45 protein-coding genes (1 of these 45 running past the window's edge) are annotated in these 57,671 nt (G+C 45.4%); 42 read left to right on the forward strand and 3 right to left on the reverse strand.

Annotated elements, in window-relative coordinates:
- The first annotated feature begins 115 nt into the window (after window positions 1-115).
- The 32 genes from QVE09_RS15905 (at window position 116) to metK (ending at window position 40,029) form a co-directional block, all read left to right on the forward strand.
- Window positions 116-370, forward strand: a complete 255-nt coding sequence (locus QVE09_RS15905) for an AtpZ/AtpI family protein (RefSeq protein ID WP_145051553.1) — start codon at window positions 116-118, stop codon at window positions 368-370.
- Window positions 363-740 carry an ATP synthase subunit I gene (locus tag QVE09_RS15910; protein WP_062836961.1) on the forward strand — a complete coding sequence of 126 codons (378 nt, stop codon included), beginning with the start codon at window positions 363-365 and terminating at the stop codon, window positions 738-740. Before QVE09_RS15905 ends, QVE09_RS15910 begins: the two co-directional genes overlap by 8 nt.
- A 44-nt stretch (window positions 741-784) precedes the next feature.
- Window positions 785-1,603, forward strand: a complete 819-nt coding sequence (gene atpB / locus QVE09_RS15915; RefSeq protein ID WP_315937568.1) for a F0F1 ATP synthase subunit A — start codon at window positions 785-787, stop codon at window positions 1,601-1,603.
- A gap of 78 nt (window positions 1,604-1,681) precedes the next feature.
- Window positions 1,682-1,906 carry a F0F1 ATP synthase subunit C gene (atpE, locus tag QVE09_RS15920; protein WP_017691934.1) on the forward strand — a complete coding sequence of 75 codons (225 nt, stop codon included), beginning with the start codon at window positions 1,682-1,684 and terminating at the stop codon, window positions 1,904-1,906.
- A gap of 115 nt (window positions 1,907-2,021) precedes the next feature.
- Window positions 2,022-2,510 carry a F0F1 ATP synthase subunit B gene (gene atpF / locus QVE09_RS15925; protein WP_211084047.1) on the forward strand — a complete coding sequence of 163 codons (489 nt, stop codon included), beginning with the start codon at window positions 2,022-2,024 and terminating at the stop codon, window positions 2,508-2,510.
- A complete protein-coding gene (locus tag QVE09_RS15930; RefSeq protein WP_036612565.1) occupies window positions 2,507-3,055 on the forward strand; it encodes a F0F1 ATP synthase subunit delta in 549 nt (182 codons plus the stop codon). The genes atpF and QVE09_RS15930 overlap by 4 nt, the downstream gene beginning before the upstream one ends.
- Window positions 3,056-3,071: 16 nt before the next feature.
- Window positions 3,072-4,586 carry a F0F1 ATP synthase subunit alpha gene (gene atpA, locus QVE09_RS15935; protein WP_047840700.1) on the forward strand — a complete coding sequence of 505 codons (1,515 nt, stop codon included), beginning with the start codon at window positions 3,072-3,074 and terminating at the stop codon, window positions 4,584-4,586.
- Between the two features lie 170 nt (window positions 4,587-4,756).
- Window positions 4,757-5,629: an ATP synthase F1 subunit gamma gene (gene atpG, locus QVE09_RS15940; RefSeq protein WP_076209796.1), complete on the forward strand. Its 873-nt coding sequence runs from the start codon at window positions 4,757-4,759 to the stop codon at window positions 5,627-5,629.
- Window positions 5,630-5,724: 95 nt separating this feature from the next.
- The gene (atpD, locus tag QVE09_RS15945; protein ID WP_047840699.1) at window positions 5,725-7,128 is read left to right on the forward strand and encodes a F0F1 ATP synthase subunit beta; all 1,404 of its coding nucleotides are present in this window, start codon (window positions 5,725-5,727) and stop codon (window positions 7,126-7,128) included.
- 60 nt (window positions 7,129-7,188) lie between these two features.
- Window positions 7,189-7,593: a F0F1 ATP synthase subunit epsilon gene (locus QVE09_RS15950; protein WP_091036299.1), complete on the forward strand. Its 405-nt coding sequence runs from the start codon at window positions 7,189-7,191 to the stop codon at window positions 7,591-7,593.
- 607 nt (window positions 7,594-8,200) lie between these two features.
- Window positions 8,201-8,458, forward strand: a complete 258-nt coding sequence (locus QVE09_RS15955; protein ID WP_017691941.1) for a DUF1146 family protein — start codon at window positions 8,201-8,203, stop codon at window positions 8,456-8,458.
- Between the two features lie 522 nt (window positions 8,459-8,980).
- Complete coding sequence (gene murA / locus QVE09_RS15960; RefSeq protein WP_082762960.1) at window positions 8,981-10,327, forward strand: UDP-N-acetylglucosamine 1-carboxyvinyltransferase; 1,347 nt, start codon at window positions 8,981-8,983, stop codon at window positions 10,325-10,327.
- Between the two features lie 468 nt (window positions 10,328-10,795).
- Window positions 10,796-12,136 (forward strand): stage II sporulation protein D, encoded by a 1,341-nt coding sequence (gene spoIID, locus QVE09_RS15965; protein WP_315937569.1) that lies wholly within the window; start codon window positions 10,796-10,798, stop codon window positions 12,134-12,136.
- 348 nt (window positions 12,137-12,484) lie between these two features.
- Window positions 12,485-13,225 carry a M23 family metallopeptidase gene (locus tag QVE09_RS15970; RefSeq protein WP_315937570.1) on the forward strand — a complete coding sequence of 247 codons (741 nt, stop codon included), beginning with the start codon at window positions 12,485-12,487 and terminating at the stop codon, window positions 13,223-13,225.
- A gap of 171 nt (window positions 13,226-13,396) precedes the next feature.
- Window positions 13,397-13,684: a sporulation transcriptional regulator SpoIIID gene (gene spoIIID / locus QVE09_RS15975; protein WP_024632710.1), complete on the forward strand. Its 288-nt coding sequence runs from the start codon at window positions 13,397-13,399 to the stop codon at window positions 13,682-13,684.
- Window positions 13,685-13,903: 219 nt separating this feature from the next.
- Entirely contained in the window at window positions 13,904-14,902 is a 999-nt protein-coding gene (mreB, locus tag QVE09_RS15980) for a rod shape-determining protein (RefSeq protein ID WP_253441322.1), read from the forward strand.
- Window positions 14,903-15,005: 103 nt separating this feature from the next.
- Window positions 15,006-15,890 (forward strand): flagellar hook-basal body protein, encoded by an 885-nt coding sequence (locus QVE09_RS15985; RefSeq protein WP_315937571.1) that lies wholly within the window; start codon window positions 15,006-15,008, stop codon window positions 15,888-15,890.
- Window positions 15,891-16,306: 416 nt separating this feature from the next.
- Window positions 16,307-17,146 carry a flagellar hook-basal body protein gene (locus tag QVE09_RS15990; protein WP_249912666.1) on the forward strand — a complete coding sequence of 280 codons (840 nt, stop codon included), beginning with the start codon at window positions 16,307-16,309 and terminating at the stop codon, window positions 17,144-17,146.
- A 12-nt stretch (window positions 17,147-17,158) separates the two neighbouring features.
- A complete protein-coding gene (locus QVE09_RS15995; protein ID WP_315937572.1) occupies window positions 17,159-17,383 on the forward strand; it encodes a DNA-directed RNA polymerase subunit beta in 225 nt (74 codons plus the stop codon).
- A gap of 487 nt (window positions 17,384-17,870) precedes the next feature.
- On the forward strand, window positions 17,871-18,302 hold the full coding sequence (fabZ, locus tag QVE09_RS16000; RefSeq protein ID WP_036613058.1) for a 3-hydroxyacyl-ACP dehydratase FabZ: 432 nt from the start codon (window positions 17,871-17,873) through the stop codon (window positions 18,300-18,302).
- Window positions 18,303-18,413: 111 nt separating this feature from the next.
- On the forward strand, window positions 18,414-20,135 hold the full coding sequence (locus QVE09_RS16005) for a phospho-sugar mutase (RefSeq protein ID WP_315937573.1): 1,722 nt from the start codon (window positions 18,414-18,416) through the stop codon (window positions 20,133-20,135).
- Window positions 20,136-20,352: 217 nt separating this feature from the next.
- A complete protein-coding gene (locus QVE09_RS16010; RefSeq protein WP_315937574.1) occupies window positions 20,353-22,374 on the forward strand; it encodes a DUF5693 family protein in 2,022 nt (673 codons plus the stop codon).
- Entirely contained in the window at window positions 22,350-23,531 is a 1,182-nt protein-coding gene (gene csaB / locus QVE09_RS16015) for a polysaccharide pyruvyl transferase CsaB (RefSeq protein WP_315937575.1), read from the forward strand. Before QVE09_RS16010 ends, csaB begins: the two co-directional genes overlap by 25 nt.
- Before the next feature lie 7 nt (window positions 23,532-23,538).
- Complete coding sequence (locus QVE09_RS16020; RefSeq protein WP_315937576.1) at window positions 23,539-24,300, forward strand: WecB/TagA/CpsF family glycosyltransferase; 762 nt, start codon at window positions 23,539-23,541, stop codon at window positions 24,298-24,300.
- 374 nt (window positions 24,301-24,674) lie between these two features.
- Complete coding sequence (locus QVE09_RS16025; RefSeq protein ID WP_315937577.1) at window positions 24,675-25,802, forward strand: glycosyltransferase family 4 protein; 1,128 nt, start codon at window positions 24,675-24,677, stop codon at window positions 25,800-25,802.
- A 164-nt stretch (window positions 25,803-25,966) separates the two neighbouring features.
- Window positions 25,967-29,926: an S-layer homology domain-containing protein gene (locus QVE09_RS16030; protein ID WP_315937578.1), complete on the forward strand. Its 3,960-nt coding sequence runs from the start codon at window positions 25,967-25,969 to the stop codon at window positions 29,924-29,926.
- Window positions 29,927-30,132: 206 nt separating this feature from the next.
- Window positions 30,133-30,474, forward strand: a complete 342-nt coding sequence (locus tag QVE09_RS16035; protein ID WP_036612519.1) for a hypothetical protein — start codon at window positions 30,133-30,135, stop codon at window positions 30,472-30,474.
- Between the two features lie 518 nt (window positions 30,475-30,992).
- Window positions 30,993-34,646: an S-layer homology domain-containing protein gene (locus QVE09_RS16040; RefSeq protein WP_315937579.1), complete on the forward strand. Its 3,654-nt coding sequence runs from the start codon at window positions 30,993-30,995 to the stop codon at window positions 34,644-34,646.
- Between the two features lie 126 nt (window positions 34,647-34,772).
- Entirely contained in the window at window positions 34,773-37,421 is a 2,649-nt protein-coding gene (locus QVE09_RS16045) for a hypothetical protein (protein WP_315937580.1), read from the forward strand.
- Window positions 37,422-37,556: 135 nt separating this feature from the next.
- Window positions 37,557-38,150, forward strand: a complete 594-nt coding sequence (locus QVE09_RS16050) for a hypothetical protein (protein ID WP_315937581.1) — start codon at window positions 37,557-37,559, stop codon at window positions 38,148-38,150.
- A 148-nt stretch (window positions 38,151-38,298) separates the two neighbouring features.
- The gene (locus tag QVE09_RS16055; protein ID WP_315937582.1) at window positions 38,299-38,571 is read left to right on the forward strand and encodes an alpha/beta-type small acid-soluble spore protein; all 273 of its coding nucleotides are present in this window, start codon (window positions 38,299-38,301) and stop codon (window positions 38,569-38,571) included.
- 255 nt (window positions 38,572-38,826) lie between these two features.
- Window positions 38,827-40,029 carry a methionine adenosyltransferase gene (gene metK / locus QVE09_RS16060; protein ID WP_315937583.1) on the forward strand — a complete coding sequence of 401 codons (1,203 nt, stop codon included), beginning with the start codon at window positions 38,827-38,829 and terminating at the stop codon, window positions 40,027-40,029.
- A 62-nt stretch (window positions 40,030-40,091) separates the two neighbouring features.
- Here metK and QVE09_RS16065 read toward each other — a convergent pair whose 3' ends face one another.
- On the reverse strand, window positions 40,092-40,931 hold the full coding sequence (locus QVE09_RS16065; protein WP_124116884.1) for an Rpn family recombination-promoting nuclease/putative transposase: 840 nt from the start codon (window positions 40,929-40,931) through the stop codon (window positions 40,092-40,094).
- Window positions 40,932-41,121: 190 nt separating this feature from the next.
- Between QVE09_RS16065 and QVE09_RS16070 the strand changes: the two genes are divergently transcribed.
- From QVE09_RS16070 to QVE09_RS16120, 10 genes are all read left to right on the forward strand, one after another.
- Window positions 41,122-44,904, forward strand: coding sequence for an S-layer homology domain-containing protein (locus QVE09_RS16070; protein WP_315937584.1), 3,783 nt, complete (start codon window positions 41,122-41,124; stop codon window positions 44,902-44,904).
- A 462-nt stretch (window positions 44,905-45,366) separates the two neighbouring features.
- Window positions 45,367-48,090 carry a stalk domain-containing protein gene (locus tag QVE09_RS16075; RefSeq protein ID WP_315937585.1) on the forward strand — a complete coding sequence of 908 codons (2,724 nt, stop codon included), beginning with the start codon at window positions 45,367-45,369 and terminating at the stop codon, window positions 48,088-48,090.
- 47 nt (window positions 48,091-48,137) lie between these two features.
- Complete coding sequence (locus QVE09_RS16080; RefSeq protein WP_074092506.1) at window positions 48,138-49,298, forward strand: sensor histidine kinase; 1,161 nt, start codon at window positions 48,138-48,140, stop codon at window positions 49,296-49,298.
- A 7-nt stretch (window positions 49,299-49,305) separates the two neighbouring features.
- Window positions 49,306-50,028, forward strand: coding sequence for a response regulator transcription factor (locus tag QVE09_RS16085; protein ID WP_026081439.1), 723 nt, complete (start codon window positions 49,306-49,308; stop codon window positions 50,026-50,028).
- A gap of 356 nt (window positions 50,029-50,384) precedes the next feature.
- The gene (locus QVE09_RS16090) at window positions 50,385-50,762 is read left to right on the forward strand and encodes a hypothetical protein (protein ID WP_315937586.1); all 378 of its coding nucleotides are present in this window, start codon (window positions 50,385-50,387) and stop codon (window positions 50,760-50,762) included.
- Window positions 50,763-51,186: 424 nt separating this feature from the next.
- A complete protein-coding gene (locus QVE09_RS16095; RefSeq protein ID WP_315937587.1) occupies window positions 51,187-52,500 on the forward strand; it encodes an XRE family transcriptional regulator in 1,314 nt (437 codons plus the stop codon).
- A gap of 160 nt (window positions 52,501-52,660) precedes the next feature.
- A complete protein-coding gene (locus QVE09_RS16100; RefSeq protein WP_315937588.1) occupies window positions 52,661-52,837 on the forward strand; it encodes a Spo0E family sporulation regulatory protein-aspartic acid phosphatase in 177 nt (58 codons plus the stop codon).
- 121 nt (window positions 52,838-52,958) lie between these two features.
- Entirely contained in the window at window positions 52,959-53,282 is a 324-nt protein-coding gene (locus tag QVE09_RS16105) for a hypothetical protein (protein ID WP_315937589.1), read from the forward strand.
- Window positions 53,283-53,448: 166 nt separating this feature from the next.
- On the forward strand, window positions 53,449-55,338 hold the full coding sequence (locus QVE09_RS31620; RefSeq protein WP_483874297.1) for a helicase-related protein: 1,890 nt from the start codon (window positions 53,449-53,451) through the stop codon (window positions 55,336-55,338).
- Between the two features lie 64 nt (window positions 55,339-55,402).
- Window positions 55,403-55,732 (forward strand): hypothetical protein, encoded by a 330-nt coding sequence (locus QVE09_RS16120; protein WP_315937592.1) that lies wholly within the window; start codon window positions 55,403-55,405, stop codon window positions 55,730-55,732.
- A 14-nt stretch (window positions 55,733-55,746) separates the two neighbouring features.
- Here QVE09_RS16120 and QVE09_RS16125 read toward each other — a convergent pair whose 3' ends face one another.
- Together QVE09_RS16125 and QVE09_RS16130 are read right to left on the reverse strand one after the other, a co-directional pair.
- Window positions 55,747-57,366 carry a recombinase family protein gene (locus tag QVE09_RS16125; protein WP_315937593.1) on the reverse strand — a complete coding sequence of 540 codons (1,620 nt, stop codon included), beginning with the start codon at window positions 57,364-57,366 and terminating at the stop codon, window positions 55,747-55,749.
- Between the two features lie 14 nt (window positions 57,367-57,380).
- Window positions 57,381-57,671 carry the 3' portion of a helix-turn-helix domain-containing protein gene (locus QVE09_RS16130; RefSeq protein WP_301880094.1) on the reverse strand. Its footprint extends 438 nt past the window's final position, so the window shows 291 of its 729 coding nt (coding positions 439-729); its start codon lies beyond the right edge, outside the window; its stop codon occupies window positions 57,381-57,383.

A 57,671-nucleotide genomic window follows, 5' to 3' on the forward strand; every position in this document is an offset into this window, starting at 1 on the left:
GCTTTGAGGGTCTGTATTCCCGTCGTTTTCCCCTTTAAAACGCTAAAATCATTCAATTGACAAAGGCTCTCATCATTCAGTAAAATTAACTGGGATTGCAAGGGTGGCGTGGAAAATGGCCGATTCGAACAAACCAAATTCATCCCGTAACCATGACGATAATGTATGGAAAGCGATGGGACTCGTGACAGCTTTTGGGATCGAGATTGCCATTCTCGCTGTTGTCGGATATTACGCTGGCTCCTGGTTGGACAAGACCATCGGAGGTAACGGAATATGGATCGCCGTAAGCGTTCTCTTTTTTCTTGCGGCAGGCGGTGTAAGCATCTACTTTATCGCGAAAAAATTCATGGGGGAAAGTGATGAGTGAACTAACCAGATACCGCAGATCGATGACTGTTTTCATCATGTACTTTCTTATGATTTGTTTTCTCGCAGCGGCCTTTATGCCACGTGTGGAGACAATTGCTTTGGGACTGGCCCTGGGTACAGGAATTAGCTGGATCAATGCATTTTACTTGGGCTACAAAGTAAGGAAAATGTCTGATGATGCGGCAGAAGGTAACTTGAAGCGTGTGAACCTGGGATTTTTGACAAGAGCGGCACTCGCTGTGCTCGGTATATTCATATCGATGCGCTTTCCGCAGTACTTCAATACATATGCGGTTGCAGGCGGTCTCGTCATTGCACAATTTTCCTTACTGATTATAGGGATTGTCCATTCCCGCAGAGCAGAATGATTTAAGGGCTGCAGCTTTCAAGTCGAGAAAGGGGTGAGAAAAATATGCATGAAGCTCCAATTATTATGCTTGGCGGATTTCGACTGGATCTATCGGTTCTGTTGATGCTGGTCGTTACAGGTGCAATTGTTTTTATTTTTGCTGTACTGGCAACACGGAGATTATCCGTTGAAAATCCCGGCAAGCTGCAAAATTTTATGGAGTGGGCAGTAGAATTCGTCCGCAATCTGATTTCCAGCACAATGGATATGAAGAAAGGTAAACATTTTATCTCTCTCGCTCTTTCCATGATTATGTTCATTTTTGTAGGGAATATGCTCGGCCTTCCGCTCGTGGCTGTATCTGAGGTAACAGATGTTAGTCAGGCACAGGTATTCGGTAAGCCGATTGTTACAGCGGTGGAGGCGTTTGAAGAAGCGCATGCCAAGGACCCTGAAGCACACCCACACGTTGAACTGGCCTGGTGGAAATCACCAACAGCCGACTTGTCTGTAACAATGGGACTTGCTCTCGTAGCGTTCCTTGTATCTCATGGACTAGGATTGTTCCGTAACACCAAAGGGTATCTCCAGCATTACTTCAAGCCATTCGCTTTGTTCTTGCCAATCAACTTGATTGAGACGGCATCCAAGCTGTTGACACACGGTATGCGTCTATTTGCGAATATCTTCGCAGGTGAGGTACTGATCGCAACGATCCTGAAACTGACCACATTCAAAGTGTTTGGTGCTATTGCAGCGATTCCGCTACTAATGGTGTGGCAAGGCTTCAGTATCTTTATCGGCGCGATCCAGGCATTTGTGTTTGTTATCTTGATGATGGTGTACATTTCACAGAGCATCGAGACGCACGACGAGCATTAAGTTTCAAGCCCTACGAAGATTTCTTCACCAGGCTGAACAATAAAAAATTCGATTTATCATTTTAAGGAGGATATACAAATGGGAGCAATGGCATTAATCGCAGCAGCAATTGTTGCAGGACTGGGCGCGTTTGGCGCAGGTATTGGTAACGGTATGGTAATCAGCAAAACGGTGGAAGGTATTGCCCGTCAACCGGAAGCAAAATCCACTCTTCAAACAACAATGTTTATCGGTGTAGGTTTGATCGAGGTATTGCCGATCATTGGTGTGGTACTCGCGTTCATGTTCTACGGTATGGCTTAATTAAATTTTAAAGGTTTGGCGGGGAAGGCCATAGCCATCCGCGCCTTCTTTTTAGGTAATGTCCGCTACCTGCGGATGAACGTTTCAAGGATACCTCCAGGAAGGAGTGAACAGATTGAGTTTCATATGGGAAAATACGCTTCTTGCGATGATTGCATTTGTAATTTTATATTGGCTGCTTAGCCGTTATGCCTTCGGGCCTTTGTTCTCCATCATGGAAAAACGTCGTGAACTCGTGATGACGCAGATGAATGAGGCTGCACAGACTCGGGAACAGGCCATTGCCTATGTGGAGGAACAAAAACAAGCTCTTGAGCAAGCACGCCAAGATGCTTACGACATCATTGAACAGTCCAAACAAACGGGTGGCAAACAAGCTGAATCGATTTTGGCTGATGCAAAAGCTGAAGCTAATCGTCTGAAAGACGATGCAGTACGCGAAATCGAGAGCGAGAAGAACAAAGCAGTCGCAGCACTTCGCAGCGAACTGGGTACAGCTTCCGTTCAGATTGCATCCAAGTTGATCAAAAAAGAAGTTGAGAACGGTCCTGCACAAGAAGAGCTTGTGAACCAATACCTCAATGAGGTAGGAGGCCGACAATGAGCCGCGATACGATTGTTGCCAAGCGTTATGCGAAAGCATTGTTCGAAGTTGCTCTTCAGCAACAGCAGGTGCTTGAGGTTGAACAGGAACTGGTTGCAGTAGTCAGTGCATTGACTGGAGATGCTGATATCGAGAAATTTATCGTATCCCCTAATATTTCTGATGAAGCCAAGCAGAACGTGATTCACTCAAGTCTTGATGGCAAGGTATCCGATTCAGTCCTTCGTACAGTCTTGTTGTTGATTGAGCGCGGACGCGTTGAATTGCTGGGAGACTTGCTGAATGATTATCGGAAGATCCAAGGTGAGTCGCTGGGCATCGCTGATGCACGTGTCTACTCGACTTATGCGTTGAATGATGAAGAAAAAGAAGCGGTAGCCCGTGAATTCGGTGGCCGTGTGAATAAAAAGATTCGTATCGAGAACATTGTTGATCCGACTCTGCTGGGCGGATTGAAAGTCGCCATTGGCGATACGATCTATGACGGCAGCTTGGCTGGCAAGCTCGAACGTCTTGAGCAGTCTTTTAACAGACGAGTACAGTAGATTGGGGTGAGGACACTTGAGTATCAAACCAGAAGAAATCAGTACATTAATTAAGAGCCAAATCGAACAATACAAGACCGATATCGATGTAGTCGAAGTCGGAACGGTAATCGAGGTTGGTGATGGTATCGCTCGTGTTTACGGACTTGAGAACGTCATGTCCAACGAGTTGGTTGAATTCCCAAGCGGTGTTATGGGACTCGCCATGAACGTGGAAGAAAGCAATGTCGGTGTCGTTATCCTGGGACCTTACTACGATATTCGTGAAGGTGACCAAGTGAAACGTACGGGTCAAATCATGCAAGTGCCTGTAGGCGAAGCATTGATTGGACGCGTTGTGAACCCGCTCGGTATTCCTGTAGATGGCAAAGGGCCAATCGCTACAACGGAATTCCGTCCGGTTGAAGGTAAAGCACCAGGCGTAATGGATCGTAAATCGGTTCATGAGCCGATGCAAACAGGGATCAAAGCCATCGATGCAATGGTTCCAATCGGTCGTGGACAACGTGAGTTGATCATCGGTGACCGTCAAACAGGTAAAACATCCATCGCGATTGATGCGATCCTGAACCAAAAAGGTAGCGGCATGAAATGTATCTATGTGGCTATTGGTCAGAAACAGTCTACGGTTGCTCAAGTTGTGGAAACTCTTCGTCGTAAAGGCGCAATGGAGTACACAATCGTTGTAACTGCAGCAGCTTCCGATCCATCACCACTCTTGTACATCGCACCGTATTCCGGTTGTTCGATGGGTGAGTACTTCATGTACAAAGGCGAGCACGTTCTGGTCATCTATGATGACTTGACCAAACAAGCCTCTGCATACCGTGAGCTTTCCTTGTTGCTTCGTCGTCCACCGGGCCGTGAGGCTTATCCGGGTGACGTCTTCTACCTGCACTCCCGTTTGCTGGAGCGTGCTGCGAAGCTGAATGATGAACTGGGTGGTGGTTCTTTAACCGCACTGCCGTTTATTGAAACACAAGCTTCCGACGTATCTGCATACATCCCAACGAACGTAATCTCCATTACGGACGGACAAATCTTCTTGGAAGCTGACTTGTTCAATGCTGGACAACGCCCGGCGATCAACGTAGGTATCTCCGTATCCCGTGTCGGTGGTTCTGCTCAGATCAAAGCGATGAAAAAGGTTGCAGGTTCCCTGCGTCTCGACCTCGCTCAATATCGTGAGCTTCAAGCGTTCTCCCAGTTCGGTTCCGATCTGGATAAAGCGACTCAGGCCCGCCTGAATCGTGGTGCGCGTATGATGGAAATCCTGAAGCAAGGTGTTAACCAGCCTCTGCCTGTAGAACAACAGGTTGTCAGCTTGTACACCGCGGTTAAAGGATTCCTGGATGAGATTCCAACAGGTGATGTTACTCGTTTCGAGCGTGAGTTCCTCGCGTTCATGGAGAGCAGCCATCCGGAGATTCTTGCATCCATCCGTGATACTAAAGAATTGACTGCAGACAACGAAAATGCACTGAAAGGTGCAATTGAGAAGTTCAGAAAGAGCTTTGCTGTCTCTGTCTAAATAAATGATTGCAGGTGCGGAGTTGTCTAACCGATTCCGCATGTCTGCATGTAATACTTTGACTCTGTCAAAAAAGATGATGCTTACGATGTAGTTTTGACTTTGTCAAAACTAGTGGTGATGCTTACGAAGTAACTTTGACCCCGTCAAAGTTTTGAGGTGGTGAAATCATGGCAAAAGGCATGCGCGAAATTAAGCGGCAAATTAAAAGCGTACAAAGCACCAAGCAGATCACCAAAGCAATGGAGATGGTAGCTGCTGCAAAACTGCGTAAAGCGCAGGAAAAAGCGGAAGCAGCCCGTCCTTATTCGGAGAAACTGAAAGAAGTTGTAGCTAGTATTGCATCAAGCACGCAAGGCATACAGCATCCGATGCTGGAGAGCCGTCCGGTCAAAAAGACAGCTTACCTAATTATTACATCGGACCGTGGTCTTGCAGGTGGATACAATGCGAACGTTTTGCGTCAGGTTAATCAGACGCTCAAAGAGCGCCACAACTCCCAGGATGACTACGAATTGTTCGTCATTGGACGTAAAGGACGCGATTACTTCAGACGTCGTGAAATGGCGATGGCATCCACAACAACGGATCTGTCGGATTCGCCTTCATTTGCAGACATCAAATCCATCGCACACGAAGCTGTTCATGGGTTTGAACTGGCTGAATTTGATGAATTGTACATTTGTTATAACCGCTTTGTGAATGCGTTGACCCAGATTCCTACGGTAGAAAAACTTCTTCCGATGGAAACACCTGAGGTAACTGCTGCGGAAGGACCAACGGCAAGCTACGAATACGAGCCGTCTGCTGAAGCTGTACTGGAGGTTTTGCTTCCGCGTTACGCGGAAACGCTGATCTATGGTGCACTTCTGAACGGTAAGGCAAGTGAGCTGGGTGCGAAAATGACGGCAATGGGTAATGCAACCAAAAATGCATCCAAACTCATTAACGACTTGTCATTGACCTATAACCGTGCCCGTCAAGCGGCGATTACGCAGGAGATTACGGAAATTGTGGCAGGTGCCAACGCAGCACAAGGCTAACCGTTTTTTTATTAATGAAGGCTTGCAGAGCAAAGATAAACGAACGGTACATTATTTTTGCAAAAGTAGCAGGCTTGTAGGAGGGGAACGTTAAGATGAACAAAGGACGCGTTGTGAGCATCATGGGTCCGGTTGTTGACGTCGAGTTTGATCGCGGCGGTCTGCCGGAAATCCTCAATGCCATTACGATCACTACAGTAAGTGAGAGCGGCGTTAGTGTAAACCTTACACTCGAAGCTTCGAAACATCTGGGTGACAACCGAGTACGTTGTATTGCGATGTCCTCCACGGATGGACTTGTTCGTGGTATGGAAGCTTTAGATACAGGAGCACCAATCTCTGTACCCGTCGGAGAAGCAACACTGGGTCGTGTATTTAACGTACTCGGTGAAGCAATTGATACTGGCGGTGCCGTAGCTGCTGAGCATAAGAACCCGATTCACCGTTCAGCACCTGCATTTGATGAACTGACTACCCAAGCAGAGATGCTGGAGACAGGAATCAAAGTTATCGACTTGCTCGCACCATACGCTAAAGGTGGTAAAATCGGTCTCTTCGGTGGTGCCGGTGTAGGTAAGACGGTAACCATTCAGGAATTGATCAACAACATCGCACAAGAGCACGGCGGTATCTCCGTATTTGCGGGTGTTGGTGAGCGTACACGTGAAGGTAATGACTTGTATCACGAGATGAGTGATTCCGGCGTTATCAACAAAACAGCAATGGTCTTCGGACAAATGAACGAGCCTCCAGGCGCACGTCTTCGTGTAGCTCTCACAGGTCTGACGATGGCGGAATACTTCCGTGATGAAGAAGGCCGTGACGTGTTGCTCTTTATCGATAATATCTTCCGTTTCACCCAAGCGGGTTCAGAAGTATCTGCCTTGCTTGGACGTATGCCTTCCGCAGTAGGTTACCAACCTACGCTGGCAACAGAAATGGGTCAACTGCAAGAACGTATCACATCAACGAAAAAAGGTTCTGTAACATCCATCCAGGCCATCTACGTGCCTGCGGATGACTATACTGACCCGGCTCCTGCAACGACGTTTGCCCACTTGGATGCAACGACGAACCTGGAGCGTAAAATTTCCGAGATGGGTATCTACCCTGCGGTAGATCCGCTGGCTTCCAGCTCCCGGATCTTGTCCCCTGAAGTTGTAGGTGAAGAACACTACAGCGTAGCTCAAGGCGTTAAACGTATCTTGGCGCGTTACAATGAATTGCAAGATATCATTGCAATTCTGGGTATGGACGAGTTGAGTGAGGAAGACAGAGCGCTTGTATACCGTGCTCGTAAAATCCAACGTTTCTTGTCCCAGCCTTTCCACGTTGCTGAAGCATTTAACGGTATTCCGGGTAAATACGTTCCGGTTAAAGAAACGGTGCGCAGCTTTAAAGAGATTCTCGAAGGTAAGTATGATGATCTTCCGGAAGCAGCTTTCCTCTTTGTTGGTACAATTGAAGAGGCAGTGGAGAAAGCCAAAACACTGGTTTAGTCTGAATCCAGGATTGTCCTTATGTGGGCTATCCTTCGGATAGTTTCAGGAGGGATGGAATTGAGCACCTTTTTGTTGGAGATTGTAACACCCGAGCGTTTGGTCTATTCAGAACAGGTGAATAGCATTACGGCTCGTGGTATTGAAGGGGAACTGGGCATTCTGCCAGGTCATATTCCTATGGTTACACCTTTGCAGATTGCACCGATCTATATCCATAACGGAAAAGAAAATAAACGAGTTGCTATCGGTGGCGGGTTTATCGAAGTACGTAAAGATAAGGTTGTTGTACTCGCAGAGAGTGCTGAATTCCCGGAAAACATTGATGTGGATCGTGCGCGTGCGGCGAAAGAGCGGGCAGAACGTCGGCTTGCAAGCCAAAGCAATCAAGACCACTTTGATCACCGTCGTGCAGAGATTGCGCTGCAAAAAGCGGTTAACCGGATTAATGTGTTCGGCAAATAAACGATTCTTGGAAGCCCGGCGGCTTAGTCTGCCGGGCTTTTTTGAGTTTGTTTGATAGAATTGTTTTATCGAATATATCAAAATGGCTGACCACAAATTCCATCATATCCCTTCAGTAAACAGAAGTATTTGAAGCAAAATATTCACCGATTATGAGGATTTGAATAGAATGTAGGACTAAAGTAGTGGACGCATTTACCACTAAGAGAACCATTTTTTTCATGAATAAATTTAAATTATTTCCGAGGAAATGACAGAATCGATATCGAAATAGCGCTCTTTTATGTCGTTTTAGTCACAAAATCCCGGCATTTTAAAATTAAAATATTTTAGAAGTGGAAATCAATGTAATTGACAATGTATGATGAAAGAGCCTATATTCCATAGAGTCAGCAGAAGCAGGAAGCTGCGTAGTAGATTCCATAGTCATGCACAGCCGCATTGTTGCTGCTCGGTGATTGGGCATCAGGAGATTCCTGCCTGGCAGGAGTAAATCTGACAGTACGCTCAGTATGTTGTGCTCAAGACATTCCAGTATACTAACAAGTTATGGGTGTCGGGCATATGATATGCTGATCGCTGCAACAAATGTGGAGGTAAAGAATATATGGATACTGATCTGACGAATCAGGTGAATCAGGCGTTAAGCACCAATGGCTTGGTCTCAATCATCGTCTCCCTGTTATGTATAGCGTTGTCTTGGTGGGCTTTGACAAATCTCAAACTGGATTTAATCATCAGGCAACCACGAGGTGCTCAGGGAAGACTGTTGCATTTGTTGCTCGCCATCATTTTGGGGCATGCCGTTGCTGGCTTTGTCATTGACTACTTGTCCTGGACTCAAATGTTGCGTAATTTGTTTTAATGTTGAGATGGTTGGTTAATCATCTGTTAGGTTCTTCAAGCTGCTCATTGTCGAATAACATCGATTAATTGTGTTAACAATTAGAGTATGAGTTGTCTGTAAAGAAATTAAGAAAAAAATGTGACATAAAATTGGATGAATTTGAGATGTTTTATGTAAAAATGCTTGTATCGTACAATTCAACAATGTTATGATGGAAGTTAGGGAATTCACAATTGTTCACTTATTCTGTAGTTATAAACGGGATATCCGGTTCATGCCGGCTAATAACCATCCCACTCTGTCTGTTCTGATGCTCTGTTGGCTTGTAAGACACTGATTTTTACATGCTGAATAGCAAGATGCACGGCACATGGTATTATTGATATGGATTATAAAAACCAATTCTTTTCTGAACAGACATCTGTGGCAATATGCCAGAATATGTCGAAATTCCACACACAGCAACAGTCCTTTTTATCATAGTGGGGCTTACGTATTCCGGAATGAAGAAAAGGGAATAAAAGCGCGGAGGGAACCATGATGAGCAAATTTATCGTCCGCGGTGGCAAAAGGTTGACCGGAAGTGTCAAAGTTAGCGGCGCTAAAAATTCTGTTCTTCCGATCATCGCTGCCTCTCTCTTAGGGGAAGAAGGACAAAGCGTTATTATTGACGCGCCTCCTCTAGACGATGTGATGACGATTAACAAGGTGTTGGAATCGCTGGGAGCGGGAGTTACATACCGGGACGAAGTGATTACCGTAAATGCGGAGAAACTTACTTCCTGTGAAGCCCCGTATGAATGGGTAAGTAAAATGCGGGCGTCTTTCCTGGTCATGGGGCCTTTGTTGACTCGAATGGGTCATACAAGAATCTCACTTCCTGGTGGATGTGCCATCGGTACACGGCCTATTGATCAGCATTTGAAAGGTTTTGAAGCCATGGGCGCAGAGATCAGCTTGGGCCAAGGTTATATCGAAGCTCGTAGCCAAGGACGGTTGCGTGGCGCGAAAATTTATCTGGATGTGGCTTCCGTAGGTGCCACTCAAAATATTATGATGGCTGCAACATTGGCCGAAGGTGTAACTGTTCTGGAGAACGCGGCGAAAGAACCTGAGATTGTGGATCTTGCCAACTTCCTGAATGGAATGGGTGCCATCGTACGTGGTGCTGGTACTGGAGTGATCCGCATTGAAGGTGTGGAGAAACTGACAGGCGTTACACACACTGTTATTCCGGATCGGGTAGAAGCTGGTACGTATATGGCTGCTGCTGCAATTTCTGGTGGCGACGTGTACATTGAAGGTGCAATCTCTGATCATTTAGGCTCCGTTATCGCGAAGCTTGAAGAGATGGGTGTAACAATCCAACCGGATGAGAATGGCGTGCGTGTAATCGCAGATCGTCCTCTTAAGGCTGTGGATGTGAAAACATTACCATACCCAGGATTCCCGACAGATATGCAATCCCAGATGATGGCACTCTTGCTCGCATCTGAAGGAACAAGTGTTGTGACAGAGACTGTTTTTGAAAACCGATTCATGCATGTGGATGAGTTCCAATTGATGAATGCGGAGATCAAAGTTGAAGGACGTTCGTCCATCATCACAGGTAATGCCAAACTGAAGGGTGCCAAAGTAACGGCTACCGATTTGCGTGCGGGTGCCGCACTCATTATTGCAGGTCTTGTTGCTGAAGGTACAACGGAAGTGGGCGGTGTTCATCACATCGACCGTGGCTATGTACATCTCGCTGAGAAACTTAACGGACTTGGCGCTGACATCTATCGGATCTCGGTTGATGAGCCTAAGCTGGAAGCAACCAAAGCACCTAGTGAAAAAGTGGAGAAAGAAGTACCGATGTTTAAGGTGCAACCGACTCTGGCTTAGCACTGGATTGAATAGAAAAAATATGGTCCCCCTATTATGAGTCACACAGTTGTGTGGATTGTGAATACGATGGAACGTATATTGTAAAAAATGATAAAGCTAAGCCATCTGGCTTGGCTTTTTTTGTGTTTACTTTTAAGAAGACAACGAGATATTTGATACCTGATTCTATTAATAGCTGGTCCTAACTTGTATAGCATAACATCGTATTCTTTACCATTCTGAGCCAAATGAAAGAGCGTAGTTTATATAGGGGCTCGTTGCAAGATGAATACTCGTATATAGCGACAGATCAACGTTTCTAAGATGTACATAGCAAAAGAAAACAGGAAATTGAACAGAACGAAAAGGGTCTCGTTTCTCTTAAATCAGGTTCTATCAGATCAAGCCAGCTCATAACCTAAACTATGGATTTGAACAACACGACCGGCACATGACCGGCCATAGATAACGGAGGGTTATATTCGAATGAAAGAAGCTCGTGTACAGGTAAAGGTACCCCTTGTCCCTCGTCCAGGTATGCAAGAGCAAGAGGGAACTACCGTTTCTGGAGTGGAAAAAGACAAGCCTGCCCCATTGAACCTCAGGACTGTTCCATCACAGCCTGCAAGATTATTCAATCCAGGACGGGTGTCGACAGATGAGCCGAACCGACAGACAACCGAGCACATTCATATACCTGTTATTGAGCTGGACCAGTTCCGCCGTGTGAAGCGTCGCCGAATGCGGACGTTTGGACGAAAGCCCCGATGGGGACGCAACACGACACGATGGCAACCTGCTGCCGCTGCATCTGCTTTATTGGCAATGGCGTTACTGATTCCGGTCATTCTGGTATGGCCGCGGACAACCGAATCACCAAAACCGATCCCTGCTCCAACAGATGCAAGCAGTACAAGAACCCCAGCTCCTGCGCCAGCCGTTCCTGTTACTTACCCTGAACCCAAAGTACGCGTATACCTGTCTGCAACGGGCACAACGATGAATCTGCCACTGGAAGACTATGTTACCGGGGTTGTGGCAGCTGAGATGCCGGCGGAATTCAGACTGGAGGCGTTAAAGGCGCAGGCGATAGCAGCTCGCACATTTATCGTGAGAAGACTTGCTGCGAGTGATACAAGCGGTGTTCCATCGGGTACTGCGGATGTGACGGATACAGTCAGCCATCAGGTGTTTATTCCGCCAGATCAGGTGAAAGCGGATTGGACGCGTCTAGGAAAGGCGAAGGAATGGGAGAAACTGCAACAGGCTGTACGCGAAAGTCGAGATACGGTGATGACATATCAGGGCAAGGCAATCACCGCATCCTTTTTTTCCACAAGTAACGGGTATACCGAGAATGCGGAGGATGTATGGGGGAACGCTGTGCCGTATCTGCAAAGTGTAGACAGTCCGTGGGACAAAAATCTGGCACCAGGATTCAAGCAGACCGTCACCATGAAGCGTAATGAGATTCTGCAGAAGTTGAACCTGGATGCCATTCCGGTTACCGCCCAGAAGGGTGGTTCGTGGATGGAAGTATTGTCTACAACCAAAGGGCATCGGATTAAGGAAATGCAGATCGCAGGTGAAACATTTAGCGGTCCCGAGGTTCGCAAACTGCTTGGATTAAGATCCAGCCAGTTCAGTTGGAAGACCACAGGTGACGAGGTCCAGATTACAACGTACGGGTACGGGCATGGGGTTGGCATGAGCCAATGGGGAGCAAACGGCATGGCGCAGGAGGGACACACGGCCACCCAGATTCTCAAACACTACTATACCGGCATCTCATTTGGACAGGCATCCAAGATGCTCGCATCGAAGTAGGAGAGTAGTACAGCCAATCCGGACCAGTCTACCAACCACCCATTCCGGAGCTTTCGAGATTCGGCTATATATGAGGAAAGTGCTAGCGTATGGGGAGCGCAGGGGACAGAAAAGACCTGTAGAAGCAAAGCGTCCGCCTTTATCACCGGATTTCTCCCTTGGGAGAATATAATCAGGAAATCCGGGGATAACCAGCCGGTCGAAAGGTTTTCTGGCCCCGAAGCGGCGCACGAACTAACACTCATCTCCACCCTATATAGCACTCTCTGAAACCTCTGTGAAAATAATTAGAGTCGCGCGTGTATAAAAGAGTTGCACCCGGTAACACTTGTTACTGAGGTGATCAAGATGAATGAACAAAACAAAAAAACAGTCCAAGAAGAAACTCCTAAAACAACTCAAGGAGTACCGGCTAGCCAGCCCTCTTCATGGAAAAGAGCAATGTCCAAACGCTGGGTCTTCCCGGCAGCCTACATCGCAGCAGCAGGCATTATACTAACCTTAGTGTGGGTCTATCAGGGCACAGGCGACAAAACGCTGAACTCGGACCCTGCTAGCGGGGTAGTAGAAACAGGCGCATCGGCGGGTACAGAAGGAACAGCAGCAGGCGGAGAAGAAGAAAGTGTGGAAGTTGTTGCAAAGTCGGAGAATTTTGTATGGCCGGTAGCGGTACCGTCCGAAATTTCGGTCGTGAAACCTTTCTATGATAGCGAAGCTTCAACCGAGGAACATGAAGCGGCAATGGTGCAGTACAATGATACATTCATCCCGAACACAGGCGTGGATCTGGCACGTGGGGATAACAAAACGTTTGAAGTCAAAGCAGCACTTGCCGGTAAAGTTACCCGGGTTGAACAAAACCCGCTCACAGGTCAGGTTGTGGAAATCACACACAGCGATAACCTGAAGACGGTATACCAAAGCTTGGCAGACGTCAAAGTGAAACAGGACGACGAAGTGAAACAGGGAGATGCGATTGCATCCGCTGGCGTCAATGAATTGGGTAAAACGCTTGGTAACCACCTTCACTTTGAAGTGTACGAAGACGGACAGCCAGTTAACCCGCAAGGATATCTTCCGGAAAAATAAATGATTTTTACCGCAGGAACATGATGGGCAGAGGGGGTGAACCTCTGCTCTTTTTGTGCTTTTCAGAAAATAATGGGACCTTCGAAGCTTGTCACACCTCTAAACCGCGAATATATAGGCATGCTCCTCATATAATGTACCAAACTATCCACACAGTAGGGAGGCGGGAGCGTGCACGATTACATCAAGGAACGGACCATCAAAATTGGTCGCTGCATTGTTGAGACGAGGAATACGGTCCGTACCATAGCCAAGGAATTCGGCGTGTCAAAGAGTACTGTGCATAAGGATCTGACGGAGCGTCTGCCGGAAATCAACCCTGATCTTGCTGACCAGGTGAAACACATTTTGGAGTACCACAAGTCCATCCGCCATTTGCGGGGCGGTGAAGCGACCAAAATTAAATACAAAAAAACGAGTGGTAAGAAACGTGAGGTGTTGGCTTCCGCCAAATCGTAAGCATCTTCACAAAGACGTGGGCCAAAAAGCTCACACATGCATTGAATCCCTCCCCTGAAGTATGATATGTTAAAAGCTGGTACAGGATCGAATTATGACATCTTATCAGCCCGATTTTTACATATATATGTTGCACTTTGTCGAACGAGCGGTGACGTGATAAGGGACTCTTTTTCACAGGATACGCTGACCAAATAATATCACTTTGGGGGCTCTTTTATGTTTAGCAAGGATATCGGTATTGATCTTGGCACGGCCAACGTGCTTATTCACGTGAAAGGAAGTGGGGTTGTCCTCGATGAACCTTCCGTCGTGACCATTGAAAGAGATACGAAGCGTGTCCTTGCTGTTGGGGAAGAAGCGCGTCGTATGGTGGGGCGTACTCCAGGTAACATTGTTGCCATTAGACCGCTGCGTGACGGCGTTATTGCGGACTTCGAGATTACAGAAGCGATGCTCAGACATTTCATTAATCGTGTGGGTGCAAGAAGCTGGTACAGCCACCCTCGAATTTTGATCTGTGCACCAACGAACATTACTTCCGTGGAGCAGAAGGCCATCCGTGAGGCGGCAGAACGCAGCGGTGCCAAAGAAGTGTTTCTGGAAGAAGAGCCGAAAGCGGCAGCGATCGGTGCGGGAATGGATATTTTTCAGCCGAGCGGCAATATGGTCGTGGATATCGGCGGCGGTACGACTGACGTTGCAGTCCTGTCTATGGGCGACGTGGTCACCGCCTCTTCTATTAAAGTCGCAGGGGACAAGTTCGACGAAGCCATTATCAAGTTTATCAAAGCCAAGTACAAGCTCATGATCGGTGAACGGACCGCTGAAGATATCAAAATTGCGATTGGTTCCGTACATCCGGGTGGACGTCAAACGGAGATGGACATTCGCGGACGTGATATGGTATCCGGTCTGCCTGTTACCGTAACGGTATCGGGAAATGAAGTACAGGAAGCACTCTGGGATTCCGTGCAATCCATCATCGTGGCAGCGAAGTCGGTATTGGAACGTACACCGCCTGAATTGTCAGCGGACATTATCGACCGTGGTGTTGTATTGACTGGCGGAGGTGCATTGCTGAACGGACTGGACGAGCTTTTGTCCAATGAATTGCATGTACCGGTATGGGTTGCGGAAGATCCAATGCACTGTGTCGTGAAGGGGACAGGCATAATGCTTAATAATTTGGATCAAGTAGTTAAGAAAAAGTTCTAATCTGCCGATATAAAAAGCAAAGGTTCGCCATGCTCGGAAAGCAGAACGGACAAGCAGCCAACCTGCGATGCAGGACAAAGCGCTTGAGGAGAGGGGTTAATTCATGTTAAGAGGTCTGTACACCGCTACTGCGGGAATGATTACGCAACAACGCCGCCATGACACAGCAACACAGAATATCGTAAATATGAACACCACGGGATACAAACAGGTGAACAGCGTAAGCCGTTCCTTCCCGGAAATGCTCATTACCTTGGTAGGCGGAGATGCAAATCTCCCGACAAAGCGGCTGGGCAAGCTGAACACGGGGGTGTTCGCGGAAGAGAGTTTGTCCATGAATTTGCAGGGGACCATTATGGAGACTGGGCAGAAAAATGATTTTTCCATTTCATCCAATATGACGGTCAATGATCCGCAGACTGGACAACCTGTCCCGTTTGACGCATCAGGCAAATTTGTACGGGCCGACGGTACGGTGACTTACCAGCCTCAGGCGTATTTTACAGTTCAGGATGCAGAAGGTAACACCGGATATACACGCGATGGTCACTTCGAGATCACTGGAACGGGACAATTGCTGAGTTCAACAGGTTCACAAGTGTTGGATAATAATGGACAACCTGTAGTGTTGACAGGTTCTGTGGAGCAATTTAAAGTGGATGAGCAAGGACGTTTGGTAGATGCAGCAACGGGTGCACCAACAGGGGTTACTCTTGGCATTAGTGTCGTTGACCAGCCGAATCAACTGGTTCGTCAAGGTAATGGCAATTTCAGTCTCAGCGATGCAAACGGGGCAACGTCCCGGATGATGGCTGCCGGTGATAATGTGCAGATCCGTCAAGGCTACCTGGAAGGCTCGAATGTCGATGCTTCACAGGCAACGGTTGATATGAACGCTGCATACCGTGCGTATGAAGCGAACCAGAAGGTCGTACAATTCTACGACCGCAGTCTGGATAAAGCCGTCAATGAAGTCGGGCGTGTATAACGCCGACGTTTAAATATAACCGCGCAGCGGAGAGCCAAACTCCCTTTGCGCAGCAAAGTAGAGAGGCTCAAGCGAAGCGCAAACCAAGCGCAACCGAGCCTATGCGAGGATTGAGTAGCAGTACCTGAGCGAAGCGACGGTCTCAACAGTCCTTTGCGGAGCAAAGCAGGGAGAGACCCCGCGGAGCTACACGCCGCATAAAGAGTGTGCCGGGTTATGATTCAGCCATGTGAAACTATGGCGGGAATCATAGCACGGCAGTCGCGGCGCGCACACACCACCGCCACTTAGCAAGATCGTACCCCACTTACCTAATCCGCCTGTTTCGGGAGTCCAGAGGGCAGCGCCATCTGGGGCCCTCCCTACTAGGGAGGGTTTGGGAGGGTGGACAGGACACAAGGGAGGGTATACCACCAATGAATAATTCCATGATTAGTGCCAAGGTTTCCATGACTGCGATACAGCAGCGTCTGGATGTCATTTCCGATAATATTGCCAACGTGAATACGGCAGGCTATAAGAGCAAGCAAGCGGCATTCGAGGATGTGCTGACCCGGGTTCAACAACAACCGGACAAGTACAAACTGGATGGACGCTCCACACCGATGGGATATAACCTCGGTTTTGGTGCTCGTTTGGCGGATGTGACGAAGGATATGTCTCAAGGCCCCTTGAACGAGACAGGCCTTCCGACCGATCTGGCCATCGAGGGAAATGCCATGTTTGCGGTTGAAGCAAATGGGGAGAAAATGTGGACACGTCAGGGTGCATTTCATTTTGTACCTGATACAAGACCAAAAGCTAATCCAAATGCACCAGATATGATGGTGATGGTCAATGGCGAAGGCCACTTTGCCCTGGATCGTCAAGGCAATCGTATTACGGCACCGAATAATAGCAAAGTTGCTTTTGATGAAAATGGCAACCTGTTAATCCGACGCGGTAATGAGGCAAACGCAACCATTGGAGCACAGCTGCAAGTGGTAGACATTGAACGCCCTGAGGGGCTGGTACAGTATGCGGATAACCTGTTTGGTCTGGATGCGGGATTAACTGAGGATGATGTGTTTGGCGCTAATGCAGCTACACGTCAAGCGGCTGCCTTGATCCGTCCAGGATTTCTGGAGCAATCCAATGTGGATCTGACACAGGAGATGTCTTTGCTTATGCAAGGACAGCGGACATATCAGTTGGCGGCAAAGGCGCTAACTTCAAGTGATTCCATGTTGGGTCTTGCCAACAATATGAGAGCGTAAAAGGTGAATGTGATGACAGAAACACAGCAGCAGAACAGTAAGCCAGAGAAAAAGGAAGTCAAGAAGAAGAAGAGTGGATGGCGCATCGCAAGATGGTTCCTGATCCCGGTCCTGCTTGTTCTTGCCCTCGCTGGCGGAATGGTAGCTGGATATGTGGTACTGGGCAAACAGGATATCGGTTCCGTATGGCAATGGAGTACATGGGAACATGTATATAATCTGGTGTTCGCTCCATAATGTAACGAGTTAAGCGAAAACTCCTGCGCAGGCAGGAGTTTTCTTTTTGACGTTGAAAACAGTATAATGATGGATGACGTTTGACGTCACAAAAGAGGCCTCCCCTGCGAAAGACATTCGTCATCGCGAAGAGAGACCCCTTATCTTAACCTTCACTACTGCAGTCATGAAGGATATAACTAGTGTTAACCCAAAATATGCTTTCCATACAAAATTTAAAAATTAAAAACCTTTTATATGAGGTTCGATTGATCATAATGAGGTTTTCCATGTCCGCACTGAAGTCAGTGAAGGGAACGGAATCGTTCGAAAGAAGCGAAGCGCTCGCCTTTGTTTCCTAATGTTATCCATCTGAAAAATAGTTCAGAAACATTAGGAAACAACAGCGATCGAAAGAACGATCCGTAACCGTAACGGTCACCTATGCGCACATGAAAAATCCATGATGAAGAATGCTCATATAAACATTCTGAGAGGAGATTACACTGTGCTCGATATCAAACAGATTCAAGAAATCATCCCGCACCGTCCCCCGTTTTTGCTGGTGGACAAGATTCTAGAGATTGAGGATGGCAAACGTGCCGTTGGTTTGAAGAACGTAACCATTAACGAACCTTTCTTCATTGGTCATTTCCCAGAGTATCCGGTAATGCCGGGTGTACTGATTACAGAAGCGCTGGCTCAGGTTGGTGCAGTAGCTATTCTGAATTTGGAAGGCAACAAAGGCAAAATCGGCTTTTTGGCGGGACTGGACAACTTCCGATTCCGTGGACAAGTTGTGCCCGGAGATACGTTGATTCTGGAAGTGGAGATTACACGTCTGAAGGGTTCGATTGGTAAAGGTAAAGCAACTGCCCGAGTGAACGACAAAGTGGTCGCTGAAGGCGAGATCATGTTTGCACTGTCTGACCCAAGCTGATTACATATGTGAGCATTGACATCATGCAGGAACGTAGACGGACCGAATGATGCAAGATGCTGAAGTAACTCAGCACACCTGAATTTATATAGACGGAAGGGGTTTATTGGAATGGAACAGTTAAGCACAGCAGCAGCAGAGACGTTGCAGCAATGGTTGGAGGATGCTTCGATTGATGAAGCAACGAAACAGGAGCTTCGTGACTTGCAGGATCAGCCGAAAGAGCTGGAGGAACGTTTTTACAGAAATCTGGAGTTTGGTACAGGGGGATTGCGTGGGGTCATCGGTGCGGGAAGCAACCGGATGAACCGTTACACCGTAGGTCGGGCAACGCAAGGATTTGCGCGTTATTTGCTTGAGCAGCATGGTGACCAAGAAGGCAAACCTTCTGTTGTCATTGCTCATGATTCCCGTCATTTCTCACCTGAATTCACACTGGATGCTGCGCTTGTACTGGCTGGAAACGGCATTGTAGCCAAGCTGTTCCCATCCCTGCGTTCAACTCCTGAGTTGTCATTTGCAGTGCGTCATCAGAAGGCAACTGGTGGGATCGTTGTAACAGCGAGCCATAACCCACCGGAATATAACGGCTACAAAGTCTACAATCATGAAGGCGGTCAATTGGTACCGGATGAAGCGGAAAAAGTCATTCAGTACATCCAGGAAGTGCCTTCCCTTGCTGACGTGAAGAAACTGACGCAAGAAGAAGCAGAAGCTCAAGGGCTACTGATCTGGTTGGGTGAAGACCAAGATCAAGCGTTTGTAGATACAGTAGCAAGCCGCAGTCTGAGTCGCGAACTGATTCAATCAGGCATTGGTCGTGATTTCAAAATCGTTTACACACCGCTGCACGGAACAGGCAACATCCCAGTACGTCGCGTACTGGAGCAGATCGGATTCGAGCAAGTGCACATTGTAGCTGAACAGGAACAGCCGAATGCTGAGTTCTCGACCGTGAAATCCCCTAACCCGGAAGAACGCGAAGCGTTTACGCTTGCAATGAAGCTGGGAGAATCCGTGGGCGCTGATATTCTGATCGGTACAGATCCGGATGCAGACCGTATGGGTGCTGTCGTGAAAGACAACGATGGCAAATATTTCGTCTTGTCTGGTAACCAGTCTGGTGCGATTATGGTACATTACCTGCTCAGTCGCCTACAAGAGACAGGTACACTGCCAAGCAATGGTGCAGTTGTCAAAACGATTGTAACAAGTGAGATGGGTGCTGTCATTGCTGAACATTACGGTGCAGAAGTGATGAACACACTGACAGGCTTCAAATATATCGGTGAAAAAATGAACCAGTTCGAAGCAACAGGCAGTCATACATTCTTGTTCGGATATGAAGAGAGTTATGGCTACCTTTCAGGCAACTATGCCCGTGACAAGGATGCTGTCCTTGCCTCGATGCTGATTGCTGAAGCAGCTGCGTATTATAAGAGTCAAGGCAAGACGTTGTATGATGTCTTGCAGGAGTTGTACAACCAATTCGGATACTTCTTGGAGAAGCTGGAGTCCCGTACGCTGAAAGGCAAAGACGGCGTAGCTCAGATTCAATCCAAAATGACGGACTGGCGTTCCAATCCGCCACAAGAAGTAGCGGGAATTGCAGTACAAGATGTACTGGACTACTCCCTTGGTCTGGACGGTCTTCCGAAGGAGAACGTACTGAAGTTCATTTTGGCAGACGGTTCATGGTTCTGCTTGCGCCCTTCAGGAACAGAACCTAAGATCAAAGTATACTTCGCCGTACGTGGAGAGAATTTGGAAGATGCGGAAAGCCGGATCGAGCGTCTGGTGACTGCAGTGATGTCGCGTGTAGACGCACAATAATACGAATGCAACAATGAGCAAGGACATGAGAAGGCCTCTCCGCACCGTAAGGTTGGTTGGCGGAGGGGTTTTTCTTTGAAATAAAAGTGTAGATGGATCTAGCATATAAGAGGGCTTGTTGACACAAGCTGTTTGTAACCTATTGTATGAATGTTAAATGAACGAATTACTTGAGATGAACGTGCATTTGGTTCCAACACTTGAGGAGGTACATGTAGTGCGTCAAAAATGGCTTTATTGGAATAACGCTTCTCGGAAGTGGTTGTGGCTCGTCGTTATTATCGGTCTGGTTGCGTCCATCCCTGTAATCAGTGATCGGGTGCAGACAGAATCTTCTGCCAAAAAGGTAGAACTTGTTTTTAACTATCGGGGTCTGCTGGATATTTCCGCGTATCAGGCACATCCGCAAGATTTCATGAATGAACAATTGACTCGTCTAAAAGACGCAGGCGTAACAACGATGGCTGTGTTCGAAAGTACATTGGACGAGCTGAGAAAGACACGCCGACTCATGGTATATAATGGCCAGGATCTCGCAAACTTGACCAAAGATGTGATCCCTTCTAATGCAAATTACACGTATGTGTTATTTACATCAGAGGAAAACGCACAGACGTATACCCCTATTATTGAACAAACGTTCGCTGATCGGCAGATTCCGGTAGTACCTTGGGAATATGAAGGTCGTAGCGGCTTAATATTGCAGACTCCTCCGGAGAATGCCAACATGCAGCCTTTGCAGCCCGATCCGGTTGCCGTGAAGATGCTGCGTGATAAAGGTTTCTACATTTTGCCGCGGATCTCGGACAGTGTGCCATACAGCCAGGAATCGATGGAGCGCTTGCTTACCTTCTTCGAAGAGAATGGCGTAAAGCGCATCTTGTTTGATGGTGATGCTGTGAAAGGGTACAATGATAATGCAGAGATGAAAAGTCTCGACCAATTTGCACAGTTGCTGAACAAGCACAATATTGGTCTTGCAGCCATCGAGAACTTGAAGAAACCGCAGTCTGGATTCCAGACCCTTGCTTATAAAACGGATTACAACGTTACGCGTCTGTACTCGCTCAGTGATGGAGATGCCAATCTGGACGTAGACACAATTGCTGACCGTTTTGTTCTCGCAACCAAGGATCGTAACATTCGTATGCTCTATATGAATGCATCGCCAAGTCGGAATACAGCAAAGGCCATGATTACAGATCCAATAGAGAATCTGATCAATAGCTTAGGTGAGCCGGGTCATGCGGTAGAACGCATGGCGAAGCATGGATTCGAACTAGGACAAGCTGAGGCATTTACAGTTAAGGATTCTTCGATTCAGCGTTATGCCAAGCTGGTTGCTCTTGTTGGTGCAATTGCCATGATTGCACTTATGGTTTCTTATTTTATCCCACTACTGACCTTGATCGCATTTGTGATTGCTTTGGTGGGCAGTGCAGGATTGTTCCTCTTGAAACCAACGCTGCTGGAGCAAGGAATCGCCTTGCTTGTGGCAATCTCCGCGCCGACTATAGCAATGGTGCTGGCCGTTCGTACAGTAAACTATCAGCAACAGCGTCAACCAGACGCATCTGCGGGTCGCCGTTTGAAACAGACATTAGTTTTATATGTAAGAACTTCGATTCTGTCATTCCTGGCAGTACCATTTGTCATCGCGTTGCTTAACAGTATTACGTACAGTCTGGTGATTAACCAGTTCCGCGGCGTCAGTCTGTTGCACTTTGCACCTATGGCACTGGTAGCGATCTACATTGTGTTTTATCGTGGTTCGGGATCGTTCTCTATTAAACAAATTAAGAATATTCTTCGTACACCGATTACCGTTGTAATGGTGGTACTTGGTCTTGTTGCTGCCGTTGTTGGATATTACTATTTGAGTCGTACAGGCAACTCGGGTTCGGTTACACCATTCGAGATGTTCCTTCGTGTTGTGTTGGAAGATACGTTCGGTGTACGACCGAGATTCAAAGAATTTATGCTGGGACACCCGCTGTTTATCGTTGGCGTGTTCGCCGCTTTAAAATATCGTAAAGTCATCTTTGTGCTCATTATTGCAGCGATTGGACAGTTGTCCATGGTGGATACGTTCGCGCATATCCATACGCCGGCTGTATTGTCACTCATTCGTGGAGTGATGGGATTGGGACTTGGCTTAATCTTCGGTATCATTGCTGTGGGTGTGTGGCAAGTAGCGGAAGGATGTTGGAAAAAATGGTCACCACTTCTCAAAAGTTAGTCATCTCGGGGTATTACGGATTCCGCAATAGCGGGGACGAAGCGGTGCTAAAGTCGATTTTGACAGCGCTGGAAGAGGAAAGCCAAAGGTCGAACATAACGATTGAACCTATTGTTCTCTCGGGTGATCCCGAGTCGACAACCGCCATGTACGGTGTACGCTCTGTGCATCGTATGAAATTGAAGGAAGTCCGTGAAGCACTCAAGAAGAGCGACGGGTTAATCAGTGGCGGAGGAAGTCTATTGCAGGATGCAACTGGACTGAAATCCATTCCTTATTATCTGGGTGTAATCAAGCTGGCCCAGTGGCTGAAAAAACCAACGTTTATTTATGCACAGGGGATTGGCCCTGTGAATCGTAAAATTTTTAATCCGATGATCAAATCGGTCTTCAAGGCCTGCACCTATGTATCCGTTCGGGATGAACAATCTGCAGACTACCTGCGTGGGCTCGGGCTACAGTGGAATCAGATCCATGTTGTACCCGACCCCGTAATGGGTTTGCCATTACCTGAAACAAAAGTTGAGAGGGGCGCAGGTGCTGTCTCAGCAAATGCTGCTACTCAAGCTAATCGAGTGGAACCTTCAACTGGAGGACATACCAAGCTTCCTGTGATCGGCGTATCGGTACGTTTCTGGGAGTCAGACCGAAAGGAACTTACGGCTATTGCCGCCGGATTGAGAAAGCTGTGCTCCAAAAGAGCCGTGCACTTGCGTTTTCTACCATTTCATATGCCAGTGGATGAACAGGCATCACGATTCCTTACGGAAATGCTCGGTGATGTGACCAGCAAAGGTAGCGAGATTAGCATCACAGAAGATCTGACCGACCCTCAGCTTATGCTGGAGGAAGTCAGCAAGTGTGATCTTGTCATCGGTATGCGTCTGCACAGTCTGATCTATGCAGCTTCGCAATATGTGCCTCCGGTGGGTATCTCGTATGATCCGAAAATTGATCAATTCCTGCTTCGTCTGGATAGTGAACCAGCAGGCAATACGGATACACTCGATGGCGACAAACTCGCGAAGACTGTCGTTGGACTGCTGGATCAACGTTCACAGTGGTTGAAGGAACATGAAGAAGGCATCACCCAACTGAAGCAGGAAGCCAGAGTGCCTGCACAGCAGATTATTAACTATTTAGGCCGCAAAGGATGAGATAAAGATGAGTCAGACCGGATCAATACCTACCGTTTCGATCTACGGCATTCCTTTTTCCAAACTGACGATGAAAGAAACGGTGAAGGTTCTCCAGGAAGCTGTGCTGTCCAAGCAGACACCACATCAGGTCATTACAGCCAACCCAATTATGGTTATGGCCGCATTGGAAAATCCCGCAATCATGGAAGTCATGCAAGCTGCGGAATTGATTGTTCCTGATGGAACGGGTGTCGTATGGGCTGCAAACTATTGTGGAGATCCTGTAGCTGAGCGAGTGCCGGGTTTTGAGCTTTTACATGAATTGCTGCGTGTTGGAGAAAACTATCGATGGGGCGTATATCTGCTTGGTTCCACCCCTGAGGTGATTCAAGAAACGGCAGTTCGGTTACAACAGCAATATCCGGCGATTCGAATTGTGGGTTATCGCGACGGTTATTTTGGTCCGGCTGAGGATGAACAGGTTGTCACTTCCATACGGGAAGCTGCACCTGATCTGTTGTTTGTAGCACGTGGGGCAGACACCCAAGAACCGTGGATTCACAAACACAAAGATGCACTACAGGTTCCCGTAACCATGGGCGTTGGCGGCAGCTTTGATGTGATTTCCGGTAAAACGAAACGTGCGCCTATGCTGTTCCAAAAGTTAAGACTGGAGTGGTTCTATCGTTTATTGCGTGAACCAAGCCGGGCTGGCCGGATGCTTGCGCTTCCGAAATTCGCTGTTAAGGTGATGCGTGACAAAGAAAACGTGACGAAAGTCCGTTAAAAACAGGTAATTGCGAGATAAATGAGTGTTTTTGCTAGAAATTGAGGATGGCTTTTCGGGTGTGATGAGCGTATAATTCATTCCGGATTACATGTGTGCCACTCCATGAAAACAGAAGCGTTACACTTGGCACTACGATTGCAAGGCAACCTGTCGATCGCCGTTATCCCCAGATTTCCTTTTATCCTTTTCCAAAGGATGAAATCCGGCGATAAATGCGAACGTTACACTTCTCTAGGTTTTCCTTGCACTCTCCGTTATCGTGTAACAGAATTTTTCATCAAAAGTGACTAACAAATAATTTTTATATATAAAAAGAGATCAGGGGATTTATAATTTCGTACAGGTATTATAATTGGGGGTCGAATGTTCAAATGGTAGCGATCTTTATCATTGGATTTATCGTGTCAATGGGACTGGCTCTTGCCCTGACACCACTTGTCAAAAAGTTCGCAGTCCGCATTGGCGCAATGGATACGCCGAATGCACGTAAAGTACACACGCGGATCATGCCACGTCTTGGTGGTCTGGGGATATTCCTAGCCTTTATTATTACAGTTGCTGCATTGCTTCCGTTTGTATCGGCATGGTTCACGACTCGTGATATGAGTTTTGTCAGCGCGTTTCTGATTGGTGGAACCATTATCGTACTGATCGGAGCACTCGATGATCGGTTTGAACTGTCAGCCAAAGTGAAGTTGCTTGGTCAGATCGTGGCTGCTTCTGTCGTTGTATTCGGATTTAATATCCGGGTAGATTTCGTTAACATTCCTTTTCAGGATTCCTATTCTTCACTCGAAGCTTGGGTATCCATTCCGCTGACAATCTTATGGATCGTTGGTGTAACCAATGCGATTAACCTGATTGATGGTCTGGATGGTCTGGCTGCCGGTGTATCTGGTATTGCAATTGGTACCATTGCCGTGATGTCCTTCCTCATGGGTAACATGATGATTGCCTTGATGTGTCTTGTATTGCTGGGTAGTATTATCGGATTCCTATTCTTCAACTTCCACCCGGCCAAGATCTTCATGGGGGATACCGGATCACTATTCCTTGGTTTCTCTCTGGCGATGCTGTCCATGCTGGGATTCAAACAAATTGCTATCGTGTCCTTTATTACCCCGCTGATCATTATCGGTGTGCCGCTCTCGGATACCTTCTTCGCGATTATCCGTCGTGCGGTACAACGGAAACCGATTTTCGCACCGGACAAAGGTCACCTGCATCACTGCTTGCGTGAACTTGGATTCAGTCACCGTCAGACGGTGCTGATCATTTATGGAATTGCCGCATTCTTCGGAGTTCTGGCGATTATCCAATCTTCCGCTGCCATGTTTGAAGCGAACTGGGTAACGTTTGTGGTCATCTGTATCATGATGTTCTTCCTTCAGGTGGGAGCAGAAGTCATCGGACTTGTTAGCAAAACGAGAAGACCGGTTATTAACTTCCTGATGCGCATGCGCGTCAAGATGAGCCCAGAAACTCGTTCGAAATCATAAATAGATAAATGTAATGGTTATAGCTATTCTTGAATATTATTCCAGACCCAACCTTATTCCTTGTGGATAAGGTTTTTTGTTTATTTTGAGGTTTTTACTAAATAATTGGAACCTTTTGCCGATATATAAAGGTAACTGACTTAAAAGAGGAGAGATGATATTTAATGCAACAAAAGAAACGGCCGTTGGTCTGGATGATGTTGGTCACCATGGTGTTCTCATTGTTCCCACAAGGTCTATTCGGTGGTTCCGTTGCTTCGGCAGCTGACGCATTTTCCACATACTTCACGCCCTCGGATCAAACAATTCGAGAAAGTTCCAGACTCTCACTTGTTTTTGATTCTACTCAAGGTAAGGATAACTCCAATTTCCTAACCCGTGATAAGGTATACAAGAGCCCTACCTCAGCGCTGACAATTACAGGTACATTCGCCATGGTGAGTGGGACAAGTCTGAAGGTAAAAGTTGAACAGTTGAAATTAGTCGAACAAGGAACCCTTAAGACATGGACTCCGGACGAGACCCGTACAGTAACAACAGCTATTACGGATAGTGGAAGTAATCGATTTACAGCAAATGATGTTGCATTGTTTTCAGGATTTAACAAGATCACGTTTATCGGAACACAAGGTAACAGCTCTGTAGAAAGCTCCGATAGTTTCTATGTGATGTATGATCCGGCTCCTTATATTGAGAACTTTGTATTATATACAGATCGAACTGTTCCAGGCGGTGGTGTAAGCTACAACTTGAATGAGGGAACAGAGACGGTAGTGGATACAGAGCGTGTTGATTTCCAAGGTACAGTTAAAAACGCAACGCAGGTTTCGCTCTCGGTTAATGGTGCAGAACCTATTGATCCACCAGTTACTTCAGATGGCAGCTTCTTCGCATCACAAATTAAGTTGTTGCCGGGGGAAAACATTCTGAAGTTTAAAATTGAAGGTCAGCCTAACGGTATTGAAACAGAACGTATCGTGTATTATTTTGATAAAACAAAGCCATTTGTAGATCTTAAGGTGAAGATTGGAACTGAAACTAAATCCGTACTGAGCAGGGACGAAAAGTCAACATTTACGGATCCAAATCAAACCACAGCAACATTGTCTGGACAAGTATTGATTCCTTATGTTGAAGGCAGTGGTAAATTCGCTGATGAAGGTGTAGTAACAGTTCAAGGACAACCCTACACCGTTAATATTGGTGCTAATGATGAGAAGTTGATTACAGGTCCTGACGGAAGATCTGTAAGATATCGTATGGTATCATTTACTTCTAATGATGTATACAACCTGACTGCAGGTAAGAATCAATCGCTTACTGTAAGGGTGGCTCAAGGCGCATTCAGTGCAGAATATACAACCAGCTATTTATACTCGCCTGGTTCACAAGACATCACGAACCTGTACTACCTGCCTAACTTCAAACCAGGATCTGCAATTACGTCCAAAGTACCGCTTAACGGCGCGACACTACAAGAGGATAAACTGTATATTCTCGTAGAATCGAGTAGCTCACTTGATAAGATACCAAGGCCTGTTCTTAAAGGAGCTTATCTGCCATCAGGGCTTAAGACGGTGGATATGACAGAAGTTACGAATGTCTCAGGATTAACTGATAAACAACAAGTGTATGAAATTAATGGTCTTGCAAGTGGTAAGCAGCAACTTCGCTTCTCCTTCAGTGATACGCCAGAGCCTGAGTTGTCTAAAATCGTTGAAGTTACCTATGCAACGATCAGTTCGATCTATGTTGGAAGCTTGCAAACAGGAGAAACTTATGAGTTCGACTCCTCTGCAGGGAAGCAATACGTGAGTGTAGAGGGAGAATTGCTTGGCTTCAAAGATCTGACTGCATTGAAAGCAGAGATGATTGTGAATGGTCAATTGACTGCAACGACTGCCACAGGACTGGTGACGGGGGATACTTTAGATGTTGAGCCTCCAACACCTATTCCTGTAATCGAATTTCCAAAAACTCAGAAATTCAAATTCAGCTTACCGATCAAGCGGAATGGTCCAATATACTATGGAGAAAATACGATTGAACTTCGCGCTGTAGTTGATGATGGGGGCGGAAGGCCCAAAACAATTACAACGGTTCTGAAAATCAATGTGATCGATACTTATCATTCAACCATATCTACATTTATGCCAACGCGTATTCCAACAAGCAGAGAGTCTTTTGATAATTCGATAGTTAGCAATTACACACAAGAGAAGCTAAGCAGAATTTTTGCGGTGACTCCTGATTTTATCTTTAAAGATGAAAAATATGTAACGAGTGAAAAAGAGTTTGATCTGGTATTCAGAGGTGCTGGGGCCCAGAATGTAAATCTGAGCTTTGGATCAAAAGTCATTTTCAGCCAAACATTGAATAGTGATAATGTGCTTCAGAGTAAAGATACTGGCGAAACGGCTGATTATACAGGGTCAGACTTTGCGGGTAATCAAGATGCATTTATTGGCCGGATTCGCGGCTTGAAATTTGATGCGCCTGGTACACAAGTGTATACACTTGAGTTAATTAACAGCACAGGGGCTCGTTCTATTCAAAGAATCGAGATCGTGCGTGAGCCTGCATCTTATCGGATATTAGCTCCACAGCCTACAGTGGGTGATCAGATCGTTGTTAATAAAAACTTTGTCCGCTTCGATATTGAAGCAGAAGGCGCAACTCAAGTGAAGATTGGTAAAGACATCGCTGAGAAACGTACAGACTTAAACAATCGTTTTGTGCTTGATTATGTAGATCTTAAGGCGGATAAAGAGAATAAAGTGAAGATTGAAATTACCCGTCCAGGCGGGAAAATTAATGATACGATCTCTATTTACTATACAAGTGCAGTAACGACAAATTCGGAGTATATGGCTCCGAAGGTTGCCAATAAATATACGGCGTTTAATAAAAACTTGCAGTTGTCTTTCCCGAAAGGAACTGTGTTACAATCTCAAAACTCAATCGGTGTAACAAAGTTTTATCCAAATAACAAACTGTTGTTTGGTATTGCGGAACCGAAAAAAGGGATTGTAGAGAAGATCAATGATTATGGTTATGACACCGAGATTGGTGGAGAGAATAAGCCGAAAATTGAAATACCGCTTGCTGTCTCAGGGAATTTCGCATCTTCATTGGACACAGGTGACTTTACCTTAATCTCAGATATTTACTGGATTAATGGTGGAGTCGGTGAACTGGGTAGCAAAAGTGATAGCAGCTATAAACCAGGGACGGATGGTCTCACTCCTTACAGTATGGAAGGGATCTTCTCTACATTCGCTTCTGAGCGTATTCTCACACCGTCTAGTCGAGGATCATTAATTTTGAACTATGATCCGTCTATTGTGGATGATGTTGGTGCTACAATTACGGTATTCCGTCTTTCCGATAAAACCAAAACAGGGACATGGGTTCCAATTGGCGGCAAGGTGGATACGAAGAAACATACCATTACAGTCCCATTCGATGAATTTGGATATTATAAAGTAATGAAACAGAGCAAAAGCTATGCGGACATTACTAATCACCCTTGGGCAAGAAACTACCTTAATGCCATGTATGCCAAAGGTCTGATGAAGCCATTGAAGAGTAATTCGTTTGGTGCAGATGATCGTATAACTCGTGGTGAGTTCGCAACGTTGCTGGTAAAAGGCATGAATATTCCAATTACAACGCCAACACAGCAGACCTTCAGTGATGTAGGAAAAGGTACGGGAGCGGAGATTTGGAACTATGAAGCTATTGAAACTGCAGCACGTGTAGGTATCATTACGGGACGCAGTGACGGCTTCTTCCAGCCACAGTTACCAATATCAAGAGAAGATGCGGCGGTAATGATTGCCCGCGCCATGAATGCTAAACTGGCTGCTAATGACGACAAACTGTCGCAAGCATTAGGTAAGTCATTTTTGGATTCTGGTTCAATCGAATATTATGCACGACCAGCTATACAAGCTGTAACCAAAGCCAAAATTATGGATGGAAGTCCGGTTACAGTAGCTGGATCTAAGAAAGCACAATTCCAATTCAATCCAAAAGGCAATATGACTCGTGCTGAAGCTGCTAAAATTGCTGTAGAGCTGCTTAAGAAAAGTACAGGTCTATTCCCTAAAACCTTGAGTTAATTCATTTGATACATGGAATCAATTTAGGAAGGACCTGTCCCTTACTCTAAAGGGGCAGGTCCTTTTCATGGCTGTCAATGAATTGACATAGAGTACTTTTATAATAGAAGAAACAGAATTTTTACCAATAACTATTTTTGTAATTTGCTAGAGTTTAAGATACAATAACGGTAAATACACAATGATCTAGAGGGTGAAGTTAGCTAATGAAACCGATTTATTCGAAAGCCCAGCTGGGCTACATGAAGGCAAAGACACAGTTTGAGAAGCAGGCAGTCATTCTGGAGAAAAAGTTGGAAGATACACGCAAGACTCAGGAGATCTCTCAGGAAGTTATGGAAGGGCTTGTACAGTCCACTGGCTTCCATGATGCGTATAACAATCTGGTTCTGGCTGAGAATGAGTTGATTGAATGGTCTCACACGACGATGAAGCATGAGAAAACGTACCGTGAGAACAGACAACCAATTGACGATATGTATCTGAGATTGAACAGTGATCCAAATATGCGAGCTCAAATTATTGAACTTGCGATGAAGATTAAATAACTTATATTTCCAGAACTGCACCAGAAGCATCCCAATAGGGGTGCTTTTTTATTTTATTTTTTGTGAATTTTGTCGCTTCATAGGTTGAAGTTGCGGGTATAAATAAACGTTGGTAGCACAGACAAACCAGAGACCGCATTTCCAGATTCACTGCTGTATCAACGGTTTGAAAAGGTTTTGAATGGCTTTAATACCCGCACTGTATCTATACATAAAAAAAATCAAAACTTTTTTTGTGCAATCCGCAACTTTTTGAAATCTACTGCGTTTAAAGTGTAGAGTCGAAAACATTGGGCCTGTTACCAAGAATGACCTCGTGAAGAATCTTGTCTATTTTTTAGAAAAAATTGCTTTACGCAACGAGAGACCCATTGTATAATACGTAAGGTAGGATTAGGAAACTACTCTATTTACGTGTGATTCTGCTTTACAAACTAGTTTACAAGTTTCTGTGATATGCTCACAGACATCATTTATATTAACTTGCTCACAACTCTGGAAAGGGGGTGCAACAATATATGAGGAATACGAGCGACCCTATTACTAAAGAAAATTCAAATGTTATGAACGCCCAAGGAGGAGAAAAAAAGGTTATGAAGAAAATTTTATCCGTAGCATTGTCTACAGCAATGGCATTCTCAATGTTTGCATCTGTAGCATTCGGTGACACAGCAGTTTCCCCGCAACAACAGTTTGATGCATTGAAAGCAAAAGGTATCTTCAACGGTTATCCGGATGGTACAGCAGGTCTTGACAAAGACATGACTCGCGCTGAGTTTGCAAAAGTTATCACTAAATTGCTGGGTCTGAAAGAGATCACTGGAACTCTTTCTTACACTGACAAAAACTACACAGCTAAAAACTGGGCTGTACCTTACATCGAAGCAGTAACTGCTGCGGGTATCATGGAAGGTAAAAACGTTGAGAAGAAAATCTTCGACTTCAACGGTAAAGTGACTGTGTCCGAGATGGCTACAATCCTGACTCGTGCATTGGATCTTGAAATCCCAGCTGAAACAAACAACACTGCTCCAGCTTGGGCTAAAGGTTATGTTCAAGCAGCAATCAACGCTGGTTTGGTTGATGCAAACACTAACTTCACAGCTAACGCTTCCCGTGAATTGCTTGTAGGCGCTGCTTACGCAATTGACGAAGCACAAAGCTTGAAAGTATCTTCTTACACAGTAACTGAAGGTGGAAAAGTTGTTGAATTCAAAATCAGCGACGGCGAAACTGTAAAAGTTACTTTGGATAAAGCTCTTGAAGCTAACAAAGAAACTGAAGTGAAATTTACTTACAAAGAGAAATCTTTCACTGAAAAAGTTACTTATGTTGTAGAAGCTGCAACTAAAGTACAATCCGCTTCTTCTGTTAACTTGAAAGAAGTTGACGTTGCTTTTGACGGTAAAGTAGATAAAGCTACTGCAACTGACAAAGCAAACTATAGCGTAGACGGCGGAGCGAAAATCGTTAAATCCGTAACTCTGCTTGAAGATGGAAAAACTGCTCGCGTGTTGTTGAACGAATCTAGCAGATTTGTCCAAGGTACTTCATACAAAGTAGTTGTGAAAAATGTTAAATCTTCAACAGGAACTACAGTGCCGCAAGGTGAAGTTTCCTTCACATCTGCTGACAATGTATTGCCTACAGTAACAGAAGTGAAAGCTCTGGGAACTAAAGTAATTAAAGTAACTTTCTCTGAGCCGATCAAAGCACCAGTAAGCAGCAACTTCCAATTGGATGACAAAGCTTATGTTGGTAACGTTACTTTGGGTGCTAACGATAGAGAAGTGATCCTGCGTGATTACACAGGAACAATCTCTGAAGGTGCACACAAATTGACAGCTTCCATGATCGAAGATTACGCTGGACTGAAGTCTTTGGCTTCTACCACTGACTTCACAGTTGCAGTAGATAACGAAGGTCCTAAAGTGACTGAAATTACTGCTACTCTGGAGAAAGTGACTGTTACTTTCGATGAAGAAATTGATCCACAAACAGTTAATAGCGAAAGTTTCTACTGGTTGTCTGGAACTACTAAAAAAGTAGGTAAAGCAACTCAAATTTCTGGAAACGTGTATGAAGTAGATTTCACTGAAAACCGTCTGCCAGGATATGAAACTACACTTTATGTTGATGTTAAAGACTACTCCGGTAACGCTAATGCTACTAAAGAGCACAAAGTTACTGCAAGTGTAGATTTGGTTCAACCTAAGTTGATTGATGTATCTTATGGTACTGAAGTTGCAAACCGCCTGACTGTACGTTTTGATAAAGCAGTTACTGCTGACGATATCAAATACTTCACAGTTACAAAAGGTAGCGACAATATTCCAGTAAGAAGTGTAAGTGTTGCATCAGGTTCTGATAACAAAGTTTTCAATGTTGAATTCTATTCGAATCTTGAAAGTGGAACTTATAACCTCAAAGTTTCTGGTGTTCAGGACAAAACTGCTCTGAAAAACACTATGACTCCTTATGAAGGTACTTTTGTAGCAAGCGATAGCGCTGCTCCTGCTTTGACTGCTGCAAATATTGATGTTAACGAAACTGGCGTTAATAAACGTGTTGCTCTGACATTCAATAAAGCGATTGATCTTTCTACACTGGGAGCTAAAGCTAACTACTACATTGGATTCAAGAAAAATGGCACAGGCGAACTGCAAGAAATTGCATTGCCAGCTGAGGTTTCCTTGAACGTTTCAAACGGTGGTAAAACTGTAATCTTGGTATTCCCTGAAACAATTCAAGGTACAGACGTTTCATTCCCAAGTACAATTGAATATGTTAGTGTAGTAGGTTTGAAATCTACAACTGGCCAAGCAACAGGTTACATTAACACTAAAACTGTATTGAGTGGTACTGGTCTAGATGCTACTCCATTCAACACTGCAACTGGAACACAAAAAGATTCCAGAACTGTTGAAGTATCATTCAACTTACCAGTCGCAAGTGCTACAGCATCTGACTTTGCAATCGCTGGAACAAGCGTATCATCCGTTTCTGTTAGCGACAACAAAGTGACGTTGAAAACAACTTCTGACATCAATGCAAATAGTGCTGTAACTATCAATTCTAACAATGCATTGCAAACTTATGCTGGTAATAAGTACATTGGTTCTCTGAGTGTTGCAACTACTGGTCAAGTAAGCCCTAAAATTGATGAGAGTGCATTGAATGACGACGACAAAATCATTTTGGTTGGCAACAAATTTGAAATTCCATTTACAACTAACCTTGATACAAGTGTGCAAAATGAACTTGGTGCACAATTGCGTATTGTAAGAGCGGATGCTACCAGTGATCGTTTGTCTGCTATCAATGATTACACAACAACTGTAAGTGGTAATAAAATTGTTGTTACTGTATCCAAACCTAATCCAAGTGGATATGCATACTTGGTGAATGTAACTGAAGATGCAACATTGATCCGCAACAGTGCAGATCATTCCAAATTCGCAGCTAAATCTTCTGTTTACAGAACAACTGAAAGCACTACTGCAGTAGCTACAGGCGTTACTTTCGGTACTGCAAGCATTACAACTCCAGGTGTAGCGTCCACGACAGGTACTGCTGAAGTTAATGCACTAACAATTGTTAACCCAGCTTCTACTGCTGCAGGTAACATTACAGTTTCTTTGACAGAAGGAGCTAATCCGGCTGCTACTCAACTTGTTAGTGTAGGACTTAATAACACTCCAGCACAAGTAGCTTCTGCGATTGTTACTCAAGCTAGTTTCACAGGTTATACTCTAACTATTGATCCAGCTAATCCTGCACGTGTATTGTTTACAGCAGCAACACCAGCAGCTGATAAAGCTGTTACAATTAGCGTAGCTGATACAGGTACAACAGGTGTAGGTACGCCATCTGGAACTGAAGTTACTACAGGAGTTGCTCCAACAACTGGTACTCCACAAGTAGTAACATTGCCAGTAACTCATGCGGCTACTGCAAATGGTAGTGTTATTGTGACTTTCAACAACGGAACTACACCTACGACGGTAACTGTTCCAGTTACTAATGGTGAAGCTGCCAATGTTGTTGCACTGAAAATCGCTAATGCATTCAACTTGGCTGATTATACAGTAAGTGCTAATAATGCAAATGTTGTTTTCACAGCGAATGCTCCAGCTGCAAACAACGCTGCTGTAACTGTAACTGCTAACTAATCTTAGCTGATAAAAGAAAGCTCACCCATTAGGGTGAGCTTTTTTTCATACAACAATATCGTAACTTTCTCACCCTCTTAAACGTTTATACTATATAGCAACAAGCAACTTATGGGAGGTTTGGAAGTGGATCATAAAAAGGTCATAACGACTTTGATAACTAGTATGTTATTCATCAGTTCAAGTGGAGGGCTAGTAGCTGCCGCAAGTACACCAGCTAACTCAGGTAAACCTGCTACCAATAACAGCACTACAACAAAGAAGCAACAGACAACAACGACGAACAAAGTCGTACATACACTGGCTAAGGTACCTGCGGTTAAAGTAACTGCACGTAGTACCGTGAAATTAACCGACGTTAATATCTTGTCTCAAGATGACGGGAATACAGTGACGTATACACTGACGTATAAAAATAATGACAGCACACCTATGATGATGCTCGATTATTGGAGCAAAGTGAAGACCAAAGGCGGGACGAGTTTCTCTCCAAAACTGATCGCCAAGGATCAGGAGAAGAAGACGGTTTCTCCGGGCTCTACGGTTGATCTCACATACGTCATGAAGGTTGGACGTGAGGTTAAGCTGAGTGATCTGAACTTCCTGATTGTAAAATGGGATTTCAGTAAACCGAATTATGAAAGCACGCTGGGGAAATTCAATGTTCCCGCCTCTTATAGCATCACTACACCTGTAGGTAAAACGAAGACGGTTCGTCTGAGTGATTCAGCCGTCAAGGTTAAAGTCTCGGGAATTAAAGTTTATCCAGGTGAAAATAAGAAGCAATATGTCAAAGTTGGCGTGAACCTGAATAATATCAGTTATAAGCTATTGGATAATCCAAACATCAAGTGGATTCTACGTACACCAGGTGGTACGAATTATCCGTTGACCCCGGATAAGGATAGTACGGGTGTCAGTATTCAGGCACAGGCCAATAAAACGTTAAATTTAATGGCTTCTTTGCCTACAGCGTTGAAACTGGAAAAGTCCGAATTACTGCTTGTGGAAGAACAAGGTGAAGAGAAGACTGCTCTACCGGTGGCAGCACTACAGCTTCCTGAAGCTAGCCAAACGAATGTAAACGTAGTAGCGAATCAACCGAATATCATCTCGATTGATGGACAACCTGTATCGACTCTATTGGAATCTGCTCGTGTCCGTGGTGAGGATGAAGAGTTTGATCTAACGATGCAGTGGGTCATTAAGAACCAAGGGAAAAAAGAAGTTAAGGTTCCCAAATACGCATTAGAGATCCGTACAGAAGATGGAACTTCCTATCCGATCGAGACGAAAGCGCTAGATGATCTGAAGTTGAAGCCAGGTGCGACTAAAACGATCAAACTGAACTCTACGATTCAAGGGAATGGCGATACCAGCAAAATCAAATTATATGCGATGACACCTACAACCAAAGATGAGAGCAAAGAAGGGGAAACATCTGGCGGAGGCACGAGTGGCTTTGAGTTCTCTTATCCGATTGGCATCTATGCTATTCCTGAATCCGTAACAAGTGGAGATGGACTTACAACAGAAACGGTAATTAAGAATAGTAAAGGTACATTCGGGGTATCTGTTGGCTCCTTACAACGTCTCCCATGGACAGACAGTGATATTATTGCTGCCAAGGTCACCATCCGTAATGCATCGGCCAAAACAGTTCAATTGCCTGAGCTGGAAGCGATGTTCACGATTGATTCCGCACGTATTGATGGAGATACGAAGCTGATTAGCGCACAAGGCGGCAAGTTACTAGGTTCTGGTATGGTCACCGAAGCTTATCTCCTGACGAAGATTCCATCTGAACTCAATATGAGCCGTCTGGAATTAACTTTGCAGGAGAAAGTAAGTGAGGAAGAAAAGAACGATTGGATTACTCTTAGTACGTCCGGTTTAATTCAGCCCCTCTCTTATGTAGGCGAAGGGAAAACCTATACTCAAGGAACTGCAGATAAAGAAACAGAGCTGGGCATACGCAGAACATATGTATATCCGGGATCTTCGTCCGATATTGTATACACCGAATTCGAGATGACGAATAAGTCTCTGCGTCAGAGTGGCCTTGCGAAGTTGGTAGGATACTACAAAACAGCAGATGGTCAATACTACAAAGCAACAGCCAAGCAGGCAAACCGTGTACCAGGACCAGGTCAGAAGAGTATCGTTACGTTCTGGGCCAAAGTGCCGAAGAGTGTGAAAACATTATCTGATATGCGTCTGATTGTAGGTGAAGGAGTTGCTGATAACAAGTTTGTCACCGGTGAAGGTGAGGCAACGGCTTATGTTAATGCCATGTCATTTGAAGTACAGCCGAAATCATTATCTGTTCTATCTTCTCTGAATGATATCGACTTGTATCCGTTCAAATTCTCGGGTAGCAATATTAAAGCTTATCTTACAGGTGGAACGGCGGTACAGATTGAAATGATCTACTCCTTAACACAGGAGGAAGCTGTGGATAGTGGAGAGTACGGACACAAGCTGATTTTATCTATAACTGATGGGTCAGGAAAAGTGTTTGATAAAGAGCTCACACCAGGAACTGATCTGAAAACAGGCATTAACCAGACGCTGAACTGGAGTATTGATGATACGGTATTTGATAAAATACGTGGTGGCTCATATCGCGTAGCCTTGTATGATGTTTTCGAAGGTCAACGAATTCGTCTTGCAGAACAAGGTTATAGTTACGATGTATCCAAACTGCCTAAAGAAGAACCGATCATCCCGGAGTTCCCGGAAGAGGGTTCTAATAATCCCAATAATAATCGGTAATTTGTACGCAAATTAAGATATTTTAAAGCTAAGACCTCGCTTCCACATCTACGGAAGCGAGGTTTTGCTTGTCGCATGGCATTTTTTTCTCTATAGTTAAAGTTAATAGATTACCAGAGGAGGAAAATGATTCACATGAAACCTTATATGAAAGTATCCCTCGCTGCGCTCGCCATTGGTGTTGGCGTGTGGGTTGGGTCGGTATACAGCAATACAGCCATTGGAGCAGGCACCAGCCAACCAGGTACAGCGGATGATCCAGTCGTAACGAAGAGTTATGTAGATCAGCAGATCCAACAGGCTTTGGGCGGTAAGATCCCGACTGGAGGAGGTAGTACCAATACGGGAACAGACAGCAATGCAGGAAATGGTAACAACACTGGCTCTACAGGAACCGGGAACTCCGGTAGCACAGGTGGAGACACATCCCTTCCTCCACTGGTCTCAGGCGCTTCTGATGCCGTTGAGATCGTAACCGTGAAGCCGGGTCAACAGCTGATCGGTAAGTCTGGCGCGGAGTTCATTGTACGTAGCGGTAAAGCTGTGATCGTCAGTGAAGGTACGAATGGTGTAGCTGATCTGACGGACGGGATTGACCTGACGAATGGACAGGCAGCGCCAACCAATCACCTGCTCTCTTTTCCAAGGGATGGACGGGGAATTACGGTATTGGAAGGAAACAAATATAGCCTAACCGTAATGGTTCGTGGCGGATATACTCTGAAATAGGATTTGTAGCTGTAAAAGGAATTATTCATTAGTCATACATTTCATTTGCTCAGATTACCCAGTTCTAACAAACATTAATACGGCTAGCCAGCCTTGTTCCTGCTCACTCTATAACTGTTGACAATCAATTAATGGAGGTGCAGGAACCATGGCTAGAAGCAATCGCAAAGTGGTACCCGAAAGTCGTCAAATGCTGGATCAGATGAAGTATGAGATTGCTGCAGAGTTTGGTCTCAATGTGGGCTATGGTGACAGAGGTTTGGCTGGTGCGGATACAGAATTTGGATCTGAACTGGGTGAAGTGAGTGATCACTCCTATGGGCAATACAAAGGGTGGGGACATCTGACTTCCCGCGAGAATGGATCGGTTGGTGGAGAGATCACGAAAAGGCTAATTCGCCAGGCAGAACAGCACTTATAGGGCATTGTCCTTACCCCATTTCGTTTGACACGTCTTGACAAATACGTTAAGATGGCACTTGAGGTATGCAACCTTTTCCACTAGGGAAAGGTTGATTTTCGTTTGAGGCAATTACCTGAAAAATCCTTATCTTCGGTACTGCGGACCCTGCGTCCTTATTCCATTTTGGAAAGCTTCGAGGGTACAGTGAACGAATCGCTGTCATGTTTTGTTCGGGCAATCGCCATACTACTAGTTATGGGAGGTTGAAACTTCATGTCTGTTAAAGGCCGGCATCTATTTACATCGGAGTCTGTAACCGAAGGGCATCCGGATAAAATCTGCGATCAGATCTCAGACGCCGTATTGGACGCGTTTCTTGCAAACGACCCCAATGCTCGCGTAGCTTGCGAAGTTTCCGTAGCCACAGGCTTAGTGCTTGTCATCGGTGAAATCAGTTCAGCTTCTGAATATGTGGACATTCCGTCCATCGTTCGTAATACAATTAAGGATATTGGCTACACACGTGCCAAGTTCGGTTTTGATTATAACACTTGTGCAGTTCTGACTTCTCTGAATGAGCAGTCCGCTGATATTGCCCAAGGCGTTAACGCAGCGCTTGAGAACCGTGACCCGGAACAAGTCGCTCGTGAAACAGAAAATATTGGTGCAGGTGACCAAGGTCTGATGTTCGGTTTTGCAACGAACGAAACACCGGAACTCATGCCTTTACCAATTGCATTGTCCCACCGTATCGCACGCCGTCTGGCGGAAGTGCGTAAGAACGGTACATTGGAATATCTTCGTCCGGATGGTAAAACGCAAGTAACGATTGAATACGACGGTGACAAGCCGGTACGTGTAGATACAATTGTTGTGTCTACTCAGCACGCTGAAGAGACTACACTGGAACAGATCCAAAAAGACATCAAAGAACATGTCATCTTGCCTGTAGTTCCAGCTGAATTGCTGGATGAGCAGACTAAATATTTCATCAACCCAACAGGACGTTTTGTTATTGGCGGACCTCAAGGAGATGCAGGCCTCACTGGACGTAAAATCATCGTAGATACCTACGGCGGTTATGCACGTCACGGCGGTGGTGCGTTCTCGGGTAAAGATCCAACTAAAGTAGACCGCTCCGCAGCATATGCGGCTCGTTACGTAGCGAAAAACCTTGTAGCTGCAGGTCTTGCAGACAAAGTTGAAATCCAGCTCGCTTATGCGATTGGTGTAGCCAACCCGGTATCGATCAACGTGGATACATACGGAACTGGCAAAGTCAGCGACGAGAAATTGGTTGAGCTTGTACGCAACAACTTTGATCTTCGTCCGGCCGGCATCATTCGTATGCTGGATCTGCGTCGCCCAATCTACAAACAAACCGCTGCATACGGTCACTTCGGCCGTACAGACCTGGATGTACCTTGGGAGCAAGTGGACAAAGTAGACCTTTTGAAAACTCAAGCAGGTCTGTAAGTTAGGTTCAAATAGAGAAAAAGCCCATGATTCTGATATGGAATCATGGGCTTTTTTTGTCGTTACGATTCTTTTTGTAACTTTAAGACTTGTGCCTCTGATAGACCAGAAGCTTCAATGATAACGGAAAGATCAACACCCATTTTTATCATTTTTGAAGCGATCTTGATTGCTTTTGTATGTTCTCCTTCTGCGAATGCCCCTTCTCTAATTGAGGCTTCATCATGCAGATATCTCTGCCGGGCTTCATATAACTGGCGTACTTCTTCATCCTGACTTAGAAACTCAAGTGTGTCCATGGCCTTCTTGAGTACAGGTTCATTCATACTGAGTACCTCCCATTGGTTTCTTTGAGTTCCTTTCAGGAAAAGTAGCCAATTCACTAACCCACCTTCCTGAATGGAGTGTTTGCTTACATCCAGCTTGGGTAATTCCAGAAAATGAAGCTCGATGTCATCAGATAACGAAATTCCGCTGCGCTCTTCACGCAAATGGAAGATGTTATGGTATTGTTCGTTTGGTAAAAAAGAAAAATTGAGTATGTTAATGGTTACGCATTTCTTGAGAGCTTTATACGGTTGTCCCTCTTGTAGTTGCCCGCTATATAGCTTGCTCCAATAGAAGAGAGTTCTTTTCTCAGTATCATATTTATTAAATAACTGCATTTCGATATTGATTATTTCGCCTTCAGATGTCTTGGCTCGTATATCAAGGATTGACTGTTTGTCGCTCGGAGCATCCTTATCTGTGTAAGGATTAAGCAAATGGATCTCTGTAAGAGGTGGTCGGTTAGCTTCAGCAAAAGTTCTGTTCAAGAAAGTAATGAGTACGTCCCGGTTTTCTTCACTGCCGAAGATTCGTTTGAATAGAAAATCGTTGCGGGGGTCCAGCAACTCTGCCATTTTCATTTCAACTCCGTTTCTTCTTATTATATCATAAGACCGAAGATTTACTTCACAGCGAGAAGAGATATAATGAAGAAATAATACCAAAATTACCCTTTTCCCTAATTGAATCACATCGTTTTGCCGAAATACATAATGAGGTCTGTACATCAGACAGGAGAAGAAATGCAGATAAGGGGGAAGATCAGTGGAATTCAAGAGAATTGCAAGAAAAGGCATGCTCGGAATCTTAATTGTTATGCTGACGGCTCAAGGTTGGCTTACGGGTTGGAGTGGAGTCGAGCAGGAAGCATATGCTGCACACGCATTAAGTGCAAATGGAATAACGAATACTGTTCCTGCGGTGAAAGGAACGAATGTCGATAGTTCAGTACCATTCGTTATTGATTTTGATAAACCTGTTCAGAAGGCAACTGGTACACAAAGTTCAATCTTGATTAAGCGTTTGGATGACAATACAACGATGGGTTCGGTGCTGGTATCCAGTGACCAAGTTGTGATTGATCCCACACCACCGATTACAGACCCTACGACACCCGATGCTGGGGACAACACACCTGTACCAGCTACTGGCCTACGAGTGACGATTACACTGGGCAAGACTCTACCGGGAGCAACATACTACGTAGAGATAGATAATAAATCATTTGTTTACGCTGACAATACTGCATTTCCGGGACTGACTAACAAAGAGTGGACCTTCAGTACTCTGGGGCTAGGCTCAACTTCCCTTGTGAGTAGAGTTCCTGATAACGCAGCAATGGTATCCCTTTCAACTAAGGTAGTAATGACGTTCGATAAGCCTGTAACCGCAGGTAGAGGGAATCTCATTATTTATCAGGGAAGAGTTGGTGGTACAGTATTTGAGCAGATTCCAGTAAACGCAGGAGCACCTCGAATTACAGGTTTTGGAACCAATACGATTACGATCGTTCCCACGAATAACTGGAACAACAACACTACATATTACATCGTAATGCCAGAAGGTTATTTGCGGGACAGCAATGAGAATGATATCAGTGCAATTAGTGGGAATGTTTGGGGATTCAATATCATATCCGATCCGACGTCCCTCATGGTATCTACTGTATCTCCCGCAAACGGTACTACCAATGCACCTTTAACGGGAAATTTAACAGTTACGTTCAACAAAGAACTTGATCCGAATTACATTCAGAATGTAACGCTCAAAAAATCAAATGGAGCAACCGTTGCATCCAAGACAGCCATGAATAGTTCAAACAATAGACAATTGCTGATTACACCTGCGAGCGCATTGGATAGCAACACAAATTACGTGGTAGATATTCCAGGCAATGTGTTTCGTGATAAAGCAGGAAATACATTTACAGGTCTTAATGGGTCTACATCATGGGCCTTTAAAACATTAAGTGCAGATACAACTGCACCTGTGTTGAAAAATGCTAAGATGCATAGCAATAACACCATTCGCCTGACGTATGATGAGTGGCTGTACAGCACTAATTCGCTGAGTAGTACTTATGCTGTAACTGTAAATGGTGAAAAGAGGAATGTCAGCTCTACCTATATCTCAGGTGACAGTGTATATGTTGTCTTGGATACGGGTGTAGCGGTAGGACAGGTTGTGCGGATCGCATATGCACCTGGTACTACAGGTAATCGTCTTACAGATCAATCTTCCAATGCTGCGGCTGCTTTTGGCGCAAGAGATGTGGAGAACGGTTTAGATTCTGTCATGTCCAAGCCGCGAGAAGGTAACGTGTATTACAGTACAATTACGTTGTACTACCCTGAGACGGTATATATCACTTCAAGTGATGCAGCAAGACAATTCAGTGTAACTGCGGATCAGTCGGCTGTAGGCATCAATAGCATATCGATCAATGGTAGCTCTGTGGTGACATTGAATCTTAGTCGATCCATTACGGATGGTGAAGTCGTTCAGGTTGCATACACGCCAGGTTCATGGCCTGTTAAAGATACACGTGGACAGGCTCTTGCTGGATTTAGCGGCTTCTATGTCCGCAATTCAATTGATACCAAACCACCTGAGTTTAAGAGTGCTGAGGTGAGTGGTAACAAGTTATGGATGCGTTACAATGAACCACTAAGCACGTCGAATAAACCGCTCAGCAGCCAATATTCTGTTCTGGTCGATGGCAAGCCGGTCTTCGTTAATGATTCCGAGATCGAAAATGATCTCGTCACGTTAACGCTGGCTTCGGCGGTGAAGGATACGCAAAATATATCGTTATCATATGTACCTGGAGCATTGCGATTAACGGATCTGAACAATAACCCGGCAGGATATCTCAACCTGACTCCAGTAACGTACACATATGGAAATGGCAAAATCCTGTCGGCTACGCTTCAGGGAGACACGGTTCAGATTAATTTCCGTGATTCAATCCAGTCCCAAGCTGCACTAACAGTATCTCAGTTCAGTGTAGTGATTGGTAATTCAACCACAACCGTATTATCTGCTTCAGCTTCTGGCTCTGTGGTGACGTTGAAAGTGGATACATCAGCAGTAACATCGACAGCTACTCCGACGGGAACGGTGAGTTATGTACCTGGGGCAGTGCCGTTACGAGATGCGTCGAATGTCACGATAACAGCATTTGGTCCACTTACGTTGCAACAGACGAATAATAGTTCGAACAATAATCAGTCGGGAAACCGTCCTTCCTGGTTGTCGGAATTGGATGCATCGAGCTATGGTCAGTCTTTACTTGTAATGAATAATTCTACGGCTTCTGCTGTATCTGCGATGTCACACTATAATCGGCCGACTCGTCAATTCAACGTGGATGCAACCAAGTTGATTCAGTCCTTTGAATACGCTGGAGCAAACGGGAAATTGACTCAGCCGGTGGTATTCGAGATTCCGGACAGTGAATCGGCTGCGTATGTTGGATTCCCATTAAATACACTGACTCAGATTGCTGCAAGTTATCGCACAGGCACTATTGGTGTGAAATATGGCGATCTTCTCTGGACGGTGCCACTGTCTAATTTAGATATGGCGGCTATGAGTCGGAGTGTAGGAACGTCAAACACAAGTACAACGACAGGAGCAGCAGTCCCATCCTTATACGTTCAGTTAGAAACGGTACCTGTGTCTTCATCGGGGACGATGGAAGGCTTGATTGCAGGTGCAGGAGCACAGAAGCTTGGCAACTATACGGACGTATATTTGTATGCCGGTAATGGAACAAGCGATCAACGTGTAGATCAGAATGTCAAAAGCCAACTGGCCATGCAATTGGCTGCCAATACCCCGAGTGTAACATCTGGATTTACGTATATCGATCCAGTTACGTTTAGGTTATCCAATGTACCTAGTTCCTTTAAAAATACGACAAGTGGTGTAGTTGTTCAAGGACAGCTGAATGGCAATCAGTCGGTAGTCCCTGTTAACAACATCGTTAGTTATCCGGATACGGCGTCACACTGGGCTAGTGAGGTCATTAAGGAGCTCTCTGCCAAATGGATTATTAACACACCGGGTGGTTCCTTCTACCGACCAAATGAGAACATTACACGTGCGGAATTTGCTGAATTGGTCGCAAGAGGTCTTGGACTGAATGGAGAACCTACCGCAGCAAGTCGTTTCCATGACGTTCGCAGCGGTAGTGTGACAAGTGCCTATATCGGTGCTGCAGCTGAAGCGGGGATCATTACGGGAAATACCGATGGTACCTTTAAACCGGATCGCCCCATTACGCGTGAGCAGATGGCACTTATGATGGTACGTGCGATGAACTACGGTGGGAAAAAAGTCTCTCTTCAATCTTCAGCTGCTACCACTCTATCCAAGTTCAAGGACAGCAACAAAATCCAGTCCAAGGATTCTGTTGCCAAAGCGGTGCAGGAGGGAATCATTCAAGGCATGACAGCCAGAACATTTGAACCTCAGGGAAATGCAACTCGTGCACAGGCAGCAGTCATGTTGAAACGGGTTTTGGACAAATTAGGATATCTATAAATTAATAGGGACACTTCAAGGAAGCTCATTTCTTGAGGTGTTCTTTTTATATAATTAGATAAAGGACTAAAGAGAGTTGAAGTTTTATAGAAAGAGTGACTTTTTTGACCATTACTAAGATAATCAAAAAAGTATTATATGAACGAATTCGAGAATTATCATTTGTTTATCAAGATTCTTCGTATAATCCTTGGGAAGGAAATATATGAATCATAAATGGACTTCTGTTGTGCTGATTCGTGCACAGACGAAGTCTATTTTTTGATTAGTTTAACTATATAGCAGAAACGTGTGGAATTGATTAACCAATATATACCTCAATCTTAGCTGGGGGCGTAACTTTTTCCACAAAAAGCAGTCTATTAATAGAAGAGTATACTAGAGATCTCGCTATCGGCTGCCTACTTGGCAGTGTTCGTGATGTCTAAGATTGATATACAAGATGGGAGAGACGTTTCAGACATGCTGGGGAAACATGAGAAACAGCTGGAAGACGTTAAGGGCAGTAAGGTGAAGAAATGGGCGATTGTGACGCTGGCGGGTGTGATCTGGATTGCACCGGTGATGAGCGCAGGTGGGCAGATGTGGTCAGGCACTTCGTGGCAATCGGTGGCCGCTGCAGCATCTACAAATACAAGCAAGTTGAGTGAAGAAATTCTGACTTCGGGTGCGAAGCTCATGAAATACAGATATACAACAACACGTTCCGGTTCCAAGGTCAACGTACTGGCGGATGTCATCCAGGTGGATCTGCAGAACCCGTATGTGAAGCTGGATGTGATGACAGGCAAGGGCGGTAATCTGAACAGTAAACAGAGCACAGGAGCCATGGCTAAGGAAAATGGTGCAGTAGCTGCTGTGAATGGCGATTACTTCAATGTATCCGGGGAGCTCGCGCCGATTGGTGGACAGGTCTCCGATGGCGTGCTGGTCTCCACTCCTTCTGAGCTGTCAGGCATGTATGCCCTCACGGTCACCAAGGATGGCAAGCCGATGATCGACGAGTATTCTTTTGACGGAACCGTGAAGGCACAGGATGGTTCAACCTTTGCTTTGCGTGGGATAAATAAAGAGGATTATACGGTAGAGTCGGGTGCGGTGAAATATAGTCATGCCAATTCGATGTATATTTATACACCGGCATGGACCTCCTCCAAACGTCCAAATGATCCTTCCACAACGCCGACAGAGGTTCTCGTGCAGAACGGAGTAATTACCCAAATCTCGGATAAAAAAGCGCTAAACATGACGGTGCCAAAGGATGGGTACATTTTGCGTGCGCATGGAACAGCGGCGACATGGATCATGAGCCATCTATCCGTTGGGCAAACCTTGGATGCGGATTACAAACTGAAAGCTAAAACAACCGGGCAATCGGTCGATCCAAGTAATCTGGAGATGATGATTGGCGGTCATACCATTCTGGTGAATGGTGGTAAGGCAGCTTCCTTTTCCCGTGATATCGCATCTTCTGGCATTGGTGGCATTCGTGCAAGAACGGCAGTAGGATACTCCCAGGATGGTCGGTATGTCTACATCATTGCAGCGGAGAAAAACAGTAACAGCAGCGGGATGTCGCTGACGGAACTGCAATCCTTTATGACCACTGTGGGTGTCTGGAAAGGCATGAACCTGGATGGAGGCGGCTCCACAACAATGGTAACACGTCCGTTGGGTGAGCAAACCGCCGGTCTGACGTTCAACACAGAGTATGGCACCGAGCAACGTCAGGTTGTAAACACGCTGGGTGTGTTCTCTACGGCTCCTGTAGGTAAACTGAAGGGCTTTGCCGTGAGTGGCAGCCAAACGTTGCTGGTGGGTCAAGAGGGCAAGTACACAGCCAAAGGATATGACACCTATTACAACCCGATCGCAACAGGCGATATCAGCATGTCCTGGAAGTCCAGCAACAACAGCATCGTGAGTGTCAGCAACGGTACAATCAAAGGCGTGAAGCCAGGCACAGCAACGCTGACGGCAACGAGCAATGGAGCTTCATCCTCCATTCAAGTATCGGTACTGGGTGGAAGTGAATTGGCATCCCTGAAAGCAGGATCAGGTCTTGGTTCCCTCAAAGCGGGCACAACGATGTCCATCCCGGTAACAGCAACAACGAAGAGCGGACAAAGTGTTACGGTTCCGGCAGACTCGCTGACATGGGAATTCATCGGGTTCAAAGGTAAAGTTACTGCTGACCAATTAACCGTATCTTCCGTCAATTCTGGTGCACAAGTGGGATATGCGATTGGTCGTTATGATGGTTACAGCACAGTCGTGGTACTCTCGGCTTCTGCCAGCGAAACGATCTGGGAGAATTTCGAAAATGTGAATTATCCAATCAACTTCACGACGAACGCAGCGGGTGTAACTGGTTCGGCAACCGTTACTGCAGGAACTGGTGAAAAAGCTGGCTCCAATGTGCTGCAACTCGATTATGATATGACTGCTGGAACAGGCAAAATGTATGCTTATGCACAACTGAACGGTTCCACAGGTAAAGAGGTATCTGCAGCAGCTACATCAATGTCTATGGATGTTTTGGGAGATAAGAGCCTGAACTGGCTGCGTGCCGAATTCACGGATGCCAATGGCAAAACGGTATATGCCGATCTCGCCAAAGCGATTGACTGGAACGGGTGGAAGAAGCTGAGTGTGGACCTGAACGGACTGAACATTGCCTATCCGGCGAAGCTGAAGCGGGTTTATGTAGTGAACGTGGAAGAAGGTCAGGATGAGCGAGCGAAATCAGGTACGGTTGCTTTTGACAACATCGCATTCACGATGCCTTCCAAGTCCAGTGAAGTCGGATTGCCTACGGGTACAGCTTCGCTTGTGCTTGGACAGAAATCGATGACGGTGAATGGAACGAATAAAGCGATTGATGCAGCACCGGTCCTGAAAAATGGTACAACGTATGTGCCAATCAAACATGTTTTGGACGCTTTTGGTGGCCAGGCAAGCTGGGATAGCAAAAATCAGCGAATCACGGTATTACGTGGTGGCAAGCTGATTGATCTGGTTGTAGGGCAGAAAGAATTCATTCTGAATGGTAAAAGACAGAGCGCAACTGTTGCACCATACGTAACGGGTGGTAGGACTTTAGTCCCGTTAAGACTCGTTTCCGAGCAACTTGGTCTGACTGTAAAATGGGAACAGAAAACGAAGACCGTTACCATCTCATCGTGATATGGTATGATATATACCGGAAACGATAGAAATGGAGTCGAACAAACGTGGATTTACAAGCCGATGCCATAGACCGCGTCATTAAAAACGCCATACAAGTCATGGAAAACAGCAAATATCAAATGTTCGAAATTATGGACGCAACTCGTGATGAGCTGAAAACACTCAACGAGGAGTTAAAGTCGGTACTGAAGGAGACGGCGGAAACGATCGAGAAAGTAGATCAATTGGAGCTGAACTACCGCCGTTCCCGGATCCGGCTGACTGAGGTTAGCCGCGACTTTGTCCGTTATTCCGAGCATGATATCAAGCAGGCGTACGAGAAAGCAACACAGCTGCAGCTGGATCTGATGATTTATCGTGAGAAGGAAATGTATCTGAAGGCTCGTCGGGATGATCTGCAGAAGCGTGCCAAAAATGTGGAAGCTTCTGTGGAGCGTGCCGAGACCATCGGTTCGCAGATGGGTGTTGTACTCGAGTACCTGTCAGGTGAACTGGGTCAAGTGACCCGGATCATCGAATCAGCCAAAAATCGACAAATGATTGGTTTGAAAATAATTTTGGCCCAGGAAGAAGAGCGGAAACGTATTGCTCGTGAGATTCATGACGGGCCTGCGCAGATGCTCGCGAATCTAGTGCTTAGGACGGAAATTGTAGAAAGAATGCTCATTAAGCAGGATTTTAAGATGGTCCAGGCCGAAATAGTAGATTTGAAAGGCCAGGTTCGTTCCAGTCTTGAAGAAATGAGAAAAGTTATTTTCAATCTGCGTCCTATGGCACTGGATGATCTGGGACTGATTCCAACGCTTCGGAAGTACGTGCAGGATTTTGAGGTAAAAACGAAAATCCGGTCGCTTTTTGAAACAAGAGGTAAAGAACACCGTTTATCTTCCGCGATGGAGGCTGCGATCTACCGCCTTGTGCAGGAAGGTCTGTCGAATGCTGCAAAGCATGCTTATCCCACTTATGTTGTAGTGGAAATTACATACCAGGCTCAGCTCGTCAAAATTGTCGTTCAGGACAATGGGCTTGGATTCAAACCGGAGCTTCTTGCGAAGAAAAGCAAGGATCATACCCACTTCGGTCTGATTGGGATGAGAGAACGGGTTGAACTGTTAGAAGGAAGAATAGAGATTGAATCCGGAGAAAATCAAGGAACCAAAATAGTGATTCATATCCCGACAAACGTGGATAAGGGAAAGGAGTAGCAGGATGATGGAAAACCGTGATACTGGTAAAGCATCGATTAAAGTTCTTTTGGCTGATGATCATCAGCTGTTCCGTGAGGGACTGAAACGCATTTTGAATATGGAGGACGACATCGAGGTCATCGGCGAATGCGGCGATGGTATTCAAGTGCTCGAATTCTGCAATCAGGATAAACCTGATATTGTATTGATGGATATCAACATGCCAATCGAAAACGGGGTAGAAGCAACGGAAAAATTGCGTGAGCTGTTCCCTGATGTCAAAGTAATTATCTTGTCCATTCATGATGATGAAAGTTATGTATTTGAGACGCTTCGTAAAGGGGCTAATGGATACTTGCTGAAGGATATGGAGGCCGAGTCTCTGATCAATGCGATTCGTTCCGTGCATGAAGGACATGCGTTCATACATCCGAAAGTAACAGGCAAACTGATCATGCAGCTGCGTCGTATGACGTATCTTAATGAAACAGGGGCAATGAGTGAAGGCGCTTCGAAGGAAGCGGGCGTTAAATTTGTCGCTGGCGACAATAACCCACTCACACGTCGTGAGGCTGAAGTGCTTCGCTTGATGGCAGAAGGTAAGAGCAACAAAATGATTGGTGAATTCTTGTTCATCAGTGAAAAAACAGTAAAAAACCATGTCAGCAGTATTCTGCAGAAGATGGAAGTGGATGACCGTACACAAGCCGTTATCAATTCGATCAAATATGGTTGGGTTACGCTCTAATACCCTATGTTTTCATAAAGAAGTATTTATATCGTAAGTCAGTCCATTGGTTGATTCAACCTTGTCGAAGTATAGATTGGTGTTCACTCGCGCCCTTTCCAGAATGTTGGATTGGTCTGCGGGTTAATGGACTTTATCACTGCAAATGAGCAAAGCGTAAGGTTGTGCGGAACATATGTTCAAGCTTAGGCGTGAATGAATGACCTGGCCTGTCTTTCTTCGTCCGGTGTCGATCAGCGTGGAATATGAGCGATAGGAAATGCAAGTGTAACCCTTCAGGAAGTACAGCATATACTTGTTGTATACAGGGATGTTCGCCATGGGTGAGCATGACCTTCCGAGGAGGTGCAGTTGCCATGGTTGCTCATCTGACTATGATTCTGCTCATATACTTCCTGGCGGCAATGGCCGTTCATGCCATGCACCAGCGCCATCTTTCCCGTCCGGAATCTGAAGGTTTCGAGCAGATCCTGCTCATCCCTTCCAATCAGGCAGGGCGGATCGAAGGCATTGTAAGAGAACTTTGCCGGGAATTGTTATACCGTGGTAAGAGCTTCAGATTAACCGTTGTTGCTGATCGTACAGAAGCGGAAACGATTACGATTATTGAAAAGCTTATGCAAAGGCAAGGCATGGAGACATCTTATCTGCCTGCTGTCCCTGCTGATATTGAACAGGTAGCACAGACCGATCACACTTTTCGACTGATTGATTTGCGTGAATCAGAGCAATAAATCATCATGTGAGCGGGAAATGGGATTAACATTTCGCAGATCTACAGTGAAAAGATTACAGCAGAAGCTGTAGTCTTTTTTTGTAATTGTAGCCAAGTCTGCTTTTAAATTAAAAATGGGTTTTTATGCAATCTATGGTTATTGTCTGGGTTATGGCGAGTTCAAGAGCACTAAAATAAACTTTTCGAAGTCAGAACTCTTAATTTAAAAGTATAGACGATTCATATTGGAAAAAGTTTCGCAATTTTAAAGAAAGATTCTGGTTATTAGCAGAATTGGTGTGAGTGAACTAGAGGGGATAGATCAGCCCATAAAATGAAAGCAGACTCTTCCATTATATTGACTCATGGTATTTCAAACCATATAATTACTTAAAATGGATGTTGAGCGTGAGAAAAGTGTGTTTCTGGAAGGGGATATCTTCTTGAGTATAATAGATAAGACGATCCGAACAGAATTTATACAATACATAGAGGGAAACAATATCCTTCTCTATCATTTTGCAGAGCAATCAGGCATTAACTCTGGAACGCTAAGCAGGGTGATTAATGGTTCACAGCCTATATCTGTTAAAATCCTGGATATTATGACAGAATACATGGGATTGGAAGAAGGATATTTTTATGAACAGTATGTGAGTGAGTTATCTAATGATTCTACGATGAACTGGCGACGACTACGTCCATTTATCACTCGCTGCGCTGAGCTTGGTAAAAATGATTGTATTGAACGAACGGTAGATCTAATGATGGAGAATCCTGCGTATATCCAACAACTCTATGACTGTGCCGAATCATTAAACGCAGAAGGGAGCGCGGCGGCTGCGCTAATTATATATCGTAAAGTGTGTGAAGGGGAACGGTACCAGCATGCCGAACGATTGGCGATCTGTCAGTATCGAATGTTCAAGCTCTCGATTAATGATGATCAGCAGAATAATCTGGAATGTGCTGTGCAATTTGATCCGTATGTCGTACGCCTTAATGAGTTGGATCAACTGGACGCGCTGAAAGATCTGATGAATCTCTATCTCTCATTGCGTCGTTGGGACAAAGCGGAGCAACTGGCAACACGAATGGGCAAACTGGCGAAGGTACAATATGAAATCAAACATCAACGGATTAGACGGGGGAAGAGTTATCAGGAGCCTTCCAAACCTTTGTTTGGTTATATTTTATACTCGGATTTGATTAAAGGGTCCATTGCAGAAGAGCAGAATGATTATAATCAGGCACTACACTATGTCTCAATTTACGAAAATCAGGATTGGATTATGGAGAATGATCTTGAGGCGGAGCTAACGAAAAAACAGTTTCGGGAGTGGGCAGTAGCCAATAGATATCTCTATCAGATTCTTGCAGGTAAAATAGATGTTTTGGATGAGTATGTGGAATATTTATCAGTAAGAGAAAACGAGATTTTGCGTGGAATGTTCAAGCTCATTAAAGCAGCTAATACGTATAATATGAATATTGACCATGTGTTGGAGCGTTTTAAAATAAATATATCATCTCATATGTTCACTCAGGAGAACGTAGGCTCTTATACTGACCAGATTATTGATGATCGGTTTGCGATATTTCTAATGGATGTAGGTGATTATTATCTAAACTCCAATCGTGTTCAGATTGGAGTTCAATTTGTCTTGGATAGCTTGTCAATTATTGATCGAATTAACAATGATGCTAACGTGATGAGTCGTTTGTTACGAGTCCAGTTGAAACGTCTTCTGTTATAAAAGGAAATGATGTTGTCCATATTCATTTTTTCATCAAACTAATGGCGATTAATATACATGGTGAAGAGATGGTGGTTAATCTCGTATATTTTTTGTTTATCTCATGGAAATCTATGTTTTTACATAAGAGGTTACAATGTTTTATAGAGGTGAAGATGCTATGAAACATGTTGCGAGTGAACAAGAAATCGAACTAGAACGTGAAAGGGAAAGCTTGTACACATTGACAGCGATTTATGGTTTGCAACATCCAATTGTAATTAAGCAATCCGAAATTTTGGATGAGTTGATTAATCGATATAATCGAATGTTTCACAGGCATCTCCAAACTAAGTAATACATAACCGGTTCCTGGATATTTCAGACCAACATAATTGAAGTAAACGTACATCGTAGAAAACATATAAGAGCCCGGTTAATAGGTTGCTAAGAAAGTGGTACATGAGGAGAATGATCTAATGAGACAGCATTACAAAAAGAAAATGATGTTTTTGATAACAGTGATCTTGGTATTGAGTCTTACCTCAAGCAAAGTAATTGCAGAAGAAGATAAACACTCGGATACTCAGCGTGAAATTTCAAGTTGGATGGAACCCGGTTTCATCTTAGATAGAGATACGCTAAATGAGTATAAAGAAGATGAAGAAGTCTCTGATATATATGGTACGAAACCTGAAACGACGTTTACTTTTGAAGTGAACGGTCAGATTTTACAACCTGGCGAGTCGATCTATATTGAGACAGCTCCTGATCAGCAACCTGTTATTCGAGTTGGTAAATAAGACGTTTTCTGAATGGCAGAGTTTGTAGAGTATTGATTAGATTGATATAGTGATAAGTAGATTGATCATAAGAAGATTATGGACATGAAGCACATGCTCCGGCGAACAGCCGGGTTGGCATGTGCTTTTTTGCGTTCGGAGAATGTGCGATGGGGGAGGAGAGTAAATGAAAGTTGCCTTATATGTGTGCCGTGTAGGGGAAGGGTGGAGCATGGTATTATCACTCGATATTCGAGTGGATGTGGCTTGGTGGCTGGAGGGAGGAAGTGGGCGACATGTGCTGCGCTGGTTGCTGTTAGAAAAGGCGTTGCCGTTAAGTCAGGCATCCTGGTTGGTTGAACATTTTGAGATGGAGCGAGGTATGGATCAGTGGGGCCAGCGCGAATGGCAGAGCTATTTTGCGCGGAAGCTGAATGTGTATGAGCTGGCCTCGGGGGAAGTTGAGGCCAGAAAAGGTATAGCGGGCAAAGCGGGTAATGCCGCTGCGCATCGCATTCAGGTAGGCGGGATGCCAGAGCCGTATCCCGCCGGGCAGTGGGCTCAGCTGGAGCGGGACGCGGCCCTGCTGGCTGAACGGATCAGCGGCCGCCAACTGCTGGCGGCCGAGGTGGAGGCGTTGCTGGCGGATACCGCCCAGCCGCCAAAGGATTGGCGCGCGGCTGCGCAGCTCGCGCGCTTGCACGGGCGGCTGAGTATCACAGCCGCCCTCGAAGGGCCTGCCACGCGCCGTCGGCACGCGTGGCTTGGACGCGCGCGTAGCGCGCAACGCTGCCACCGCTGTGGCAGCGAAGCCAGGCAGCGCGTGCCCTGCGCTGCCTGCGGCCTGGCGGCGTGCGCCTACTGCGAGGCTTGCCTCGCGCTAGGGCGTAGCCGTGCTTGTGCGCTGCTGCTACGCAGTGCAGCGCAAGGGGTCGTGCCACGACGCGGCGAAGCACCGCGTGGCACGGCCTTGGCCCCCACCGGCGGCGGGCTCGCCCGGTGGGGGCTTAGCGCAGCGCAGAGCGCGGCAGCAGCCGCGGCGCTTGCGTTTTTGGCCCGGCCGCCCGCAGGGGAAGGGCCGGGGCGGTTCTTGCTGTGGGCCGTGACCGGGGCCGGCAAGACCGAGATGATATTCCCACTGCTCCAACATACACTGGATCGTGGCGGACGAGCTTTGGTCGCTACGCCGCGCAGGGATGTGGTGCTGGAACTAGCTCCGCGTCTGGCCAAAGCTTTTCCGGACACCTCACTCGCTACCCTTTACGGAGGCAGTGACGAACGCTGGAAAGACGCGCAGCTCACGCTCGCGACCACACATCAACTGATGCGTTTTTATCAGGGATTTGATCTCGTCATCATCGACGAGCTAGACGCGTTTCCCTATCACAACGATCCTATGCTCGCTCACGCGGCGGCATCCTCCTGTAAACCGGAAGGAAATTTCGTTTATCTATCTGCTACACCCCCAGCTCGGCTACAGAGGGAAGCAGCGCAGGGAAAACTCACTCATGCCAAAGTCCCGGTACGTTTTCACCGTCATCCTTTACCTGTCCCGCGCTTGATCAAGATGATAACCGTTGCTGAATGTATTAAGAAACGAAATCTTCCTTCTGCCTTGAAGACTAACATCCAAATTTCATTGGAGCGTGACGCCCAGGTATTTGTGTTTGTGACACGTATTGCCCAAATTGAGGCGTTTGTGAATCTGATGCGTCGTACCTTTCCCGGAATCCATATCGAAGGAACTTCATCTCAGGACCCTGATCGTGCTAATAAAGTTACAGCATTTCGTGAACGTACCATTCGTCTGCTCGTAACCACCACAATCCTGGAGCGTGGCGTGACCATTCCGCGCAGCGATGTTTTTATATTGGATGCAGACAATGGTCTCTTTGATGAAGCGTCGCTGGTCCAGATGGCGGGTAGAGCAGGGCGTTCCATGGATGACCCGGCGGGGAGGGTGGTTTTTGCATCGTCTCGTCGGACTCGCTCACAGGTGAAGGCCGTTGCACAGATTCGGACAATGAACACCATCGCTCGTCGCAAAGGTTACCTGCATCCGCCATCCCGGACATAGTTGTCATCTGACAAGTTCGTATCCACATTTCACAATACATTCTCAATACTGGAGGTGTCCCCCTATGTTCAACTGGCTCAGCAACCTTACCGATCACGCGCAACACTTGACCCAGCGTCTTCATCACCTGCTTGCCCCACCGGGAGCGACTTGTCTGACATGTGGCACTCGAGCGATGCTGTCTTCTACCTATCCAGGCATATGCCCACGTTGTGTGAAGCAGATTCCATGGATCCGTTCCATCCGCTGTCTGCGTTGTGGTCGGGGAGTCGGTTGCCCGGACTGTGCTCGTCCACACATGCAAAACCGTTCCTTTATCTCCAATCGCAGCGCCGTACAATACAACACTCTTATGAGAGAATGGATAGGCATGTACAAATACACAGTGCGATGATAGACTCTTTTTGGTCACAAGTCTTTCCAAGTTATATCAAGGTTAAAGTGGGGGTTTCGTCTGAATCCTGGCCCAGGCTTGTCGAAATAGATGCATTCAATAATCTCTTTCAAAAGATCGTTTTTATCTTTAGGGAATTCTAAATGTTCGAAGGTATCAACTACGTTTTTCAATCGTGGGACAAAATTGTTCTTCTTAGCAGCTTTAATTTTTTCAGCATTGAGATCTTCACTGGCTTGTTTGAATTGTTCGTTAAGATCGTCAATCTTCTTGGATATCGTGGATTGTCGTTCAAGGAAAGTGTCCAAAGTATAAATTTCTTGTTCTAAATAGTCATGCGCATTTGCTAATTGCTTTTTAGCTTTTACAAGCAACTTATTTAAGTTACTCACTTTTGATTCCAAATCTTCAATGATGTCTTGCTTAGAAGCAGTAATGAAGTTAGGATCTGCTATTACTTCGGCATAAAACTCCTTCATCTGTTTAACCAGTTGTTCTTCTACATAGATATAAGCTATTGAGTGATTTTCCTTACAGTTCAATACAGGGCAAATAATTTGGTGCTTATTTCTTGGTTTAGAATAGTTAATAGCGTAATTCATCATATTTCCACAATAGTGACATTTAAGCAAAGTGGCCAGCGGATTTCTGAAAACCGTATTCCGTTTGTTCTTTGCGGTATTGGCTTCTTTAATTCTTCTTTCAACTTTTTCGAAATCTTCTTCAGAACATAGTGGAACATGGGTGTTTTTTGTAACAGACCACTCTTCTTTAGGGATTGGAATTACCTTATAGGAACCGTCCTCAAGTTTAATATATTTTTTCTTCCCGAACACACATACACCGGTGTAAACAAGGTTTTTAAGCATTCTGTGCACATTTTTATAATTATATGAGCTGCTCTTCCAAGGGAAAACAGTTTCAGTTACCAACCTATCTAATATAGTTTCCATCTTCTCTCCCGCAGCAAACCATTTAAAAATGTTGCGGACGATTTGGTGTTGCTCAGGATGAGGGTACAATTTTAAGTTGGGCATTTCAGATGCGTTCTTCTCGTACTCTTGGATGAGATGGGGAAAGTTAGTTTTGAAGTCGAGCCCTTTAATATACCCAAATGGTGCATGGGTCCATATATAGTTTCCTCTGCTGGCAGATCGTTTTCTACCATCCTGTAATCTTCGTTTAGACTGTTTATACTCGTATCGAGCACCCATCCCTTTGTAATCCATGTACAACTCATCGGCTTCATCTTGCAGATCGACAATTTTGTACGGGGTTATGATATATGCATTTGATTCTTTAAAGGCTCTTTCTATTCTACCTTGATCTATCTTATCGCCACGTCCGAGGCGATCCTCGTCCATAACGCCAACCCATTTGATTTCGCCGCTTCTAAGCATTTCCAGAGCCTTTTGCATTTTTGGTCTCTCGGCAATAAATTCCCCACTCACTAGCTCTTCAAAGAGATCTACAACATGAAGTTTGTACTTCTTTGCCATCTCCAGAAGCGCAATTCTATGTTTTTCTAAAGTATCATATGGTTTGCCATTAGCAGCAGCTTCTTTTTCGGCTTCAATATCTTTTCTTGATTTTCTTGAGTAAAGCAATCCTGGTAGCCCTTCAAGATTTATCATTTTAATCACCCTTTCTAAAATCTTCGTCTAACTTCAATTACCTTGCCTAAGATTTCAACTTGGTCAGCAGGAACGAGAGAAGGTTCCATTTTAGGGTTGGAAGGCATAAGTATGCACATCTCACCTTGGCACTTTACCCGTTTCAATGTTGCTGTCTCTCGATTTACTGCGACGACAGCTATATCAGAAGAAGTAACTTCTTGCTGTGAAATGCAAATTACGATATCCCCACTCATAATCATGTCACCAATCATACTGTCACCTTTTACATTCAGCGCAAAGGCCTTGTTACCTCTAGTTATCGC

This window comes from Paenibacillus sp. ClWae2A, assembly GCF_032452295.1.
Taxonomy (GTDB): domain Bacteria; phylum Bacillota; class Bacilli; order Paenibacillales; family Paenibacillaceae; genus Paenibacillus.

Excerpts from the sequence above, each read along its gene's own strand:
- QVE09_RS15995 (WP_315937572.1), top strand. The coding sequence starts at position 17,159 with ATGACAGAAACACAGCAGCAGAACAGTAAGCCAGAGAAAAAGGAAGTC.
- QVE09_RS16005 (WP_315937573.1), top strand. The coding sequence starts at position 18,414 with ATGGAACAGTTAAGCACAGCAGCAGCAGAGACGTTGCAGCAATGGTTG.
- QVE09_RS16030 (WP_315937578.1), top strand. The coding sequence starts at position 25,967 with ATGCAACAAAAGAAACGGCCGTTGGTCTGGATGATGTTGGTCACCATG.
- QVE09_RS16065 (WP_124116884.1), bottom strand. The coding sequence starts at position 40,931 with ATGGCAGAGTTGCTGGACCCCCGCAACGATTTTCTATTCAAACGAATC.
- QVE09_RS16050 (WP_315937581.1), top strand. The coding sequence starts at position 37,557 with ATGAAACCTTATATGAAAGTATCCCTCGCTGCGCTCGCCATTGGTGTT.
- QVE09_RS15990 (WP_249912666.1), top strand. The coding sequence starts at position 16,307 with ATGAATAATTCCATGATTAGTGCCAAGGTTTCCATGACTGCGATACAG.
- atpE (WP_017691934.1), top strand. The coding sequence starts at position 1,682 with ATGGGAGCAATGGCATTAATCGCAGCAGCAATTGTTGCAGGACTGGGC.
- QVE09_RS16105 (WP_315937589.1), top strand. The coding sequence starts at position 52,959 with ATGAGACAGCATTACAAAAAGAAAATGATGTTTTTGATAACAGTGATC.
- QVE09_RS16025 (WP_315937577.1), top strand. The coding sequence starts at position 24,675 with ATGGTAGCGATCTTTATCATTGGATTTATCGTGTCAATGGGACTGGCT.
- QVE09_RS15910 (WP_062836961.1), top strand. The coding sequence starts at position 363 with ATGAGTGAACTAACCAGATACCGCAGATCGATGACTGTTTTCATCATG.
- QVE09_RS16085 (WP_026081439.1), top strand. The coding sequence starts at position 49,306 with ATGGAAAACCGTGATACTGGTAAAGCATCGATTAAAGTTCTTTTGGCT.
- QVE09_RS16075 (WP_315937585.1), top strand. The coding sequence starts at position 45,367 with ATGCTGGGGAAACATGAGAAACAGCTGGAAGACGTTAAGGGCAGTAAG.
- murA (WP_082762960.1), top strand. The coding sequence starts at position 8,981 with ATGAGCAAATTTATCGTCCGCGGTGGCAAAAGGTTGACCGGAAGTGTC.
- QVE09_RS16035 (WP_036612519.1), top strand. The coding sequence starts at position 30,133 with ATGAAACCGATTTATTCGAAAGCCCAGCTGGGCTACATGAAGGCAAAG.
- QVE09_RS15985 (WP_315937571.1), top strand. The coding sequence starts at position 15,006 with ATGTTAAGAGGTCTGTACACCGCTACTGCGGGAATGATTACGCAACAA.
- QVE09_RS16125 (WP_315937593.1), bottom strand. The coding sequence starts at position 57,366 with ATGATAAATCTTGAAGGGCTACCAGGATTGCTTTACTCAAGAAAATCA.
- QVE09_RS15930 (WP_036612565.1), top strand. The coding sequence starts at position 2,507 with ATGAGCCGCGATACGATTGTTGCCAAGCGTTATGCGAAAGCATTGTTC.
- QVE09_RS16040 (WP_315937579.1), top strand. The coding sequence starts at position 30,993 with ATGAGGAATACGAGCGACCCTATTACTAAAGAAAATTCAAATGTTATG.
- QVE09_RS16120 (WP_315937592.1), top strand. The coding sequence starts at position 55,403 with ATGTTCAACTGGCTCAGCAACCTTACCGATCACGCGCAACACTTGACC.
- QVE09_RS16020 (WP_315937576.1), top strand. The coding sequence starts at position 23,539 with ATGAGTCAGACCGGATCAATACCTACCGTTTCGATCTACGGCATTCCT.
- mreB (WP_253441322.1), top strand. The coding sequence starts at position 13,904 with ATGTTTAGCAAGGATATCGGTATTGATCTTGGCACGGCCAACGTGCTT.
- metK (WP_315937583.1), top strand. The coding sequence starts at position 38,827 with ATGTCTGTTAAAGGCCGGCATCTATTTACATCGGAGTCTGTAACCGAA.
- QVE09_RS16090 (WP_315937586.1), top strand. The coding sequence starts at position 50,385 with ATGGTTGCTCATCTGACTATGATTCTGCTCATATACTTCCTGGCGGCA.
- atpG (WP_076209796.1), top strand. The coding sequence starts at position 4,757 with ATGGCAAAAGGCATGCGCGAAATTAAGCGGCAAATTAAAAGCGTACAA.
- QVE09_RS31620 (WP_483874297.1), top strand. The coding sequence starts at position 53,449 with ATGAAAGTTGCCTTATATGTGTGCCGTGTAGGGGAAGGGTGGAGCATG.
- atpD (WP_047840699.1), top strand. The coding sequence starts at position 5,725 with ATGAACAAAGGACGCGTTGTGAGCATCATGGGTCCGGTTGTTGACGTC.
- csaB (WP_315937575.1), top strand. The coding sequence starts at position 22,350 with ATGGTCACCACTTCTCAAAAGTTAGTCATCTCGGGGTATTACGGATTC.
- atpB (WP_315937568.1), top strand. The coding sequence starts at position 785 with ATGCATGAAGCTCCAATTATTATGCTTGGCGGATTTCGACTGGATCTA.
- spoIID (WP_315937569.1), top strand. The coding sequence starts at position 10,796 with ATGAAAGAAGCTCGTGTACAGGTAAAGGTACCCCTTGTCCCTCGTCCA.
- QVE09_RS16055 (WP_315937582.1), top strand. The coding sequence starts at position 38,299 with ATGGCTAGAAGCAATCGCAAAGTGGTACCCGAAAGTCGTCAAATGCTG.
- QVE09_RS15905 (WP_145051553.1), top strand. The coding sequence starts at position 116 with ATGGCCGATTCGAACAAACCAAATTCATCCCGTAACCATGACGATAAT.
- QVE09_RS16100 (WP_315937588.1), top strand. The coding sequence starts at position 52,661 with ATGAAACATGTTGCGAGTGAACAAGAAATCGAACTAGAACGTGAAAGG.
- QVE09_RS15970 (WP_315937570.1), top strand. The coding sequence starts at position 12,485 with ATGAATGAACAAAACAAAAAAACAGTCCAAGAAGAAACTCCTAAAACA.
- QVE09_RS15955 (WP_017691941.1), top strand. The coding sequence starts at position 8,201 with ATGGATACTGATCTGACGAATCAGGTGAATCAGGCGTTAAGCACCAAT.